The following is a 55,426-nucleotide window of genomic DNA, read 5'->3' on the forward strand; positions in this document are numbered from 1 at the left end:
AGTTTTGTATTATTTCCGTCTCTCACTTCAAAAATGGTTTACTTTATGTTGATTGCGGTTTATGGAAAGATGATTGTTACCAAATTATCTGGATCTTCTGCTAAAAAAACTAAAAATCACTGGATTTTAGGATTGTGCCACATGATGAGTGTTTTTTATAATTATATTTACTATATTCAGTCGAAAAACAGTTCATATCCGAAAGCAGCCCCCGAGCGAAGCGAGGCGCTTATCCGCGATAGCGGCGCTGAACTCAACCACGCACGGAGTGCGCGCATTCCACAGGATTCAAGACCAATACTTAAAAAATGTATTTCAATTTCACAGCATGAAATGTTTGGTAACAGGTGGTGCAGGATTTATCGGCTCTCACATGATCCAGCATTTTTTGGACCGCGGACATGAGGTCGATAATTTCGACCCCTCTTATGATAGTGCCATCAAGAAGACAAATATATTTGAACTCCAAGAGCGGAGCGAAAGTAATCATTAAGGAATCTATATTTTATCCCAGAAAGTAATACATTGCATTTAGAGGTAATCAGGATGAAAGTAGTAGCGTTTAACGGAAGCGCCCGAAAACAGGGCAACACTGCAATTCTCATAAACCATGTGTTCACTGAATTGGAAAAAGAAGGGATAGAGACAGAATTAGTGGAGCTTGCAGGCAAGAAGATACAGGGATGTATAGCATGCTATAAATGTTTTGAAACAAAAGACAGGAAATGCGCTGTCAAGAACGATATCGTGAATGATTGTATTGAAAAGATGGTGGAAGCTGATGGAATTATCCTTGGATCACCAACATATTTCGCCGATGTAACGTCAGAAATGAAGGCTCTGATAGAACGTGCAGGATTTACCGCAATGGCCAATGGCGGAATGTTCAAACGAAAGGTGGGCGCCGCTGTGGTAGCAGTGCGAAGGGGAGGCGCGTTACATGTTTTTGACTCTATAAATCATTTCTTCCAGATCAACCAGATGATCGTCCCCGGTTCAAGTTACTGGAACATGGGTATTGGGAGAGAAATTGGGGACGTTAATAAAGATGAAGAAGGAATCCGGAACATGAAGAATCTCGGAGAGAATATGGCATGGCTGCTCAAAAAAATAAGAAGTGAATGATTTGATTTTGTCTTAAGACCTGACAACCATCCTATCCGCAATCATCTGCTCCACGCTTGTTCTTATAGTACTGGATCGTAACTGCGATCTCGAAAGGTGTCCTCTGCGGCAACTCGTCCTCTTCCACAGGAAAGTGTAAATTTTCAGGCGGCATCAATTGTTTTCATGGTTTCCATAGGGAATGAAAATTCTGAAAATGGAAAATCGATAGCAGAGAAATTAGGTAGTTTTGCAAGAAAAAAATTTATGAACGACTTTAGACACGGAGAAGGCTTTACTCATAAATACTAGCACCAAAACTTTTAACTATGACTATGGTCATGTATGAACATAGTCATACTAGACCGTAGTCATTATCATTAAGAAGATGGCAATATGTCCCTGCGTGAGAAAAAGAAAATAGAAACGAAAAATAAGATCTTTGAAGTGGCGGGAAGATTATTCAAAGAAAAAGGATTTGAAAGCACAAGTATTGATGAGATTACCGAAGAAGCTGGAATAGGTAAGGGCACATTTTTCAATTATTTTCCGACTAAAGATGCGCTTCTCCTATACTTTGGAGAACAGAGGGATGAGCTAATTTATAGTTTGGTAGAAAATGATTTGACAAGAAGTTGCTCTACCAGGGATAAGATAAAGAACCTACTGGCATTTCTGGCAGAGAACTATGAAAAAGATAAAGAACTTACAAAACTGCTGGTCTTTGAATACATAAACCATATAAAATTTACAGGGTTGAAATCTGATGAAGATAAAAAAAGACGCTACCGTCTCATTAAGATACTAAGCGATTTACTTGAAGAGGGTGTAAGAGAGGGAGACGTAAGAAGCACTATAGATGTAAAGAAAGCTACTGAAACTTTGATTGCAATCTACTTGTTCTCACTAATGGCCTGGTTAAAGTCAGAGAGCGCTTACTCGTTTTCTAGGGATATTTCCAAAAAGATCGATATAGTATTCGAAGGTATCAGGAGTTGAATTGTATGAAGGATACTGTAATGGAACTGCAGGACGTCTGGAAAATCTATCGCATGAGTGAGTTTGATGCAGGAAGAATTGTGAAAATGCTTGATGGAAAGATAACAGGCTGAACTAAATGAAAACGTTAGATATTTTTACATTGTCCCTGAGCCACGTCAAGAAAAGCAAGATGCGAAGCTGGCTCACTATTATAGGCATAGTAATAGGTGTAGCTGCGGTCGTAGCCATAATCTCCATAGGTCAGGGTATGCAGGAAAGCGTGCAGGCTAACCTCGGTGGTCTTGGAGCTGATTTGATCACAGTCACTCCGGGTTTTTCGCGTGCTTCTAATGGTTTCGGGGGTATGGGGGCGGCTTCAGGTAATATCAACCTCACGGATAGAGACGCGAACGCGATCAAACAGGTAGCAGGCGTATTGTATGTAAATGGCATGGTTTCAGGCAGTTCGGATATAAAACTGGGTACCGAGAAGACCTCCGTGTCCGTAAGCGGCGTCGATACGTCAGTCTGGCGCTCCATGGTCACAACGAAGCTTGAAGCAGGCAGGTATCTTCAGCCAGGCGATTCGAACACAGTAGTGATAGGCAACTCTTTAGCTCATACTACCTTTTTACAGTCTATTACCCTGAATAGACCGACTACAATAGGAGGCAAGAGTTTCAAGGTCGTTGGAATCCTTGTTTCATCAGGAGGGGGTTTTGGAGGAGGGGATAATGCGGTATATATGCCTGCAGATTACGCACGGCAAGTTATAACTACAAACTTATCCAGAAACCAGTTTACTTCAATCATGGTAAAGGTAGCCGACCCGGCGCTTGCGACTTCAATAGCCGAGGCTATCACACAAAAACTTATGCCTGAGAGACATGTCAATCCAAGAACTCAGGATTTTACAGTCACAGCGTTCGCAGCAATACAGCAGCAGATAACCAGCATAGTCCAGTCCATATCGCTGTTCCTTGCTGCAATTGCGGCAGTCTCGCTTCTTGTGGGCGCCGTAGGAATAGCAAATACCATGTTCATGTCGGTCATGGAACGCACGAGACAGATAGGATTACTCAAGGCACTTGGGGCTACAGATAATGAAGTAATGAAACTTTTCATTATGGAATCCGGATTATTCGGATTTTTTGGTGGAATAATCGGGATAATTTTTGGCATACTGATATCAGTCATGATATCTGCGGTGGGTTTGAGCGCTGTTGTCACGCCCCAGCTTCTTATCTTTGCACTTGCATTCTCTGTATTTGTGGGCGTTCTCTCAGGCGTTGCACCTGCAAGATCGGGAGCAAAGATGAATCCGGTGGATGCCCTGAGGTTTGAACAATAAGAGATTATATGGAAAACAGAAATTTCTTTAGAAAAATTTTAAATTCTCTGAATATTAAAGAACATCCGGCGAAGAAACATATAGACCGAAAGCTCATTTTCAGGATAAGGATTTTTTATGTGATAGGTATAATCCTGACCGGGCTTATGCTGTATGATGTCCTGGAGGGTATTATTGGCATCGAGCTATCCATTGGCGGATTTCTCCTGGGATCATTCCTTGGGTTCATTGCCACTCGTATGTTTATAATTCACTGGCATGAAGAGAGGGCAAAAGTTGTTTCTCGTTTTGATACGATTGGCATTATTATAATGCTATTTTATGTGGCTTTTTCCATATCAAGATCATGGCTTTTCGGGCATTGGATACACGGTTCTGTCCTCACAGCCTTCACATATAGTATTCTTGCAGGAATAATGATAGGAAGGATTGTAGGTATGCGTTTGAAAATAAAAAACATACTTTCTGAACAGTTTATTTCTTCAAATGAATAAATAGGAGTATTCGATGCCAGTTGACTGCTATCGCTACCATAGGAAAGGAACAAGACGATAACGAGTCTTCTGACGATATTCTTTATAACCCGGAAGGTTTTTGGATAAAAATTTCTCTTCGTCGAGGAGTCTCAAGACAATTACAACAAACATTGGGAAGACGAAAACCAATCCCCACAATGAACCAAGCGCAAGAGAAACAAAACATAACATCAGCAGTGCTCCTGTGTACATAGGGTGCCGAACGATTGCGTAGGGGCCAGTTGATATGACTTTCTGCTCTTTGCCAACTTCAATGACACCGGCGGCGTACCTATTTGCTTTGAAGACAATAAAAACTATTAGAAGTCCCAGGAGAACGAAAATATCTCCGACCAAGACGAAGTTGACCGGAACATGGGACCAATGAAAGCGATGATCAATCGCCGGAACCACGATCAGTAAGATAAAAAAAAGACTTGCGAAGGCCTGTATAATTTTTTGTCTTCTCTCCTTTTCTGCGGACGGTCCTGCTTTAAGCCGTCCTTCTATCAGTTTCGGATCGTTTTTTATGAAGTAAAGAATAATCTCTAAGACCGCTATCGAAAAAATGAACAGAAAAACCCATGCTTCCCAGAAATCCAATGACCAGGCGGGGACAAAAAGCAGTACTCCCAAAATAATAACCAGCTGTGCAAGTCCAAAAAACGCTTTCTTCGTTAAATCTGCAGTGCCTTCAGCCATGTGTATAAATTATAGTTATATGAATATATAACTCTCTTATTTCTCTTTCTGATATTCAAAATATGAATACACAACGGTATAAATGGATATTAAAATCACCGGGACAACGATAATAAATATTGCAAAGCTCTCAAAAAATATTGCTAAAAGAGTAACAACTCCAACAATCTTAAACAACTTACCGCCAATTTTATGAGTTTTGTCCCATACTTTATCGCTACTCAGCGTCCAGGGTGTTCTTATTCCAATAAACCAGTTCCTCTTGGCATTTTCGATTAAGATTCCAGAATAATAGAATAATATTGCAAAAGCAGGGGATAAAAAAATAATCATATTGAATGTATATCCAGAGTTCCAGAAAATTGTCAGTAGATATAGATAAAATAGAAAAACCATTATCGAGACTATAAATCCATCATAATATTTTCTGAATTGCTGTATATTGGATTTTAACGGGTCTATCCTGGGTATTAAGATAAAGAGCAATAACATTCCCACTGAAATGATCGGCATAAGAAATAATCCCCAGAACTTTGACATATAACCATTAACTAGCCCTTGAGCATTCCAGTGAGATGCCACTTTTTCTGGCATTTGAGGATAATAATAGATGCCAGTAGCGAAGGATAGAATGATTATTCCAAAGATGATCAATTCACTTTTTCTCATGTTTATGAATATTCACCCATGTTTTATTAATAGCCTGCTGCTATGAAAGTTGGACATCAGGAAACTCCTAACATAATTATTTAAAGAAGCATGATAATATATTATTCTAAATTAACCGGTACGAACAGGCGATCCTTTTGCTCCCCGTAGTAACACAAGCCCTCACCAAGCGATTCGGCGAACTGACAGCAGTAGAAGATCTATCCATAACTATCAAACCAGGCGAACTCTTCGGCTTCATCGGCCCTAACGGCGCGGGCAAAACAACCACCCTGCAAATGCTCAGCGGACAGATACCCCCAACCTCAGGCACGGCGAAAGTGTTAGGTATAGATGTTGCTGCCGACCCTATCTCAGTAAAAGCCGCTATCGGCATAGTTCCCGAACTTGAATACCCGCCCTCATTTTTGACAGTGGAAGAATATCTTCATTTTGTGTCATCGGTCAGGGGATTGCCTCAGAACGGGAATGTGGACCGGTGGATAGAATTTTTCGGTCTTGAAGAAAAGCGAGAGACGATGTGCATGAGCCTCTCCAAAGGGCAGAAGAAAAAAGTTACATTATCGGCGGGGCTGCTTCACGAACCCAGAATGCTGTTCATGGACGAGCCTTTCCTCGACCTTGACCCGCTCATCCAGAGGATATTCAAAGCATGGTTACTTGACTTCGTGAAAGGGGGCGGGACCGTGTTCCTCAGCACCCACATCCTTGAGCTTGCTGAAAAGCTCTGCACCCGGGTGGGCATCATTGATAGGGGCAGACTGGTGGCCGTGGGCAGCATGGAAGAACTCAGCAAAGCAAAAGGCGAGGACCTGGAGCAGATTTTCGTGCGTCTTGTTTCTGCTTAGGAGGAAACTGTGCTCGATGTAAAGATCCTGAAATTGATGTTCAAGGAAGAGTTCAGGCTTCAGGCATCTTTTTTCAACCGCTCCTATTTTCTCTTTTCGTCCCTGACCATCGTCCTTTTCACTTTCATAATGGGAGCGACCCTTCCCATGCTGCGGCGCACCGTGGCGATAGATGACTTGCTGCTCGTGGCGCACTGGGTACTGCTGTTCTATGGACTCAGCGTTGGCGGTTTTGCCATGTTCGGAGATCGCATCCTTGAGCGGCGCTTTGGCAGCGTGAGTCTTCTTCTGGCAAGCAGCTATACCCTGCCCATACGCTTCAGGCGGCTGTTTTTCCTGTTTTACATCAAGGATACACTTTACTATATCTTCTTCACCATCCTGCCGATGATACTTGGACTAGCGCTGGCATCCATTTTCCTGCCTATCTCTTTTTCTTCCCTGTTATTCCTCTTCGTTTCCCTTACCCTATCTTTTTTACTCGGCATCAGTTTCAGCGTGCTTCTGTTCGCATCACTGGCGCGTCTGGGCACAGCTGGATTGGTAATAGCTGCAGCGGGAGGGCTCTATCTGTGGTTTACAGGGATTGATATTAAAGAGGTAGCGGCTCAACTCCCCGCACTTGTATTCTACCATTCCCATTCTTTTCACCTGGTGCTTGAAGTATTGATAACATTACTCGGGCTTGGAGTGATCTCCTATTTTTTCATAAAAGAAGTGCCTGCTCCCTATGAGCGCAAGGCAAAGGAAGCGTTCATGAAAACTGCGCGTTTGACCTCCAGGCTTGCACCGAAATATGGCCCCGTGCTGTCCAAGGATATTATAGACCTTATACGCAGCGGTATCATATTCCCCGTCATACTGACTTTCCTTATGCCTCTTCTCTTCTTATATGCGGTGACATGGTTCGTCGAATCTGTAATGCTCTGGGACTTCAGTTTTTCCCTGCTATTCTATGCAGCCATGGTAGGGTTCTTCTGCACCCTGCTCTATAGCTGGCTGTCCAACATTGACATATCAGAATGTTACAATTCCCTGCCCCTGTCCATGCCCCATGTTATCCGAACAAAATTAATACTTTTCCTGTTCTTTATATGTGTCGTGGCAGTGCCGTACCTTGTTGTAGTGGGATATCTGAAAGGAGAGAGGGACTTGCTGATGATTGGCTTTTTCATAATGTTCACAGTATCTGCATATGTAGGATATGTGCTTGCTTTTCTCACAGGATTGTTCACGAATAGCTATCTTCTCGACGCAAAGATCCTGCTTCAGTTCTCGCTGGCGGTGGTTCCTGTATTGCTGGCTGAAACGCTTTTGTCATTCTATTATCCGGTAAACAGCGAATTTTCAACCCTCTACATCGCGGGTCTGGGACTTATCCTGGTTGCAGCTTCCATGGTATTCCTGAGCAAGCTGGACAGCCGCTGGCAAGGCAGGATGTTCAGGATTGCCTGAGGACATTTCCCTGCTGTTCCCTCACACTTTTGCTTTTAGCAGTTCAACATCGGCATGCAATCTTCAGCACGTTGACGACAACTGTTACTTTCGTTTTATTTTTGTTCTCCAGTTTACCGCAAATTTTTTCAATGAAACGAAAGCTGCAGAAGGGTTTTAGAATCGCAGGAATGGATTGGATCTGCTCATTTTTCCAGGGTTTTCTGGATTCTGTCCAGTGGAACCAGTGCGGGAAGGCATCCCCTGTATTTTAGTTTCCTTTGCAGCCCGAAATATTCACTGTTCTCCACCAGTGTCAACTCCGCTATCCTCCGAGAACACATATGCTCATCTTCAAGCATACCGCATGAAATTATGCTTAATACTGGCATTCCCTTCGCTGATGTTATAAGGGGATATGGATGAGTTCATGCGCCTGCTAAACAGGTTCCATAATTATATTTATTGCACCTTCAACAGGAAACCATAGGCTACACTGCCTTTTTCTTTCCATCTTGGGAATACCTCCATTACGTAAAGCCCTGGTTCGAGTGAAAGGTTTACATCCTGTTCACTCTCAAGAGGAAGGATAAAGTACGTTCCGTCGATGGAACGCCAGAACTGCAAGTCTCCAGCGGCAGTTTCAAGTATATCTTTATTCGTAACTTGAACGACCTTGAGTTGTAACTCCTGAGGAGGTCCCTTTAGAGGTAGGCTGAGATGCGCTGTAACAGGTGACTTTGCAGTCAGTGGCTCACTAACTGTCGGTATGCCTGCATAATCAGCACAAACAAATTCCCAGGCTTCATCCAGCAATATGAGCCGATCCCCGAAATCTGTTGCTTCCCATCTAGCTTAAGAATTGCCGGTGGCGGTTTTATTATTTCCCTTTGTAGCGGCATATGCAATTGAAAATTTATGATTATCAGGATTAAAACCGCTAATATTAGTCCTAAAATTGCATATTTGATTTTCTTGTTCATTATTTTTCACCACAATTTATAAGGACTTCGCTTGTATCGCCTCAAATTCCAGTCCTAAAATTGCACTGGTTTTGTGAAGATATCAGGTTCTTCAAATGACTTGCCGCACAGTTATCCAGTGCCGAAGGCTGTACAGGAACAGGCGTTGCAGTAGCATTAGCATATGCGAGTACTCTTTATAAGAATACCGTTAGCCCAGTAGAATCCGGTATCTTCAGATGGCATTTAAGACTGGGAGAGTTGCTGTTTAGAAACGGATGTTTGGCGGATTCTCAATGATGTCCCCCCTGATAATTACATATGTTTCATTAATCAACCGTGTTGAACCATTAGAAACATTTGTGGTTTGACCGGATTTAATATAAAAAGTACCGTTAAAAACCACATAGCCTTCTTTTCTAAAAGCATACGTATGATTTCCTTCTTTTAGACCAGAAATAGTAGTAGGAGTAACTTCTTCTACATTGGAACCATCTATCCATATCTCTGCTCCTGATGGCCAGGATGTAAAGTTTGCAGAACCAGGTGTACTTTTCTCAACGCATCCTGAAAGAAAAACACTACCAGCTAATGAAGCATAGAACATAATTGCAATCACAATTTTAGTTTTAATCTGCATTTTCATAACATTTTTAAATATAACCATAATTTTAAGGTGTATAAAGTTCTGCTTCAAATAGGTAACGGGGTGATTCATTTACAGCATATACCTATTTTGGTGGAATTTACAGATTTATCACTGGCTTGGCTCGTTTGTCATCGACAGTGGCGTCTTCGTTGTAATCTATAATACTGCATATAAAACTGCACTGTCAGAATCCCCTGCTTGATCAGATTCATTTTAAACCTCCAGCTCCTATATCATTCCTATTCTCGTTGGCTTCAAGAACATCAGAGATTCCCTGAGCATTTTTTGTATGAATTAGGATCTTGTTTATGGAAGGGTACGGAAAAAATTTAATCTGGATATAGAATCTGGCCTTATATTCAATGTAAGTGAAATATCCCAGACCGAAACTAAAAACAATCCACAATAGATTTTGGTTGAGTTTTTCGATAGGCACTCCCCTAATTATATCAACTAAAAATGTGAAAAACCACAATAATCCCATTAGAACTATTAACCAGATAGCCAATTTATGTGTTTTTTTCTCCTTTACCTGTATAGAATGTACTGAATCTATGGAACGGGTTGTTGAACCCAATACCCTGCTTAACAATGTGCTGATCTTTATATGATTATTATTGATTTCAACAGTCGACCGGGTTTGAATGAAAGTCAATAACACTATATAGAGCAGTATTAATTCAAATGGGTATTTCTCAAAAAAGTGTTTATACTCTGACCCAAAATAAAGGATAAACCAGCTCAAAATAAGAGTAATTCCGATCATAGCTTCTTTTGTCATTCCCCTGACAGAGATATTTTCTGTAAGAGTTGTCATTGAATCACTCCTAATTTATTCATCAGCTCCTGTGGATTATTGGTATAAAAGGTAACTTCGCGATTTTTCATCACAAATTTTAAAATAGTTGGATTATGCGATCTGACCAGATAATGGTAGAATATTACTGCAAAAAATACAGTCGTCATGGGTATTGAATAAGCGGTAATGAATTTCACTATCAGAGGATCTGAACTTGCAAAGTTCAGGTTTGCACTGATTACATTTTTTCCAATCAAGATTAAAAGCGCAACAATCGAGACCGGATAAAGAATCCATCGCAGTTTGTAAGAGGAATTTTTGGTGATCTCCATTTTTTCAATGTTCTTTTTTTGTATTTTGACAGGCCTTAGCACGGGTCTGTGAATAATGATACTGTCAGGTGTAATTTCCACTGTTGTGTTATTCTGAAGAAATAAAAGTACTGAGGCAAAATAAAATATTGAAATTGCAATTATATCTATTATCGAATAATTGATATTGATTAATATCAATAGAAAAGCCGCGATAGAAGCGGGAACTAAAATTTTTATTATGCCTGCATCACGGGAACTGTCTACAAGAATCCGTTGGCGCTCGGACGGTGCATATTTTGCATGAAAGGCATTCGTGCCAATATTGGGATTTATGGTGTTAGAGCGTGCAAACTCAAGATCATCTTTCTTGCACCAGCCAATCAACCTCTTTATATGCTCAAATACGCTCACCGGCAACTCAATCACCATGCCTTTTGTTTTTATCAAAAAAAGCAATCAGTATGAAGGTGGCTATTGGGCCAAGCAGCATTGAAAGAAGAAACCAATTAATGCCGCTTCTATTTTTCCCCTGGGCAATCCCGGCATTGATCAATGCAAGTGTACCCATCCTATTGCATAATCAGTTGCCGGGCTCATATAAAAATACCTCTTCTCGCTTTGCTAAAGTACATTATGGGTTCACACATTTGCGACATTTTAATTATGATTTCAGTGACATTTATTGCCATACTACCCTGATTACTCCTCAAAGATAAAAATTTCCTCTATTTTTGATTTTAATACTTCAGCTATATCATGAGCAAGCTTCAATGAGGGATTATATTTTCCTTTTTCTAAGAAAACAATAGTTTCTCTTCTTACACCCACCTTTTTGGCAAGTTCTTCTTGAGTTAAATCATATCTTGCCCGCAGCTCCTTGATTCGGGTTTTCATTACACTTCGCCTTTTTTGTCAATATGATACCCAATAATTAGCCAGGAAAATATGCTGGCGAACATAAGGAAGCCGAAAATTACGCTTCCCGTGTAAAACGGCCTTCCTTCATGGATGTTTTTAAGCACATTATAAAATACAAACGCCAGCAAACCTATGCTTAGCGCCAGGTTAATCTTACTCATCAATATCATTTTTTTATTTTCCTTAATCTTCATTCGATATCACCTTTTTTATTGTACTACCACCTGAACACAATCGTTGCCCACGATGACGGTATTATATCAGGTAATACCAAGCCCAGATACCTTTGTTTCTTATCAGTTCCATTTCATTCACCCTTTTTAACAAAATAATAAACCAATATGATCCACGAATATATTCCGATATGTCCGACAATTATCGGCGTCCAGGGGGAATCCTTGGCGGCCAGCAAGAAACTGTTTGTCCCACCCAAAATGTATGCTCCACTCAATAGAATCAAACATCCCACAAGAATCAAAAATGCATATATGCTCGCTTTTTCAAGAGCTCTTATGGTTCGTTCATCGCCCACAGCTCCTGTTGTTGGCATTGAGTAAAAACACCAGGCAGCTATCATGATGTCCAACCACCGAATAATGTCGATAATTACGTTTTGGCTATATGACGGCCTTATTCCTAAAATTATTTGGATTATTACAATGGCCAATGACACAAACCCGAGAACGAAAAGCAAATACCACCATTTTCTGTTGAAGTTGTTCATTCGATATCACCTTTTTTGTTATAATACCATTGCAGTATAATGTAGGAGTAAATCCCGGCAATCTGGGCCGGCACTACGCCCGCTTGATACTTAATCGGAGACGAAGCTGCAAGATCGATCAGAGTTATGATGACGGACGTTGTCAGCATTATCTCGAATGCATGAAGCCCCGCCTTTTCGTTGATTCTTGCAGTGCGCTCGTCCGCAAGAAGCTGGTCTTTTGGCTTTGTTGCGGCATACAGGCCGGTTATTGTCATGATTGTTCCGCCAAGTATCAGGCCTGCGCCGAATATCGGATTATAAAAAATCCACAAAAGTGCGCCTATGGCTACCAGTCCCAAACTCATCGCCAAAAACTGCAAAACGTCTTTGTCTGCCCGAAATTTCATTTCGCATCACCCTTTCTATCAAAATATTGAAGAAGCGCAAACGGAATAATCAATACAGCCGTGCCTATTACCGAGAGGGTTATGTCCACAGATAGTTTCTCGGGCGCAAGTATGTATATTCCGACTAGAGCGGCAACAATAATCATTATGCAAATATACGAGTAGCGGAAAGCAATTCCCGACAGCCTCAGCGTCCGCTCGTCCTGCTCAAACCAGCCCTTGTCCTTTATCATGGATATGGCTGCTGAATAGATGAGGAGCGTGATGATAATCCCAAGCGGAGACGTTGCAGATTTCGCCGCCTCGTAACTGCCGCCTTTGAGTATGATTGAAATGCCGGCGAATAAATGAATCAGCCACAATATTGCAGCGAATATCAGGATTCCATGCCAAATTTTCATTTTACATCACCCTTTCTTTTATAGTACCAATCGTATATCAAAAAAGGAATGAATCCGGCAAAGAAAACAATCATAGATACATTCCAGTAGTCCGCATTCTCTATCGCCGGAATGACTTTGCCAAACGCCAATATAAGAAGAATTGTTATCAATGTTGCTCCATAGGCATGATATCCTGCCTTTTCAGCTATCCTTCTGGAGCGCTCGTCCTGAAAATAATGCTCCTTGCCAAGAAGCATTGCAAATACAATCATGAATACGCCGGAAAGTACAAGATTAATCCCAATACCAATCTGATTAAGAGATAGCGCAAGAATTCCAATCAATATTATGCCTATGCATGCTTTAACAAATATCCCGAAATCCCTGCTTTTTGCCTTAGATATTTCGTTTGTCAGTTTCATCCAATCACCAAAAGTTATCTAGTTGCAACTTTGTTTTCACCATACATCTCCTCTTCGTTCAAAATATAGAACAAATACAAGGGGGAGAACTAATAATAACAGTATCGATCCAAGAAACATAGCTATAGGTGAAATTGTGCCGATATTTATTACCCCCAACATATCCAAAAATACGGACGCAAACCAAAGCATAATCATAACAAGTTGTTCCTATATTTAGTAACAAGTTGTTCTGGATAAGGACAATATTTTAATTTGAGGTTAGAATGTTCAAAAACACAATAGATTTTGACAATATCTGTATTGTTGGTTCTGGTGCAATTGGAAGTGCTTTTGGAGGTTTTTTATCAAATGCAGGATACAAAGTAACTTTTATAGAAAAGAATGAGGGTATAATTAAACAAGTTAAAGAAAATGGATTATCAATATCTGGTGTTAAAGAAATACATTTGAATAATGTGACCATCGTACCACCAGGAAGTATTACACAAAAACAAGATTTAATTCTGTTTGCAGTAAAAGCATATAGTCTGGAAGAAGCTGTCAAGAGTACTTTACCGATAATTGGAAAAAATACTTATGTTGTTTGTCTGCAAAATGGGCTTGGGATAAGCGAAATTATCAGCAAATATGTCAGTAAAGAACAGATTATAGAAGGTATCGTTTGGTTTCCTGCAACAATGGTTAAACCTGGACATATTGAGTTATTAACATTTTATGAAGAAAGCATATTTGGAGGGAGATTCCAGAGATCACAAGAATATGCAAAAAAATTTGCATCAGTATTAACTTCGGCAGGAATACCTGCAAAAGCAGTTGATAATATTTCCGAGGAAGTTTGGAGAAAAGCTATTCCAATAATTATAGGCAACTCAATCAACGCAATCACTAGGAAAAATTTAGGCGTAATATCTGAAATACCTGAATTAAATGAGAGTTTATTTGCGATTGCACAAGAATCATTGAAAATTGCAAGGGCAGAAGGCATTGAATTAGATGAAGAGCGTCTTGGAAAATCAATGGATAATGCTCTAGAAAAAGGATATGAGCATAAGACTTCTATGTTAGTTGATATTATTAATAAAAGGAAGACTGAAGTTGATTTTTTAAATGGAAAAATCATAGAACTTGGGAAAAAACATAACATACAAACTCCACTAAACCTTCTTATATACGGCTTGATTAAAGTACTTGAAAGCGGATGAAAATGCTTCCTCCGCAATGGACAAGGTGATATTGAAATTCTGACATGAAATGCTTCGCTATGGCGCGATTCGTCCGAATTTCATCCGGACCGTGCCCGGTGCGCTCACTGTTGGCGGCTTCGATTTATAAATCACCCATATGAAAATCAACTCTTGTAGTCTTCAATTGGACTAACAGCTTTGCCGCCATTCCAGCCTGATAGATTATCTTTTTTGTAGAGACAATAATGCCGCGCAGGATCAGGGCAGGCTGCGCCATCAACTTTGTAGAGCCAATTCCAGCCAGAATATGCGGTTTCGGAATCAGTAAACTGATCCAGTTTTGAGGGCGACATTTAATTCTCCTCCTTATTATTTTTTCGGGTGTTCTTTATGGAAAGTTCTATCGGGAACGGCTTGCCATGGCGGGATAAACAGTATATATCAGACGCCAAAGTACTTATATCGCCTTATTACATACATAATATAGGAGGTTAGTAAATGTTGTTTGTCCTATGGTTCAAGTGGGTTCCAGAGAATACATCAAAACTTCTGGAACTTTGGAAAGAATTCAAATATCCCAAAGGAGTTAAATTGATAGGCAGATATCTGCTGATAGGTCGGCATATCTCTTTAGCAATATTTGATGCCTCAAATGAAGAATCGATTCTAAAGATAACCTACCCGTTCAGGGAAATAGGAGTGCCTCATATAGCTCCTGCTTTGCCGCTTGAAGAAGCGCTGGAAATGATGGAGAATATGTAGGACACATGGAGTACCAGCATAACTCATGTAACAAAGACGGATTGCGAAATATTATGTAAAAGAGATTAAAGAACTAGGGGGAGTGCTAATAATGGCGAATACAATCTTAATTACCGGTGCAACAGGGCATATCGGAAGCCAGGTGGCTGAAGAGCTGATTAAGCGAAAAGTTCCTTTTAAGATCATGGTTCGATCAAGGCAGAACAATCCCGTCTGGGAAAAGGCAGGAGTGGAACAGGTTAAGGGTGATTTCAGCGATCCAGGATCGCTTGAGAAAGCCCTTAATGGGGTTGATAAACTCTTTTCACTGACGCCGTTCGTTGAAAACCTGGTGGAACTCGGTATCAATGTTGTTCAAGCAGCGAAAAAGGCAGGAGTTAAGTACATAGTCCGCTCTTCGGCACTGACTGCAGATGAGAATGCCACTACGATCCCAAGATGGCATCGGGAAGTGGAAAAGTCAATTGAAGAGTCCGGCATATCTTATACGTTTCTCCGTCCTGCTCCCTTCATGCAGAACTATTTGGGGTATGCTGACTCCATCAAGACCCGGAACGCCTTTTATGCTCCTCTCGGTGATGGAAAGGTGAGCTATGTGGATGTGCGCGATATTGCGGTAGTGGCGGTGGCAGCATTGACCGAGCGAGGACATGAGGGGCAAGTCTATCCGCTGACTGGCGGCGAAGCTCTTTCTAATTACGATATCGCTCTACTTTTCGGAAAGGCTTTAGGAAGAACCATCAAGTATGTGGACATTCCTGAAAGCGCGGCCAATGATTCCTTGACTAAAATGGGAATGCCCCAGTGGATGGTCAATGGGCTTGCAGAATTAAATAAGATCGCTAAGGCAGGTTATCTTGCGGAAGTTTATCCCACAGTAGAAAAGGTCACGAGAAGAAAGCCAGTTTTATTTACCCAATTTATCAGGGATAATATAAGAGCGTTTCAGCTTTCTTGAGTCAATCGTCTTGAGAGCATTTCCAGGAACATGAAGGGAAATAAGCTTTTTGGACGTGTTTGCCGGAATAATCCTTTTCGATGTGCAAATAAAGGCCGATAAGGAACAATAATCCCCCTGCCTTCTACAGGATTCTCTATCTAGCTTTTTGCAGGGATCAGGTCATATCTGAAAAATAGATAAGTTTTTAATTCAATTGGCTAATTTGATGGTTTCGTTAATAGCGGAATCGATTTGTTTAAGTTCAACGAAATCGGGGTTCCCGTGGCATTGCGCGTCTTAACACGTTTGTCCAACTCAAGAGACTTTTGCGCCTTTGGGTTTTATATACCGATAACGATCAGAGTTCCGGCATTTCAAGAAAAAAAAATAGACCTATCGAATACTATCCCGGCAGTTATGGTAGTGACCTTACCGCGCATGCGAGAATCCTTTCCAACTGTCGCGGCCTGCATACAATTATTTCACAAACCTGCCCAGAAAAGGTGTCCTCAATTCAATGGCATTGCTGGGACATAATTCCTGGCAGCAATAACATCGGATACATTTCTTATGATCAAACGAAGGATACTCCCCTTTTTTTGACAACGCACCGGAAGGACAGTGTTCCATGCATATCCAGCATTTCTTGCAATTTTCTCTCACCAGCTCAGGTTTAGCCACCAACATACTGCGAAGGAAACGCATCAAACCTCTGGCACGGAAAAATGATGCAGTGCCAGAAGGAAGCTGAAAGTCCTTGATTTGCATGTCCATCAGATTCTCTCCAAGTACATTGATACTGGAAATATTTCCCACACCTCTGCCCTGTTCGTGCGCAAGTCGAGTGGAAGGCACCATGAACGGCTCTATGCCAACCATCTTGCATGCTACTGCATCAAGTGCCACGGGGTCTTTACTTGCAAGAATTGCATTGACTTTTTTTGGCGTGCCGTTGCTCGGCCCGTTGCCTTCCATACCGACCACTGCATCCATCAATGTCAATTCAGGCCGCACTATGCCAAGCAGATCCACGAGCATCTGGGAAAATGTTTCCGGATCCTGGGCACGAAGATGCATTTTTGCCTTATTGAGGCCGGTTACACAGCCGAAGTTATTCTTTACTCCTCCGGTAAATAATGTCAGCCCATGGGTTTTGAGTTTTGGCAGGGAGATCAGCACATCAGCTTGCAGAACCTGCTTTGATAAGATGAAGCTTTTAAACATACGACCGCTGGCATTTTTTGCATCAACAGATTCCGCACTCAGGTGCAGGATCTCTGCCCCTTCCTCCTCACATACCTGCATGATGCCAGAACTGCGGCAGGCAGCAAAGTACCTTTTACGATTTGACGCTCCTTCATATCCACTGCAATCGCCAACCTGCGGGATGCCTCCTGCTGCTCTAACCTGATGTATCATGGCCCGTACGATCGCCGGATGCGTGGTAACTGCCTTTTCAGGAACATCACCTGTCAGGAGATTGATCTTTAAAAGGACATGATCACCAGGTTTAACATAACTTTCAATACCGCCAATAAGCCCCAGTGCTTTTTCGATCGCGTCCTCAATATTTGAATTATTATAGGTTTGGCACCTTACAAGGGACACTGTAGAAATGTTACTACCTTCATTCTGCTTGTTGAGAATTTCTGTAGAAGGCTTCAAATGCACCATTTCTCCCTCATAACAATTTTGTGGCTTCCTGATATTCCTGGAATTACCATAATTAAACTCCTTTTCACTTTTTTACGATTTTTAATCGATAATTAAATTAAATATTTAATAATTTCTTTCAGGCATATCATATCTCAATTTTCGAAAACAGATAGCTTCCGATCACAAGGAAGAGCGCCGTAATGCCTGAAAGCACTGCAAAATCTGTTATAAAACCAAAGTGCATCTGACCAATGAGAGCCCCTCTTAAGCCGTCAACTCCGAATGTCAGGGGGTTCAGGCTTGCTATTGTGACAATCGAATCAGGAAGTCCTGCCAGAGGGAAGAGGGCCCCGGAAAGAAAAAAGATCGGCATCACCAGGAAATTCATGATCATCTGGAAACCCTGCATGTCTTCAAGTAGCGATGCTATGGCCGTACCCATAGCTGTAAAGAGTAAAGCTGTCAGCACCATTACTAGAAAGGCTACAGGCAGGAACGCATTATTTGTTGGTCTGAATCCGACCGCTATTGATATAAGAAACACGATAATGCCCTGAAGCGTTGCCACCGTTGCGCCGCCAAGGGTTCTGCCTATCATGATATTGAACCGCGATACAGGAGCAACAAGCGTTTCTTTCAGGAATCCGAACTGCTTATCCCAAATGATCTCTATCCCTGAAAAGATCGCGGTAAAAAGAATGCTCATGGCAATAACTCCGGGAGCAAGGAATTCAAGGTAATTTCCCTGCCCTGCTTTCTGGAATATGGGACCGAACCCGTATCCCAGCGCGACCAGGAAGAGAAGGGGCTGCCCGAGTGAGCCTATGATCCTTGAGCGTGAACGGACATATCGCTTGAGCTGCCTGAGCCAGAGTATGTAAATTGTTCTAATCATTATTTGCTCCACATCTTGCGGTTCATCCGCATCTGGTCGATACTTCCTGCTTCTTCCTCGCGTATTTTTTTGCCTGTCAGGGAGAGAAATGCTTCTTCCAGCGACTTTGTACCTGTTTCTGTCATAAGACCTTCCGGGCTGCCTTCGGAAACGATTTTCCCGTGGTCTATGATTGCCACGCGGTCCGCAACGCGCTCCGCTTCATCCATATAATGTGTGGTGAAAAATACTGTAATACCCGCGGTTCCGTTTAGGTCTTTCAGGTATTTCCAGATGTGATTGCGTGTCTGCGGGTCAAGGCCTATGGTCGGTTCATCAAGGAACAATACCTGCGGCGTATGAAGAAGCCCCCTTGCAATTTCAAGTCTGCGCTTCATCCCTCCTGAAAAGTGTTTTACAAGATCGTTTTTCCTGTCCCAGAGTTCTACGAAATTAAGAAGTTCTTCGATTCTTGCCCCTAATATTTTATCAGGCACCCTGTAAAGCACGCCGTGGAATTCCATGTTTTCGTACGTGGTAAGCTCTTCGTCAAGGCTCTGGTCCTGGAATACAATCCCAAAAGAGCGCCTGACTGCATCCTGGTTCTTAATGGGGTCGTAGCCGTTCACGAGCATTGTCCCGGCAGTGGGGCGAAGAAGAGTTGTGAGCATCTTTATTGTGGTTGTTTTCCCGGCGCCGTTGGGTCCGAGGAATGCAAAGGTCTCCCCCCGTTTTACTGAAAAGGAAATATTGTCTACTGCTGTAAAGTTGCCGAACCTTTTTGTGAGATTCCTGACCTCTATTGAGTAATTATCTGTTTTTTCATTTTGGGGCATATCAATCTATATTGAATCGAATCATACGATAGTTCATTCGCATATTTAATATTTTGTGCGAAAAATCTGGGGCAGCCTCGCATGGCGGGATTTAAACCAGCTACGCCGTGTTCATTGTTTTTTCCAGTGTTTTCTTCAGGTGTCGTGTTATTTTGGCTTTCTCTCTTGTGTTTCGAGGCACGCATCAGAAAAAACGGAATTAAAATTTCCTTCAAACAATTTCTTTATCGTATTGATCTTTATTCTTTCCTAAATGTATTTCCATATGTGGATATTGCCATAGCGTCAGGATAGTCTTGAGCCGCTTTAACGGCTTCGCAAGCCGGAGCCCGGTTTCTTCTATTTGTGGGCAGGGATGCCGTGTAGGCGATAGGCGTTTTTGTGCATCCCAATACTGACTAGAACCAAAATAACATTTTTCATCAGATTTCCAATTAAGATTATATCGACTATCTCGATTTTTTGAAGATAAGCCAATATCGTCAATAATAGGTTCTAAAAACAATTGAATCAAGAAAAACTACTTCGTGTAGATTCCTGCCATCAGTACTCATAGGGTTCATCATATTTCAGTAATGTGTTATCATCATCGGCAGTTTTCAATCTCTCTGACTATTTTTTCGGCTTCAATTACAGGATCCCTGGAATTATATATGCTCCTCCCCACGATAACATAATCCGTCCCCGCCCTTATCGCATCGGCGGCGCTCCCTCCCTGCGCTCCCACGCCTGGTGAGATTATTGTCATATCTCCCACGATGCTGCGTATTACTTTCACTCTTTCAGGTCGCGTGGCCGGCGCCACCACACCGGAAGCATTACAATCAACCGCAAGCTGTGCAAGCGCATCAGATACAGGCGCCATGAAATCAAGAGCTCCGGGATGGCTCATTTCCGTTACGACGTATATCGAGCCATCAAATTCCCTGGCCGTCCTTACGCATTCCAAGAGGCTATCGCTTCCCGTAAACCCGTGTACGATGACGGCGCTGGCTCCGGCATCGAATGCCTGGCTGCATATCAACCTTGCGGTATTCGGTATATCCGCTACCTTGAAATCCACGATTACGGGCACGATGTCCGAAATATCCTTGATTATATCAATCCCGGCGCCAAGAACAAGCGGATAACCTATTTTTACGGCATCTGTATAATTTGCCAGGTCTATGGATAAGGAGATTGCCCTGGCTTTATCCGCAATATCAAGGGCCAGTATGAGTTGTGTCTTTTTAAGCATGTCAGCTCCCGCCTTTCGCAGCCGCCACGATTATCGGCAGCGTGATCGTAGCGTCCGAATACACAGTCACAGCCCGTGCGTTCTCCCCGATTTTACCCCATGATCGCGCCTCATCGAGCGTTGCCCCTGACAATCCTCCGGTCTCAGGCCTGTCCATGGTAAGCTGTATAGCATAATCAAAAGATTTCGGAGTAACAAGCATAGATTGAAGGATGAAGTTCTTTGGCACGCCCCCGCCCACGATCAGGACGCCTGTACGCTTTGCATCGTAACATCGGTCGATCAAACCTCTCATATCGGAAAAAACATCCACATTGAGCGGCTTTGTCTGCTTGTACAGCATGGCCTGCAGTCCTATTATCGAGTCCTGGATTGCGGGGCAGTACACCGGAATGCCCATATCGTATGCGCTTTTCAATATGGAATTATCGTCATCGAGTTTGCTCCCGATGTGAGAGAGCAGCTCGCTTATCGAGAGTCTTTCCGGAAGCTCTCGGAATATGGGCTGGAGTTTATCTTCAAGCTTTGCAAAATGGTCCTCGGGAATGAACACATCGTAAATGCGGTTGATTGAACAATGCTTCAGCTCAACATCATCTGTTAAATCGGTCCCCTTGTAGTGGTGAAGTCCAAGGGACTCGATGATATCGTGGACAAGATTCGCCCCTGTGGTGACGAGGATATCTATGTCCCTGTCCCTTATAAGGTCGGTCACTATCTGCCTCATGCCAGCAGGGACCATAGCTCCCGCCAGGCCGAAGAATTTGGTGCATTCGCTGTCTTTCAGCATCTCCCTGTATATTTCCACGGCCTCGCAGAGCCGCCCTGCCCCGAAAGCACAGCCTGAGAAAGAGCCCATAAGCTGTTCTACGGTCATACCGGGTGTTATCTTCGCATGCCTGACAGGATGATTGAGTTTTTCCATATCTTATTATCTAAAACACTTTACACAGGATAAAATAATATCTTTATCACGCGTTACTCTTTTTGCCAGCTCGATCCCTTCAGATAGACTAGTAGCATATTGAATTTTTGCTGCATTGTCCAGAGCGAGCGGCCGCATTCTTTCACCGACAAGGACCAGGGCATAAAGTTCATCGAGGTGCATGTCGATAAATTTCCTGACACCGGAAGGATCAAGCCCTTCACATACCTCCTTTGCCTCTTCCCCAAGCACCATGACGATTTTGCCACCCGGAGCCTTCGAGTATTGCAGAGCGCTCTCAGCAACCCGGATATTCATGCCTGAGTTCGAGTTATCTATTAGCGTCCTCCCGCAAAAGGCCGTTTTTCTCATTCGGCCTTCCACCCCCCTGAATTCCTGGAGAGTGTGCTCTATTGTTTCGGCATCCACATCCATTGCAAGGGCGGCCGCTGTTGCACACACAAATGCCGTCCTGTAAGAACCTATGTCATAATTCGGGTTTTCATGGATGCTAATCCTGGCCTGTCTTTTGTTCAAATAGCTGGCTATTTTTACACCTTTATTACTTATATCTTCATAGTAAACATTGCATGCGGCATTAACGGAATCAGAGAATGAAATAACATTGACATCCCTCCTGCACGCCCCGAAAGACCTCAGTGCATAATAATTAATTACGAGGGAACTCCCGGGTCTTGCATTAAGTATCATCTGGCGCTTTGCATCGCTTGCGAGCTTTGTATTGTTGGCGATCATGTAATCACCGGAAATTGTGGTTATGACACCTATGTCTGCACATCCTGTTCCACCCAGGGATATCTCGAATATGAGAACATCAGCGTCTATACCCGCCTCATCAATAGCATCCATTGCGGTCAATATACTTGCCGGCGTTATGCTCAACCCTGTCTTTATTGTCTTTTTCGTACTCCAGTCTTCCACACCGCGGCTTGTGTGAGACACAACTTTTCTATCACGGGATAAGACCTCAGCGAGCAGCAGCGAAGTGCTTGTCTTGGCTTTAGTACCCGTGATCTCGATTATGGTCTTGTCCTCCAGGTTGATGTGCGATAATATCTCTCCCACCGCTGCGTGATGCGATATAATGGGAATATTGTTATTTTCCGCATCCGCGAGCATGGGATAACCGGGATCGAGGTGGACAGGGGCTACGATCACATCAAAGTCATCCAAATTGACGGGCATCTGTGAGGTATTGATACCTTCCTTTTCCAGCCCTTCCGAATCCTCAAGGCTCAGGGTTTTATATACATCTATCCCGGTCACGTGCGCCGCGATCTTCTTCAACTTTCGGGCCAATACCATGCCGCCGTGGGTCAGGTCAAGCACGGCAACCCGGGAGTTCGTAAGCATCAGTTTGATGCAAGGGCTTCTTTTGCCCTCTTGAAAGCCAGCTCAGCAACCAGTTCGTCTGCTCCCAGCGGCTCTGAATAAATGAGCGTCACGTCCCTGCCGTCAAGCTTTATCATTGTTTTCCTTGAATCCCTGCTTATACCCAGTATCTGCGGTATGTCCTCCATCGTGTGGACACCGTGCGCCAGGAAAATCGGTACGGCCACTATCGTGGAGACCCCTGTACCCCTGAAGGCATCCAGCCCCTCTTTCATGGTCGGGGTATTCATGTTCATAAAACCTGTTCGAACCACCAGGTTCTTGTATTTCCTGCCGATCAGTTCTGCTACCCCGGTGACAACTTCTTTGTTATGGGGGTGTTTACTTCCATGTCCGAGTGCCAGTATTCCGATCTTCTCGCTCATAAAAATCCTCGCTTAATCGTGATAATTCCGTGATTCTAATAGCTATTGGCTATAATAACACTTTTGTTTCCAAAATACTGCTTCAAGGAATCGACTTTCTTGAAAAAGTATAAATACTAACCAGTAAATATAAAAACATAATAAATTCTTTAGAAGGGAATTTAAATACTGAGGGCGATACAGAGGATGAGTAAATGAGTTTTGGGCTTTTATTGAATGCGATCGTTTGCTTCGCTATTGTGCTTGCAACTTTTGGTTTCACGGTCAACCTCCATCAAAATAAAAAGAACCAGAAAGAGGAGAGCATACCTACTGTCAACGCCCTCATGGTGTTCTGGTCGCTCGTGGGATTGTTTTTCTTGTTCGCAGGTTTAAGAACGCTCGCAGCGTACGGGGATTTCAAAGAAATAGAAACGATCCTCTATTATATCGGTTCGGTCCCGTTTGTGATCGTTACAGTACCCCTGGTGTATTTTATCATATATGTCATCCTGGGGGATAACCGCATCAGCATCGGAGTATCGACTGTGTTCCTTATCTTCGGGGCGATATACCTTATCGCCCTGTTCGGTTTCGGGATAATCGGCCCAAATACCGAGGAATGGGGTTCCACATTCGAAGTCAATAGCGACATAGCGATCAATGTCTATCTCTCAGGATTGTTTATCGTTCCGACAAGCATGATCATGGGTCTCTTGCTCCTTATACTGCTCAGGCAGATCCCAAGGAAGCTCCAGAACAGGATCGCTTTTTTGTTGGTTGCTATTTCCCTGATATTTGATTTCATGCTTCTGGATAATATAGCGCCCAGTGGCCAAACCCAGATGGCTGCGAGGATTTTCGTGTTCATTGGCGTTGTTCTTGGTTTCTTTGTCTACTTTACACCCATGAACCTAGACCAGAAACTTGATTTGATGGAAAACAGATTGGGTCTATCTCAGACTGAGATTGAGGACTTTGAGGATAATGAAGAGTGAGGGACTATGCACATTGATATTGAATTTGAAAAGGAAGTGGCAAACTTCTATCAATCAATGGGAATGAACACAGGTCCGGGGGATATTCAGTACAGGTTGATATTGCTTGTCCTTGCAGAAAATGGCGAGGAGAAAGTTACCAGGTTCTCCGATATGAGAGAATATACTGACAAGGTGGCGGACAGGGGAAGCATAGGCAGCAAGTTGAAGGGCATTTTCCAGCTTGAGGGACTGGCTTTGAAAGTCGGCCACGGGGGGTATGTAATAACCCATAAAGGTTTGCTGGCGGCGGATTTTATCCAATCCACCTCACAGTACTATAAGAAGGTCAAGGTTACTGAGAAGATCATCGACAGGATTCCGTATTGAACTTTGAATTTGTCATTGCCTTTTTCGAGAGCGGAGTAAATTAAAAGATTCATATTTATGTTATTCTGTTGGCTGTTAAAGATTTACAACCATTAACTATATATATAAAAACTCCCATAAGATATTATTATACTCATGATGAGTATAAGAAAATGGAGGAAACCATATGAAGGCGTTATCAAAGAATGAACAGGCACAGGCGGGCGTCGGCACGCTCATCATATTCATAGCAATGGTGCTGGTGGCTGCCGTCGCTGCTGCCGTGCTTATCCAGACATCAGGTACGATGCAGTCCAAGAGTACATCAACCACAAAGGAGGCTGCAGCGGCAATCGGAGAAAATATCAATGTGGAATCTATCGATGGAGTTGCTGCCGCTGCTGGTACATTAAATGGTATTAACATTACAATAAGACCTGCAGCAGGTAGTTCGCAGATTGACTTAAGCAAGGTTTTGTTAAAAATGGGCACAAACCCCTATAGCTATAGCAATACTACAATATCAGGAAGCACGTTCAGAGTGTTTTCATTAAGGGATCCAAGCAACCTTACCGCTACTACAATCAATACTTACAGCGGTTCATCCAGTCCGGCGCTTGGAACTGGCGCGTTAGTGAGACTCGATGCCGATGTCTCAGGTTTGAACCTTGTATCGAAGGCGAGTGTAACACTTACACTGACCCCAGAAAAAGGCAATTCGTTCAACCTGCAATTGACACTTCCAGCGATTGCCGCAGGTAGCAATTCGATATACCCCTAAAGTATATCGAACTTTTTTTTTAATCCCGGTATTTTAAAAATATTGTATAACAGGATAGCACCAATTGAAACGGTCACTTCTTATAATAATCTTTAAGTCAAAGTATGCAGATATAATAATAATATAACTAATTATCAATAAGGCATTGGATTATGGGCTCGGAAACTTCGGTTGTGGTCGCATTGTTCTTTCTTGGTTTTCTGGTCGTATCTGCCGCAGTATACTCATCTGGTGATTATTCTAACAATCTTGTAAAAAAAGCGCAGTATGACCATGATACCATGAAAAACTCCAAGATGCAGACAGATATCAAGATAACAAATGTCTCATTCTCGAATTTCTCTGGAAATGTCTCTCTGAATGTTACACTTAAAAACACAGGCAAGACCACGCTAAATGCAAGCCTGCTGGAGATCTTTGTTAACGGTATATATTATGATTCCTCCTACTGCATGTCAAAAATAAATTGGAATACATGGGTTTCAGAACAAACCACGAACATAATTTTTTCCAGAACGCCAAATATCTGGATAGATAACACATCAAGCACTTTAATCGCAACTGGTTCTTCGATTACATGGTCGCACACCGTCAGGTCGGTGTCGAACTCATTGTTGGTAGTCGGGGTCGATATTGATAAGAGTGGTGCATCAGTCACGAGAATTACTTATGCCGGGGTTCCTTTGACAAGAGCAGCGTATTCTGTGGTGACCACTGGTGATGCGGTGAGAGCAGAATTGTGGTATCTGGCAAATCCTACGGCTGGAAACAACAATATAGTAGTGAATCTTAGCATGACAGCACAAGCAGCAGTAGCAGGAGCCGTATCCTTTTCAGGCGTGGACCAGACAAACCCGATTCCTACAACAGGGACAAATAATGGCTCAAATAACAATGCAATCACCTCAATAACAACGGCTAATGCCAATGCCTGGATTATCGATACGGTAGTACGGGACAATACAGGTGTAAAGGCTGCAACAAGCCCTCAGGTGGAAAGATGGAATATAGCAACAGGCGTCAGCGGAGGCGGAAGCACAAAAAACACCAGCACTCCAGGATCTCAAGCAATGAGCTGGAGCGGCACCTCAGGGTGGGCGCAGGTTGTAGCAGAAATAAAGCCAGCCATATGTAATACGCCCACGAACGGTCGGGTAAAAGTTGTAACAGAGAACGGGATATGGGATTATGCGATTGCATCTTAGTTGATAAATGGGATATTGATTTCATACAGGATGTTATATGGCAGGCTTTGCACCCGAACCCTTAATTTTTGCAGACTTCATGTGCAAGTGCGACTTTAGTGCAAAGCCTTTTTTATCGCAACCTTTAAGTCAAGATATATCATTATAACAATGATGAGCATAATAGAGGACTTAAACTATGGGCGCATCAACTTCAATCGTAGTTGCATTGTTCTTTCTTGGTTTTCTGGTCGTGGGTGCTGCAGTTCACTCATCTGGTGATTATTCTAACAATCTTATAAAAAATGCCCAGTATGACCAGGATACCATGAAAAAAGCAAAAATAAAGACGGATGTCACGATAACGAACGTCTCACTCTCAAGTAAATCAGGAAATGTCTACCTGAATATTACACTTCAAAACACAGGCGAGACCACGCTCAATGCAAGCCTGCTTGAGATTTTTGTCAACGGGAGCTATTATTCCTCTTACAATTTGACGCCTTCGAGAAATTACACATGGGTTCCTCAGAATAAGTTGAATATCTCTCTCTATCCAATGAATTATACCAACACCACAGGCAGGCGGGTAAAAGTTGTAACAGAGAACGGGATATCTGATTATGCGCTCTCGCCGTAGGTGATAAAATGGGATATGCTGTCATAATGTTCGGGGTTCTTCTTATCATGTCGGTGGTAATGGGAATTGCGGTTAATTATGGGATTGCGAAGGACAGCCAGGTTGCGCCTCTCAAGGCTGAGAATGACTATGCTGCCAGGGAGGCGGGAAAAGCGCAGACTGCTCTTACTATTGTTCAGACGTGTATACAGACTCAATCAGGTGATGGTCGATATGTTGATGCCCATGGTAATGACCTATCGGAACAATATTTTTTCAATTTAACCGTTAGAAATAATGGGAGTATTGTATTGAATTCATCGAAACCAACAGTGATTTATCTATCAAGAAAAACATCAAACAATATCTATAATAGTTCAAAGATTGGATTTCCCAGGACTCCAGGTAACGTCTGGGCGCCCAGGACAAATGCAAGTCTGAATATATCTGACATTACGATTAACACTCCTGATGTGGGGTTTGGTGGCTGTACCGATAATTCCTGTTATTCGAAAAATCCATGGGATGAATTAAGGATACTGGTTGCGGCAGAGAACGGAGTTATAGTAATTCCTCCAACTTCGCCGATAAATTTCACGGGCATAGTTGGCACGAATACATCAAAAATTAACTTAAGTTGGAATGCGTCATACGATGTGGATGGAATCGCGTATTATCGCATATATGCTTTCGAGGATGATGGAGGTAATGATTTTCCCAATGATTTTTGCCCTCCCAGAGCTATTTCTATCACACAGATTCCAGCAAATGCAACGTTTTACTCCTATAATCGTCCCATTTATATAAATGATATTACCATTTATTACTTAACTGCTGTTGATAACTTAGGAAATGAAGGCGTACCATCCAGAACCATAGATTGCCATACAACAAGTGGGTTCGTTTGTAAAAATAAATAAATAGCGAGAAAAAAAATGGCAGGCGAAGCAATAACCCAACTGATATTCTTCATAGGCGCGGTGGTGATAGCCGTGAGCGTCATTGGCGTGGTAACAACCAACGTGCATTCCATCACAGCATCCTACGGCATGAGTAGCCAGACACTGGCTGACCAGTTAAAGACCGACATTACCATAATCAATGACCCCGCGGCGATTCCCTACGATAACAATACCGATAATTACAGTTTCTATGTAAAAAATACCGGGAAAAACACGCTTGACCCCACCTCTGTTAACATGTTCATCGATGGGAATTACTATAACTTTTCAAAAAACTGGACGATAATGGACAAACCAGGTAGTTCTTCCTGGTACCCCGCCTATGTGCTGAGGCTGAATTATTCGTCCCCAGGACTTTCATCAGGAGACCATACTGTAAGGGTAGTTGCAGGAAACGGCGTATTCGATACACTGCCTTTCCACATCTGATATTTATGAATAGCGGAATACGGTGCTTCGATTTACCACGGGATGAACTGTGCAGGAAGCTTGGCGGGGGTTTCCCGCCGGGTTCGATCATAGTGCTGGAAGGGGGTACGGGCAGCGGGAAAAGTACGGTCTGCCAGCGCTTGGCATACGGGCTGATGGAAAATGACTTCTCGGTGACATATGTTTCGACCCAGATGACTACCAAGGGTTTCATCAACCAGATGTACTCGCTTGAATACAGGATAGCGCCTTTCCTTCTGAAAAAGAAACTTCTCTACATACCTGTCTTATCCCTCATAGACCAGGCGGCTTCGCGAGAAGATTTCATTGAACGGCTAAGAGAGGCAAAAGCGCTCTTTGAAAAGGACATAATAATAATTGATACCATATCTTCCCTTATCAAACACAGTGCCAACGTAGAAAAAAGCCTTGAACTTGTGTCTTTTTTTAAAAGACTGACAGGGATAAAAAAGACCATTATCCTTTCCATCGACCCGACTGAGCTTGACCCCAATATACTTTCTGAATTCGTCGGGTCTTGCGATATAAACCTCTCCCTGAAAATAAGCACACTCGGGAGCAGTATCAAGAGAACGATTATCGTGAATAAGTTCACCGGGGCATCTGCATCTGTTGACAGCATGGTCGGTTTCAGGATAGAGCCAAACGTTGGACTGGTCGTGGAAATTGCCTCCGTGTCGTGATGAAAATGAGCGAAGAAACTAGCGAGGGGCTTGAAGAGGCCAGAAAACGCAACAAACATCTGTCAGAATATCTTGATGAACTTCAAAAAACCAATAAAACTGTTCCTGTATTTATGCCACAGCTTTCCCGGGAGTTGGCTCTTGAGAAAACGCCAAATTTGATATACCCTGTGGGAGACCCGATATTCATACATATTTGCACAGAGCCGGGGATGGATATTCAGTATATTGTCATAGAACCTCGTTTAAAACCGGATGAAATAAATAAGTTCAATCTCATTGTTGAAAAAGTCCTTGAGAAAGGGCTCAAGAAAAATATTCAGGTATCAAAAGAGAATCTGAAAAAGACACTTTCATCACTTCTCGATGAAGTACTGCTGGTCGAAGGCGGAAAAAAACCAAAATGGTCCTCCCCGATTGCAGTGACAAGAGAAGAATATGATAAATTCGGCTATCTCCTGATAAGGGATATTATCGATTCGGGCCCTGTCGAAGCCACGCAGCGTGACCCTTATCTTGAAGATATCCATTGCGTGGGCTTAAATCCTGTCTCGGTTGTCCATAAGATATTTGGAAACATCGGTACCAATATAAGATTTGATTCCAAGCAATCCATTGATAACTGGCTGCGAACCATGGGTGAACGCATAGGACGGCCAATAGGTGATGCAAACCCCATTGCTGGAGGAACCCTCCCCAGCGGTTCGCGTATTGCCATAGCCTACAGCGATGATGTCAGCAGGCGTGGAAGTTCGTTCACCATACGGAAGTTCACAAAAACCCCTATGTCTATTACCCAGCTTATCAAATTTGGCACGATGAGCTCTCAGGAGGCCGCATATCTCTGGCTATGCCTCGAAAACGGAATGAGCGTATTTCTGTGCGGTGAAACCGCAAGCGGTAAGACAGCGGCAATGAATGCCACACTTGTGTTCATAGATCCCAAGGCCAAGATATACAGCGCAGAGGATGCAACCGAGGTAACTCCTCCGCATGATGTATGGCAGCAACTTGCTACCAAAGAGGATGGGGCTGAAGAATCGCAGGTTCACATGTTCACGCTCCTGAAAGCGGCGCTCCGATCGCGTCCCAATTATATCATTGTGGGTGAAATAAGGGGCGTAGAAGGAGCGGTAGCATTCCAGGCGATGCAGACAGGTCATCCTGTGATGTCCACTTTCCACGCATCATCCGTCAGAAAGATGATACAGAGGTTCATAGGTAACCCCATAAGTGTCCCGGTCACGTTCATCGATAACCTCAATGTATGCGTGGTATTGCATGCTTTGTACAGGAACGGCTTGCTCATCCGGCGCGTAACCGCGATCGAAGAACTTGAAGGGTATTTCGAGGAAGCGGGTGGTGTGGTCACGCGGGCAGTTTTCCAGTGGAATCCTGCTGACGATAAACATGAGTTCAGGGGCCTGAACAACAGCTTTATACTTGAGGATAAGATCGCAGGAAGACAGGGTTACAAGGATAAAAGGAAGATCTACGACGAACTGGAGACAAGGGCGAAGATTCTCGATGCCATGGTAGAAAATGAGGTTTTCGATTTTATGAAAACATTTGAGATCGCAAAGGCATATCGTGAAAAAGGTCTCCAGGGAATTCCCTTCCCGGTATGAGGTTGCATGACGTTTGAAGAAGCGATTAAAAATAACCCTCATCTTGGGAAATATGTCAAGGAATTCCAGGAAAAAAATGGCGTTATACCCACGTTTGTTCCGCAGCTTTCAAGGGATATAGATAAAAAGAACGTCAATGTCATATATCCCGTAGGAGATCCGATTTTCATACACATCTACGGAAATGCGAAGATCGAGCCGCGATATTATTCGATCGAGCCTGAGATGACAGAAATAGAAAAAGGAAAGTATGGAGAAATTTTAAGCCTTATACTGAAAAAGACACCACAGGAACCAGCTGCTGACAATTCAGAAAAGCTCAGGGCCCATTTGAAAAAACTCTTTGAAAAAGTAATAGCAAAAGGTGAAACCACCAAAGACAAAGGGAAGATTGCATTAACAGAAGAACAGTTCAAGAAGATCGAATATTTCATAGACAGGAACATAGTGGGGCACGGTATAATCGAACCTATAATCCGCGACCCTTATCTTGAAGATATTAACAATATCGGCAAATACAGCATTTTTGTTGTGCACAAGATTTTTGGGATGATAGAGACCAACATCCATTTTTCATCGGACGAAGAACTTGATGAATGGATGAGGGTGATGAGCGAACGCATTGCAAGGCCGGTGAGCGATTTCAGGCCGATAGCCGATGGGGCCATGCCTGACGGTTCGCGTATAAATATCATATATAGCAAAGAGGTAAGCAGGCGAGGTGGTTCATTCACAATGAGGAAGTTCAATGCCATTCCTACAAGCGTGATACAACTGATAAAGTGGGGCAGTATCAGTGCCGAAATGGGCGCCTACCTCTGGCTCTGCCTTGAGAACGGCATGAACGTTTTCGTGAGCGGTGAAACTGCGAGCGGGAAAACCACAGCACTTAATTCGATATTGCCTTTCATACAATCAAAGGGCAAAATCTACAGTGTCGAGGATACAGCAGAAGTCCTGGCTCCCCAGGAAACGTGGCAGCAGATGATCACGCGGGAAACAGGCCCGGAATCCTCCCGGGTGGATATGTTTTCATTGCTGAAACTGGCTCTACGATCCCGTCCTACCTATGTGATCGTGGGAGAGATCCGAGGTGTGGAAGGAGCAGTGGCATTCCAGGCCATGCAGGCGGGTAACTCCGTAATGGCCACGTTCCATGCCTCCTCAGTAAAAAAGCTCATCCAGAGGATCACTGGCGACCCTATCAAGGTCCCTGTCACTTTTATCGACAACCTGAATGTTGTTATGATACTCCAGGCGGTCTACAGGCAGGGTGTTTTTTTACGAAGATGCGTCTCTATGGAGGAAATTGAAGGGTATCTCGAAGAAGCCAAAGGCGTCATAACCAGGGCGGTTTTCCAGTGGGATTCCACTAATGACAAGCATCATTTCAGGGGATTGAACAACAGCTATATTCTGGAGAATGTAATTGCCGGGAAGCTTGGATATTCTGATAAAAAAAAGATATACAAAGAACTTGAGATCAGGGCGAACGTCCTTCAAAAAATGACAGAACAAAACATCACTGATTATTATAAAGTAAAAGATATTATATGGGCTTTCGAGCGGAACGGCGTTAACGGGCTTCCATTTGAATTATAGGCGAACAATGTTGAAAAAAGCATTTGATTGTATGGGCACGACCCAGGAGCAGTACATGTTGAAGGTAGCCCTACCTCTTGCATTTATGGGTCTTTTTTTCCCCATAATTATGCTTTTCATTCTAAGGGGCCTCTTAACAGGGATATTCCTTTACGTGCTTTTACTCGTACCCGTGCTCTGCATCGGGCTCATTTTCTTTTACCCTATTTCCGTGATGGGAGCCAAAAGGACCCAGATAGACCAGAATATGCATTATTATGTCACACACATGGGCGTGCTTGCGGCTTCCAACATGGGGAGGAAGGAGGTCATTCACAGCCTTTCAACGCAAGAGGCGTATGGTTATCTCGCCATAGAAACAGGGAGGATATATTCATTGATGAATGACTGGAACCTGAGCCTGGCACAGGCATGCAGGTTCATAGCGAAAAGAACGCCCTCGGCAATCTTTTCAGATTTTCTTGACAGGCTTGCGCACTCGGCCGAGGCAGGGGAACCCTTTGACCAGTTCATCTGGACAGAACAGAAGGTCGTGATGAATGAATTCGATACCATGTATAAGAAATCTCTTGGAGAGATCCAGATGACAAAGGAGATATTCATCGCAATGATGACAGCCCTTATCTTCCTTACATCAATTTCGCTTATAATGCCTGTAATTACAGGCATGGACCCGATCACACTAATGGCTGGTTCTATAGTTACATTCCTTGGAGCTGAAGGTGTTCTCGTCTATTTCATGAAAAGCAAAGCACCCAGAGATAAGATATGGCATACCCTGGACATAGAGACCGAGGCGGACAGATTTATCCGGATGTCTTTTCCAATATCGATAATGGGATGCGCAATAGTATCCATTCTGTTGATACTCGTTGGAGGAGGACTTCCTGTAACCATTATGATCGCCATAGCTCTGTCGCCTCTCGCGATAACGGGGTATTATGCCAGGAGAGAGGAAGAAATGATAAAAAGAAAGGATGATAATTTTCCCGGCTTCGTGCGCGCTCTTGGCTCCACGGCGGGAGCACGCGGTGGTATCATCCGGGATTCGCTGCGCAACCTCACATACCATGATTTTGGGCCCCTGACTGTTGATGTCAATGACCTGTATAAACGGCTTGAAACAAGGATCAATAAATATATGTCCTGGAATTATTTTGCAGCAGGCACAGGCAGTAACCTGATCGAACGGTTTGCCACCATATTTGCGGAGGGGATAGATAAGGGGGGAAAACCTGAGGTCATAGGGGAAATAATCGGGGATAACTTCATGAAGATCATCTCGCTGAGAAAACTCCGCTATTCTCTGGCAACCAGCCTGGTGGGAGAAGTATACGGACTGACCGGCGGCATTGCTTTCACCATGTTCCTTACCCTTGCTATTGTCAAAATGCTAATTGATATTTTTACAAATGCAAATGTGCCTTCAGGCATGTCCTCCATCATCTCGCTCAGCAGTGTCGTTGATATCAATTTCCTTTCATTGCTGCTTATGACGTTGATGGTTGGCCACTCATTTCTCTCTGCCATTTTATTGAGGGCTGTGGATGGAGGGAGTATTTTTAATTCCTACATTCACTTTGTAGGCATGGTATGGCTGTCTGCCATTTCAGCAGAATTATCATTTGCCGCAATGGTTCGTCTGTTAGGGTGAGTGAATATGGTCTCAAAGAAATTTACAACGCTCAGCCTGTTAATGCCCGTTGCAATGACGGCAGGCACTCTCATTTCGATATATATATACAAGAACTATCAACAAAGCCTGGCTATGGTGCCGATAGTTGCCAGTACCCTCTTAACTATCCTTCTTTTCTACACGTACGGAAAGACCAGGAGAGGTCATTAGGTTACAAGTATTTCACTGCTGCGAATGATTTTATCGAGGTCTCTTTCAAGCTTTGAGATCAAGTTCTTATCCATTTTCCTGCCGCGCAATTGTTCTATGAAAAGCAGGGATTTGGTATGGTCTTCTGGCAGGAGTTTCCATGTGGGTCTTTCCACATAATAATCTATCCCGCTCGCATATGACATCATCTTTGAACTGACCTCTTCGCTTATCCAGCCTATTTCGATATAATATTCAAGCACATCGACCAGGTTGTTCCGCCCCACCTTTTCCATAAGGAATTCGATCCAGTTGAGAATTACGATGGAGGTCTCAGGTCTGTTATCAAGGTATGGTAACCTCACACCCTGTGCATTATCCTCGTAAGGGGGCGCTTCCTCTTTTCGTTGCGTATTAGCAGTCTGGGCTTGGGGGGCATTTTGGGATTGAGGCTGGGGGGAGTTTGACGGCATGACTGGTTTTGGTCTTTGTCCGTCTATTGGTTTTATTTGTTCAAGAACAAGTCCTTTAACCTTCTCCGCTAAAGCATCATCCTGGGTCGCATGTGTTTCGACCGACTTTTTCAGTTCTTCCAGACTGAGCTCAAGAGTCTTGAATTTCATATCAAAATTCTCCGCAAGATCGGACGAAAGCTCTGGTTGCTTGAGGTTCAATTCTTCTATCTTCTTGTCAAGCTCGTTGATCTTTTCTGCCACAGGATTCTCTTTATCGCTCACAAACGGATTCACAGTGCTTGATACAACCTCGTATAATGATAATAATTCAAGAACAGTCTCATCGATCTTATCCAGTCTTTCTTTGACTTCGTCCGTACCCTTTTTTCCAGATGAGACCGTCTGCTCTAATTTGGACATCTGGGATTCAAGACCTTTTACTGCTTCCGCATTGGCTTTTATCTGCTCAGCTTTTGAATTGACCAGATCCTCAATTTTCTTGTTCAGCTCTTCCGGCGTCTTTCTAAGCTGCTCCCTGAGCTGCTCTATTACATCAGAAAATAAGGGGGCAGTACCCCGCGGATCACGAGTCCCTGAAGTTTTCTTAATTCTCTCAAGTTTTCTTATAAGGGACCCTTCGGGGATGGTTAACTTTCCAATTTTTCCCGACAAGTCGTTAAACATGAATATCTATTTCACCACATTTTCGTTATAAATACATCAGTATTATCATAATGAGTTATAACATTATTGGTGCATCCTTTAGTACGTATTATTATATATTTCTTTAGGTATATATATTTATTTCGTTTTTTTGTTGGTTCAAAACCCTTTTTCAGGATTAACGAGCAACGATTGGTGTTTGTTGTTCAAATTCTCCCAATTTTTAAAGAAAAGATTTAAACCAAAGGAATTTCAATTTAAATGATAATGAGTATAAGGACAATCCTATGTTTCATAATATTATGCTTTCTTCCGGTCGCGTCTGCAGGCACATATGATATCTGGTCTGCGAAGGCTTCAGGATTTATTAAATCCAACGAATCCTTATCTTTTGAAAATTACCGAATAACAGCAAAGGCTTTGGACAACACCAGAGCAGAGATCACGGTCTACAGGGACCAGAACCAGGTTGAAAAAAGCGAGTTCAATGTGAACCAGTTCAAAAAATACGATATTATAGGTGTAACCGTGCTTGGAATAAATGGAGACAGCACGTGGCTTTCGATCAGTAAACTTGAATCTAAAGATATATGGAGGTCGGTTGCCCAAACGCAATTAAAATGGGGTGAAACATATACGATTGAAAATTACACATTCGGAATAGATACTTTCGGGACTGATTCGGTGAATCTGATAATTTCGAACAAAAGCATGACTGAGACGAATGCATTATCGATCAATGACATCAAAGACTTTGGGAACCTCAGGATCGCCGTCAGGGACATCAATCGAACCGGTCTCGTAGATCTTGAGATATTTACGAACAAACCTCCTGCCATTAAAGCTGAGATATCCACAGACAAGAATGAGTACTTTCCAGGCGAAACAATCAATGTCTCGACAAATATCTCAAGCGATGCAATACAGAACATAGTTGGGATAGAAATGGGAAGCAGCCAGGCAGCGGAAATCCTGCCTGAGACTTTTTCAATGACGGGGTTTGACGGCACTCGATCCTTTCACTCCAGGATAACACAAATGCCGGCAAATTCAACAACTACCATCAGTGCAGCAATAGAGACCCGCGATTACAGCAATGACGCCTACCTGATCACCGTGAGCAAAGACGTCTTTATCAACCCGGAAATATCAATAATGAAACGCGTCCCTCCGGATACAGACGACGAAAACGTGACCATCTATCTTGACATAAACAATTCAGGCTCTGAGAGCAGGTCCATACGCATTCATGACACGGTACCCGAAGAACTTATCAAGAAAGAGCTGGATTGGAATATAGAACTTGGACCTAACAATTCCACGACACTCACCTACGAAGTGATACCAACAAAACCAGGGCTTTATTTCCTCCCGGCTGCCACAGCACAGTGGGAAGGCCAATCATCCTCATCGAAGAGAATGAAAATGAATATGCACATGCCGTATATATCCATGGCAAAAAGTTCTGTGGACGCTGATGGTCAGACCAGTGTCAAACTTGTTATGTCTAACAACGGCGACAGGCCTGCGCAAGTAATAGTGTCGGATAAAATACCTGAAGGCTATCCTTTAGCCAGCGGTTCAACAACATGGACAGGAAAGCTCGAGGCAGGCGGAAGTACTACCCTCAGCTATTCTTTAAAAGGAAATGCTGAAGTACTTCCGGAAGCGTTTGCGACATATCGCGATATTCTCGGAGTGACCCGGAGTGTAAAATCGAATGCCATTGCGGCCATAACAGCAGGCCAAACAGAGACAAGCGGCAAAAAAGAGAGTTCCACAGCTTTGAAATCAGACACTTCCGGGGTAGTCTCTTTTATGATCTCATCCTTTGCGGCAATTGCCGGCATAATTATGAGTGTGACATTGATTGCTTATTTGGTAACAGAAATTAAGAGGAGGATTTAGATGGAAAGTATATCATTTATAATATTTTTTATATATTCTATGATAACCCTGATGTTCCTAATATATATCTCGCCATTAATTTCAGCGCTTGTGATGTTGATAATTCCGGTAATTTCAGTTTATCTCCTGCCGGAACAAACGATACAGTTCCTTTCAATTCAGCAATTCTCATTCCTTCAAGGAACGCTGCTCATACAGAACATCCATATATTGCTTGCAGTCTGGTCCGCACTCATAGGGATAGTGGCATATACGGAGATAATATCATGGTACCTTCTGGTAGATGAAGCTCCAAAACCCAAAAAACCGGATGTTCCCGCAGCTGTAATTCCGATACCATCAAATGCGGAAGCATCCCAAAAATCGGTAAAGAGTAAAGTAGAGGATTTCCTGCTGAACCTTGGAAAAATGATGAGTGGAAAGAAATAGATCTGGATTATTGCGCACCCGTCTCGGTCAGCAGGAAATCGCAATAAGTGCCCTCACTTCTTGACCTGTGCTTTCGCAGTGTTGCTCTTCTCTTTGACGTTCCTGATCTTTCAAGCAGGATAATAGCCTTTGAAAGATGCTCTAATGCGTTACCTCCGATAGGCAGGAGTTCACCCGAGGTAACATCCTTGTAGACCTGGTTCGTGATCACAACAGCTACCCCGTATTTTCTGGCTATCCCATGGAGCAGTCCAATCTGGTTCACAAGCTCGCGTCGAATTGCCACATTTTCTTCATTTGAGTCGTCAGTTGTCAATCCCAACCTGTAGAAAAGAGCAGCAGAGTCCAGAATGATCAACCCTATCTTCTCATTGATTATTTTTTCAAGATCAACAATAGCCGAGTATTGCTGGTCGAGACTTGCGGGTTCGTATATGATTATGTCGCCAGCTATCTTTTTTGCATCATCCCCGGCTATCTGCCTGAACCGTTCCGCAGAAAAACCTTCCGTATCTATGAAAATGACCTTTTTTCCGCTCTTTACAGTTTCGATTGCTAGCTGTATGCAGATATTGGTCTTGCCTGTGCCCGAAGCGCCATACAACTGCGTGACTATCCCGCTCTCAAATCCCCCGCCAAGAAGCTCGTCAACGCATTTGCATCCGCAGGGAATTCTCTCCATTTTTTTTATGTTATTCACTCCTTTTTCAGTAATATCCTTTCACATATATCCTTTATTGCCTCGACTGCTGCCCCGCCTTGCTCTATCGGCGCAATATTTTCCATATCGGATTGGATAAGAGTACTATCGTATGGAATGACACCCAGTACCGGAATACCATATTTATCAAGCTTGTCTTCGATATCTTTTACTTCTTTTCCTGCTTTATTTATGACAATCCCGAATTTTTTGATATCGATCTGCCTTGCAAGTTCCACTATCCTTCCGGCGGTCTCTATCGATCTTGCCCCGGGTTCCACCACTATGATCATCATATCTATCCCTTTCGTGGTACCTCGCCCGAGATGCTCGACACCAGCCTCCATATCCAGGATCACCACGCTGTTCATTTTCAGGATCACATGTCGAAGAAGGGCCTTTAAAAAAGAGCTGGCGGGGCACATACATCCGCTCCCACCTCTTTCGATCGTGCCAAGTACAAGAAGTTTTACATTATCAGGCCCGATTACCCCGAATCTCGACACTATGTCGTCCACCATCGGATTTAATTTGAATACCCCTGCAGGGCCTCCAGCTCGCTCATCTATGAGTTCCTTGAATTCGGTCAGGGGCAAAGGCGGATTTTTTATTCCGAGCGCAGAGGCAAGGTTCATGCTGGGGTCGGCGTCAATGGCAAGCACATCGTACCCTTTTCCTGCAAGTAATCGTGCAAGCGTGCCCGAAAGCGTGGTCTTCCCGACGCCCCCTTTTCCTGAGATTGCTATCTTGATCATAATGCATCAATAAAATCTACGTCTATAATATCATCTATCGTTATTACGGCACCCTGCCCTTTTGAGGCTTGCCCCGGATTCACGACAAGCGTCCCGTTCACATTAACTGACCCTCGGGCTTCATGGATATGTCCGCAAACTACGAGGTCAAATCTTCCCAGGAACCTCGCTAATGTTTCACAGCCAACATTTCCGACAGGCAATTTATCTGTTGTATTTAGCGGAGGGGCATGTGACACCAGAATAACCCTGTTGTTTCCTTTTAATCTGCTCAATAATGTGCCTATGCATTCGCCAATTTTCTTTTCGGAGAGTTCAAAAGGCGTATTAAAAGGCGTAGGATTTGAGCCGCCCAGACCGATAAAAGTCAAATCGCCAAAATTGTGGCTTGAATTATGGAGGTTTATGGCATTCTCTTCCAGGATTTTTAGGATTGAGGGGTTGTCGCAGTTCCCGGGCACTGCTAAAACCGGTTCCTTGAACATTTTCAACAGTTCAAGCGCATCCTCATCCGGTCCGAAATCCGTTAAGTCGCCTGCGATAAGCACGGCATCAATATCCCCGGCCTTGTTGCGAAGAGCTCCGACATGAGAATAATCGCCGTGAAAGTCTGATAGTGCCAGAAGTTTCATAGGATACCATTGTTATTTTTCTGAAAGTATTCCAGGAGTCTATTCAAGGCTCTGGAACCCCGCTATAGATGATATTCTGACCCTTGCCTCTGATAATAGCATAGCACCGTTTCTGCATAATTATGATACAACACTTACCTGAACAGTATTAAATCTTGTCCGTTTTCGGCGAGAAACCCGACGACGGGACGTTGAACTATGATTTCGTCCATGGCTGAATCTATTCAGTCTATTCGTTCATCCAGTGCTCCCCTTCGCTGTCGTGAACGCATATGGTCCCTTTTCCTCCAGGCTTGAACCCCCTGAACCTTTCAATAAGTTTAATAGATTCTTTGATCTCAATGATATATCGCTCTTTCAGCGGGCCCGCTAATTTCCTACTTTCTTTATCACTAATATCGCCACCTATTCCTTCGCATTCAGAGACCATCAGGCGCCCATCCAGCAAATAGAAAGGATAGGTCTGACAGATATACGGCCTGCTTTCATAGATCTCGCATAAACCCTTTATCAAGAAAATACAATCCCCTTTGCTCCTTAGAATCCATTCAAAAGTGTGGATATTTCCATCCGCATCCCTGTCTTCTGAAGGTGTGGGGATTACAATATCTTCAGGCTTCATCCCCGTTTTCCTGCATATTTGCCGTATTTCGAATGGAAAGACGGCCACAGTATTATCACCGTATTCCACTCTGCAACAACGGGCGCATCCCTGGCACTTGAACCCAATGGCTTCTATTTCATCCGCAAGGCGAATCTCATCCATTTTAAGAGCTTCGTCAAGGGCCCTTTTCAGGTGACCTAATCTATCCTTCATTGTTTTCCAGTAATACTATCCAATTTACACGCTGTCAGGGTGGTCGAATGAGAAGAACTATTAGCTCAATAGTTTTTTTATGATCATCCCATTTTCTTGGCAGCAAGTTCTATTGCCGCTATCAGGCTGTCCCTTGGCATGATCGTAGCAACAGGTATGCGGAGCACCTTTTCGACCGTTGTGCTCACTATTGGCGCGCATACAAGCGCTTTCGCCCCGTCCCTTTCTGCTTTGATCGCGGCAACGATGGCATCTTCCATTGAGGTAGCCGAGTATTCCCGGATCGTCAGGAGCTTGCCTCCGACCTTTAGTTTTTTCTCGCTGATGTAATCAAGCACAGGACGGGCTGCGATTACAGCTATGAACTCTGTCTTTTGTGTCCCTTCCAGTTTCCTGAGAACCGAGACGATCTGCCTGAGAGTCTTGATATTGGGCTCCCGGTGTCCGGACAATAATTTATAGATGGTGCTTGGGGGTATGCCTGATTTTTCACTGAATTCAGCGGCTGTGATGCGCAGTTCGTCTTTAATTATCCTTCCAAATTCCCTGATAAAAGCCTCATCCGATTCAATAGCCGCTCTTATGAGGTCATCTGCTGTCATCTTATCACGATCGTATATACTGAATTTATTATTAATACATTTGGGTTATTGCAGGTATATATAAGGAAACGTTTAATATTGCGTTTGTAAAGATAATATTAATTATTAAAGAGGAAAATCATGAAAAGTTCATTAATGATCCTACTTTTCCTTATTCTGGCAGTGTTCACAGCCGGATGCGTTGAAAGTAATAAAGTCCAGGAACAGCCCATCAACCTCGTGAAAATGGGCGGACAGGATGTGGTGCAGCGATTGGGGACCGGTGAAATTGCAGGGTTCATATACTGGGAACCCTACCCCTCGATAGCTATAACCAAAGGATACGGGAAAGCCCTGTTATACTCAGGCAACATATGGGCAGGACATCCCTGCTGTGTAGTCGCATACAATTATAACTGGCATAAGAACACGAAAAATGCAGATGAGATACTCAAAAGGGTCGCACTGATACAACTGAGATCGGTAGATTATATCAATAAAGCTAAGAGCCCGGCTTCGCCGGACCATGAGGAATTGATAAACTTTTCAATGGAATTCGGAGGGCTCACAGACCGCAAGGCTGCGAACATGAGCATCAACGATGTGGAATTCGTGTACAGGAACGATATACCGGGAGATACCGACTTTATCAAGAGGATACAGGATTTTGGTATTTTTGATCCGGCAAAATGGAACCAGTCAGGATATAAGAACGCATCCGATTACGCAAATTCACTGGTTGCCAGCCAGTATGTTGAATGGGCAGAACAGAATAAAAATACGAATCTCACCGATATAGCACTGAAAGAGCCGGTCACTATCCGTTACGGCTATCTCATCAATGATATTCATGAATTGCCTTTCTACGTGGCCTGGAAGAAAGGCTGGTATAAGGATGCAGGAATAAATATAACTCTTGCAGAAGGAGCCCCTTTCCAGAATGGAGCATTCGAGATGCAGAAAGGCTTTAAAGCCGGCACAGTGGATGTTGGCAGCCTGGGCATACCACCGGTCATCATTCACAGGATAAACAGCAATGATTTCACCATAGACGATGCCCGCGTGGGCGTGATAGCCGGTATGAACGACGAAGGTTCGGTGATCGTGGTAGCCAATAATATTACATCAATGAAAGATCTGAGGGGAAAGACCGTTGGATACCCGGGGCCGGGTACGATCCAGCATGTTCTTTTCCTGATGGCGGCTGATAAAGAAGGAATTAAGGTAGCTACCTGATGAAAGCAGGTTCTGGCGGAAAAGGATTAATCATTAATATCCTTTCCCTTATCGGTTTCTTGCTGCTGTGGTATGTCCTGGTCATACTGGCAAGGAATGATATTTTCAACATCCCGTTCATGCGCCTGCGGGATGTGCCGACCCCGCTTGAAACATGGTATGCGCTCATAGGTTCGTTATTCACAAGGATTTACGGTCCATCCTTTACGTATGGTATCCTTGAACATACGGGCGCCAGTCTTCAGCGGGTTATAGAGGGAGGGATCATTGCTTTTATAGTAGGGGTCCCGTTAGGTATCGGCGTAGGATATTCAAAGCTGGTAGGCAATATCCTTAATCCCATAATCGAAATCGTACGCAACATGCCGCCCATGGCATGGATACCTCTTGCAATATTCATACTTGTGACAGGTGGTTCGATCTTCATCGTTTTTATTGGAATGGTTTTCCCCATAATCCTCAATACGGTATATGGGGTAAAATCTACCGACCCAAGATTGATCGACGCAGCGAAGACGCTCGGTGCATCGGAATCAAAAATTGTGACAATGGTGGTCATACCTTCAGCCCTCCCATCCATAATAGCCGGTCTGCGTATCGGATTGGGTGTGGGATGGATGGCCATCGTGGCAGCTGAAATGGTTATCAGAAGCCCGATCGGTCTTGGTTATTTCATCTGGAACATGGGGGACCTCGGGCGGTATGCCGAAATGGTAGCTGGAATGATCGTGATCGGGGTGATCGGATACCTGATGAATGGCAGCATAATCCTTTTTCAGAAGAGGTTCATTAAATGGGTAGATTGATATTGGAAAAGGTATCCAAGAGGTTCAATAATTTCCTTGCGGTTGATGATCTGAATTTTGAGGTCAGGGATGGAGAGTTCGTATGCCTCCTGGGTCCAAGCGGATGCGGCAAAACCACGATCCTGCGAATGGCTGCAGGACTTGATTCCCCGACTGAAGGAGAGATGCATCTCGATGGGAAAAAAATCGTGGGCGCCAATAAGGACTGCGGTTTCGTGTTCCAGGAATATGCGCTTTTCCCATGGAGGACGGCAAGAGGTAATATCGAGTTCGGGCCGCAGGTGAAAGGATTATCAAAAGATGAATGTGAGCAGATTTCACGGCATTATATAGACCTTGTAGGGTTGAATGGGTTTGAGAATCATTATCCTCATGAACTTTCAGGAGGAATGAAACAGAGGGTAGGAATAGCGCGGGCGTATGCAAATAAACCCAAGCTCTTATTGATGGATGAACCTTTTGGGGCTCTCGATGCCCAGACAAGGAATATCATGCAGGGGGAGCTTCTCAGGATATGGGAGAACGAGCACATAAGCGTACTGTTCGTAACGCACAGCGTTGACGAAGCGGTTTACCTTGCCGACAGGGTGATAGTGCTGTCGGCCCGCCCCGGCATGGTAAAGGAGATTTTTGATATCTCTCTTCCTCGTCCAAGAATACGGACAGGCATGGAAGCCAATATCATGCGTGATCTTATACTCAAATCGCTTGGCGCGGAAATAAGCAGGGCTATTGCGATAAATCCGCCGTAAAACAAAACCGAAATGATTAATAGTTGTTAATTAATCTTAGTCGGGCGTGAGAGAATTAAGCGGGTGTGAAACGGCAGTATCGCCGGTTATCGGCGTGTCTCTGCTCGTGGGTTTGACGGTCATAATGGCTTCAATTATCGCTTTATCCGTATTAAGTGTTTCAGGGTTATATCCTTCCAAGATCCCGCCGGAAGCCAGGATCTTAGCGACGGAAGCAAAAGGTGACCTGGATACACTATATAAGAATTGCATAGTGTTAAGACACAGGGGTGGAGATTTTCTTTATGAGAACAATACTAGAATTATCATTGCAGGGAAGGGTTATACATATTCAGGAAGCGACCCTTACCTCTCGGCAAAGGACATGGTTGTTACTTACAGGGACATTTCAGGGGATAATTACGGTGGCGTAGATGGGAATAATACTGGGGAAATAGTGGATGGGGTTTCCTGGGATGCCGGCGAAAGTATATCATTATGCGGATCGGATGGACGGAACATAGGCAGCCCTTTAGAGAATGTGGACCAGGGCAATACAGTTGACAGTAAATGGAAATTGGAAGCAGGCTCAACGGTTTCAATTACGGTCGTAGATACTCAAACAAACCAGATAATAGCCTTTTCGCAACTTGTAGTTAAACCCGGCTAAGTCCTATCAGTATCCTCGCTTCCGCACTGCGGGCATGGGATCGGGACAAAGTTCGGGTCTGCCTCAAAGACAAAGCCGCACACCATACACCTGAAGAACACAGCAGACTGGTTGACCTCTTCTTCCATATATTATATATATAATATCTTAACTTAAAATAAATTTTTCGCCATCCACGAAAACAAGGGGTTTCAGGATTATGCCATCAAGATGTATTCCGGCGATCACATCTCCGCCAAATGTACTGTTATCCTCCATGGCAATATGCACGGTACCACCCACCTTTTCATCCTCAAGCACATTGCCGATAAGACGCGCTTGCGGGTTGATACCTATGCCGAATTCAGCTATATTGCGTCCTTTTTTCCCTACTGGATCAAGGATAGCGTTCAATTTTTCTGCATACTTACCTCTGATATCCGTCACATACCTGTTGTTGACCGAAATTTCAAGAGGTGAATCAAGGATGCCAAGGCCGCTCATGGAACCATCGACCACAAAAACGCCATTCGCATCCTTTGGGGCGATATAGAGCTCCCCGGCAGGAAGATTGCTATGGCATCCTTTTTCCTTGCACAAGCCCGTGTCCATCATCCAGGTGCATCCCTCTACGTTAAATACAATATCCGTGCCCGATTCGGTAACAACCCTTACCTTTCGGGCATTTTCAAGCTGCTTATTCAATCCAATTGCTATATCGTTTATCTGGTTATAATCTGCTGTGATTCCTCCTTCTATCATCATTTTCTCCGTTATTCCAGGCATTGAAGCGATCCTCGCACCCGCCTTACAGGCATTGATCTTAGCCTGGGTGTGGGTGAGAGAAAAGGTGGTTGGGGCGATCACCACATCAGCATTCTTCATGGCTTCTCCGATAACAACAGGCGGCTCTTCCCCGTGGCGGGTCCTTGGAAGCATTTTCATGAGCATAACCTCGCAGCCGAGAGTTTTAGCAGCTTCGAAAAGGCTTGTGGCTATAGATTCCGGGGTTAATGTATCCACTATGATCAGGACGCTCTCCTCTCTTTTTACGCCATAGCATTCCATTACCTTAAGTGCGCCTTGTTGTATCATTTTTGACCTCCGCGGAGCCTATGAAAATACCCTTGATTATTAATCTGCGTTTATCTATGTTTATCCGCGGTTTTTATCAAACTGTCCTAGGGTCTTTGATCTCTCCGTAAAGCGCGCTCGCCGCCGCAGTTGCCGGGGATGAGAGATACACAAAGGCATCTGGGCTTCCCTGCCTTCCTTTGAAATTCCTGTTCGATGTTGACAGCCCGACCTCGCCTTTGCCAAGTAGGCCGAAAGAACCACCCATGCAAGGTCCGCAGCATGGCGATTCAACTATGGCCCCGGCTTCCATGAACTGCTCGACATATCCGGCCCTTAGAGTTTTCACATACTCGGTATGAGAGGCGGGTATTATCAATAGGCGAACACCCTTTGCGACTTTTTCACCTTTCATTAGCTTGGCGACTATTTCCATATCTTCGAACCTCCCATTGGTGCATGAACCCACGAAGACCTGATCCACCTTTGTTCCCTCCACCTCTTCCACTGATTTCACATTATCCACATTATGCGGGCATGCTACCTGTGGCGGCAGGTCGGAAATATCGTATTCCCCGGTCTCTGCGAAATTTGCCTCAGTATCGCTCTTCCACCGCGGATCGAGTTTAAAATCCTTCACCCTTTCACGGAGATATTTCTCAGTTATCCTGTCAGCCTCCACGATACCGGCTTTCCCGCCCATCTCAATGGCCATATTGCACATGGTCATCCTCCCCGGGATATCCATATTTCTCACTGCTGAACCGCAGAACTCCGCTGTCTTATATCTTGCCCCTTCAGCCCCCACATCGCCTATGAGATGCAGAATGATATCCTTGGGATATACACACCTGGGAAGCTTCCCATTAACTTCAAACCTGAAAGTCTCAGGCACGCGGAACCAGAGCTTGCCTGTGGCAAAAACGAACGCCATGTCAGTGCTGCCAATACCTGTGGAGAAGGCCCCGAGGGCGCCATAAGCGCATGTATGCGAATCTGAACCAACAATGAGGTCGCCCGGTCTGACATGTCCTTTCTCCGGCATAACCTGGTGACAAACGCCTTCAAACACATCATAATTCAGGATCCCCTGCTCTTTTGCGAACTCGCGCAGAAAAATGTGGTTTGCGGCTGCATTCAGTGAATCCGCCGGCACCTGGTGATCAAAAAGGATCACGATCTTTTCAGGGTCCCATACTTTCTGCTTTTTTTTCCCTTTTACGATCTCCCGGAAACCTTCGACAGCGAGAGGGCCGGTAATGTCGTGTGTCATGGCACAGTCAATATTGGCAAGTACAAAATCTCCCGCATTTACTTTCTTACCGGAAGCTTTCGTGAAGATCTTTTCTGAAACCGTTTGAGGCATAAGCCTCATGATAGCATGAAATTATTTAATCCTTTGGCATTAAAGCAGGGGTGTGCCGGCCATCAGGGTTCCTGCCAGGTATCCCAGGATCACGCCGCCGTTGAGGAACGGCAGACCTGCCTGGGGTTTGCCTTTCATAACGAACGTCATAAGCACCGCAAAACCCACGAAAGTCCCGATAACAGCCCCGATCGCGGGCAAATTAACTTGTCCGATAAGCGGGAGTGTTGTTGCCGCGACAAAGTGGTAGGCGGATACAACGAGCAATGTAGGCATCACTGCATCCCCCAGCCCCATAAAGAAAGCCTCTCGTTCCTCTTTATCAAACTTTTCGGTGAGAAAGGAATATTTCCAGTGCTTAGGTATAACTAGCAAAATGGGAAGTCTCAGGTCCATAACGCCTTCTGCAAGCGCAATCATATGCTTTGTCCTGTACACCGCTATATAGTCATAAATAGCAAGCAGAACAAGCAAAAGCAATGTTGGACCGATAGCAAGGGAAATTCCGAACATCGAAGCTGCGCCTGCACCGATTATCACCCCGACGATATCAATCACGTACCATTCAGGGAATTTATAGAGAACAATAGTAAGACTTATGGAAAGTACAATGGTTAGAAGGAAATTGATGCCCGGAGTCAGCAAAGAGGAGAAAAGAGCATAGAAAACATAAAACAGGGTTGAAACAACTGTTAGGAAGATGAAAGCCTGGATTACCCATTTTTTTTTCATCCTGATGATAAGAAAAATGAATGCAGTAAAAATGAGGATTATAGCGATCCACAAAATAACGTTGCTTGTAGCTTCAGGGTTGGAAAATGCCCTGAAGTCATTCCTGTCCAGAGGTTCGCTCAATGCGACCGCAATCAACTGAACAAGGAGAAGCACGAATCCCATGCCAATGAACGGAATATAGTTTGTTAATTTCAAATTTATCTCCACGCATAATACGGGAGGAAGTTTTTAAAAGTTTGCACAGAAAATCCCGGTCAGAATCTTAGTTTTTCTCCACCTGCGTTTGCTTGGAGATATTTTCAATTGTACATATCATGCCGTTGAACTTCCCATCCTTGATCCGGGGAATGAACCAGCCGGAATAATATTTCGTCCCTGCCTTGGCAGAAACAAAAGGAACGGCTTCGTAAGAGAAAGGCTGTAACGTTTCCCTTGCTTTCAGATAATATGGCTTGACAAATTTCAGAAAGTCCACATCCGTCGAGCCCACAATTTGCAATGGCGTAATCCCTATCGCCTCCATGCCTTTATTTGCATATACAATGACATCACTGCTGTCTGTCACCCATACACCTGTGATGATGCCCTCCAGAACACTTTCGTAGAATTCTCTGCTTTTCCTTAATTGCATCTCCATATTATGTTTGTATAGAGCTATCTCAATATTGATCTTCAGTTCCCTTTCTTTGAATGGTTTGATAATATACCCAAAAGGATCTGTTATCTTTGCCCGTTCAAGGATTTTTTCATCGGAATAAGCGGTGAGATACACCACAGGGATATCGAAACGGGAATGTATCTGAGTTGCCGCTTGAATCCCGTCCATTTCGCCGCGAAGCATGATATCCATCAGCACCAGATCCGGCCTATATTTTTCGGCTTTTTCAATAGCCTCTGGCCCATAAGACTCTATTGCAGGAACATCGTATCCTAGACTCTGTAAGCTCCTTCGTATATCTTCAGCAACAATGACTTCATCCTCAACAACAAGTATCCGAGTTTTTACCATTTATTTCACATCCATGAATTTAATTTGGAATTCAGTTCCCTTGCTTCGTTCCAGATTGATTTCACCACGAAGTTGGTTTTCTGCAAGAATCGTAACCATTCGCATGCCCCAGGAGTTGGTTTTTCTAAAGTCCATTTCTGCAGGAATCCCAATACCATTATCACGCACGACCAATTCCATATTATTTTCCGCGGTTGGGTGGAGCGATATTTTAATTTCACCCTTCTTGCCGTCAGGAAACGCGTATTTCAATGAATTACTGACCAGTTCGTTGATAATCAATCCGCATGGGACAGCGGAATTGATCCCAAGCAAGACATTTTTAGCATCAATATTCATTTCAACTTGGCCTGTATTGACATCATAGGACTTAAGCAAGCCGTTCACCAGATCCGTGATATATTCATTTGCATCAATTTTAGTCAAATCGTTTGATTGGTAGAGTTTCTCATGTATCAAAGACATGGTTGCTATCCGGTTCTGGCTCTCATTATACATATCTTTATATTTCTTCTCAGGAATATAACTGGATTGTAGCCTCAACAGGCTTGATATTATCTGCATATTGTTCTTGACCCTGTGGTGAATCTCCCTCATAAGCACTTCTTTTTCCCTGAGAGAGGCTTTCATTTGTTCTTCTGCCCGCCGCCGCTCGGTGTTATCCCTGAAGATGCCTGAGAGTCCATTCACATTCTGATTCGTGTCCCTCAGAGGCGAAATGGTCATGCTTACGTCTATTTTGGCTCCATCTTTGCACTCAAGCAACATCTCAATACCCGTGACAGGCCCTCCGGATATTGCATTACCGACGATCTGATGGTTCTCTGCCTGCAATTTCTGATCAAACGCCAAAGGCGAGAATTTATTTCCAAGCATTTCCTCCGCCTTCCATCCAAAGAACCTCTCTGCGCTTCGATTCCATGAAGTAACTCTGTCTTGGAGATCGGTCGTTATGATTGCATCATTGGCATTATCGAACAGGTTTCTGTACCTTTCTTCAGCTTCAAGTACGCGCTTTTCACCGCTCCTGGCCAGATTTTCATAGGGTATCTCAATAGACGACCTGAATAGACCGAGATATGAAAAATAGAAACCTGCAGCTTCAAGCAAAGCGCCTGGATAAACATAAAAGAGATATACTAAATAACCGGAAGCAAGAAGAACAAAACCGTATATCAGGCATATCAGGTTCTTATGCCCCGTTTCCTGAAACCTCGCATAGTATAAATAGCCGGCGTATAAAATAATTAATGAAATTATACTGAGGAAAAGAGTCTTTTCCATGGTAGGACTGCCATCAAGATGAGTCATTACAGGTATATACTCCGGATGTAAACCGGTAATAAGTGACATGAAAGATAATACTATTACAGATGCAAAAAGAACAGATTTATTCGTTAACCATTTGAGAGTATCTTTATAGATATACGCGCTCACAAGAAACAGGATTGCAGAGATCAGGCGAGCTTCGATCCAGAAAATTTCTGCCTTATGCGGCGAGTTGGAGGTGATGAAATCGGGCATGAATGGAAGCGAAAGAAAATAGTAAAGGTCAATGAGCCCAATAACGAAAAAAGCCCACCCCATGAAAAGGGAGTGGTTATCCTTGCTCCTGTGATACACAAACCATATCATCACAAAGATGGAAAAAGAAAGGACAAGGGGTAATAGCTCTGTTGATATCAGGAAATAATCACGGAGTAGTCCTGGACCAACTTTGAATTCTTCAAGGAAATACCCAATCAAGAAAACGGACAAAATGATTGTCAATAACTTCAGACCATAGTTGGTTTTGACCATTCGTACCCGTTACTTAAATTGTTTTAGAAGATATTTATATTTTTCTGTTGATTTTGGCTAATGTTCTCGTTTAATTTGTTTTAATGACGCAAGCTTTACAACATCTGGCGTTATTTTTCCCAATGATGGCTGTTTATTTATGCATCTTGATTGTCGATTTTGGTTGGCGTCTTCAAATCCTCTATCAGTAGCATAAATACCGGTGGTCATACTTCTGTAATAGCATCACAGTCACAAACTATTTCTTTTACCCTTCGGTATATAGTGCGGATGATAATCGGAACCTTAGGACCTGAGGGCTCGTTCTCGGGGAAAGCAGCGAAACAATGGAATGATGAAGCGGATTTGCGCTACTATGATGATATCCAGGACACCGTAGATGCTATCCGCCGCGGCGAAGTGGACTGCAGCGTGGTACCAGTGGAGAATTCACTGGAAGGCTCTATTGCGCTAACTCTCGATCTCCTTATGGAATGTCAGTTAAAAATAATGGGCGAGGTAATAATCCAGATAAAACATTGCCTTCTTTCGAAGGGCAGGATCAAGGATATAAAAGTCATCATGTCCATACCTCAGGCATTATCACAGTGCAGGAAGTACATCAAAAAAAATTTCAAGAATGTCGAGCTTCGCTCCGCATTGAGTACCTCGCATGCTGCAAAAATTGCTTCAGAATCAAAGGAAATAGCAGCCATTGCTTCTATGGAATCAGCCGAGATATACGGGTTAAAAATACTGGATGAGAATATACAGGATGCAAGCGAGAACTTCACAAGGTTCATCGTTGTGGGGAAAAAGATGTCACAGGCAACAGGCAATGATAAGACATCGATAATCGTGTATCTTGAAAAAAATAGACCGGGGGCGCTTTATGAGATACTGGGAGAATTCGCTAAAAAGGGGATAGACCTGACCAAGATCGAATCTCGCCCTACCAAAAAGAATCTTGGAGATTATCTTTTCTATATCGATATGAAAGGACATATCGATGATCGGATTATAAAGGATACCCTTGATAGGATAAAGAGTAAAACGGGGATGCTGAAGATCCTTGGCTCTTATCCTTCCGCCCAATGAAAAGTTTTATCTCCAATTAACTCTCATAATTGAGTAGCATCTCAAAAATGAGTGGCATATGGACATACTAACTTTAAAAAAACTTGCTCTTCTCGGGGCTCATAAAAGCCCTGTGCAAATATCATCGATGGAATTTGCTTTGCATATAGATTCAAGCCCGCAAACAGCGGCAAGGAAGCTCAAAAGTCTTGAAGATGAAATGCTCATATCAAGGCAGATCCTGCATGATGGGCAGTTGATCTCAATCACAAGAACAGGCATTGAAGCGCTGCATGGGGAATTGAATGATTACAGAACGATTTTTTCCGTGAATGAAAATAATTTATTTTTAAGCGGAAAGGTGATAACCGGGCTTGGGGAAGGGCAGTATTACATATCTCTGGAAGGATACAGGAAGCAGTTCCGCGAAAAACTGGGTTTTGATCCCTATCCGGGCACCTTGAACGTAAGACTTGACCCGGCAAGTATCGAAACTCGAAAAAGCATTAACTGCAATATCAGGATATCGGGATTCACGGACAATAACAGGACTTTCGGGCCTGGTTCCTGTTTTAATGTGAAGATCTCAGATCTCCGGGGGGCAGTAATTGTGCCTGAACGCACACATTATCCTGAAGACATAATAGAGATAATTGCGTCTGTGAAGCTCAGGGATTACTTGAATGTCAATGATGGAAATACAGTTCGAGTGGAGGTATTTAAATGACTCTTGAAAATGCAATTGAAGCGATCCGTCAGGGTAAGATGATACTCCTGTTCGATGATGAGGATAGGGAAGGTGAGACGGATTTAGTGATACCGGCACTTTGCGTCACACCCGCTGAGGTTGCACGCATGCGCCGTGACGGTGGCGGTCTCATATGCGTGGCAATATACGGAAAGGCAGCTGAAAAGTTAGGCCTTCCTTTCATGTCCGAACTCCTGAAAAGCGTATCTCTGAACGGCCATAAATCACTGGGCAGCATCGTAGAAAAAAAAGGGGACATCCCCTATGATGCGCGTTCTTCTTTTTCACTGTGGGTTAATCACAGGAATACGTTCACAGGCATCACTGATAACGATAGGGCCCTGACCATCTGTAAAATAGGCGAGACTGTACAGAGGGTCATGAACGGAGAAAATATCGATTTTGGAAAAGAGTTCAGGTCTCCGGGGCATGTTGCTTTACTGCGTGCGGCCTCAGGGCTTCTGGACGAGCGGCGAGGCCAGACCGAACTTTCAATAGGATTGGCTTTGATGGCAGGGATAAATCCTTCAATGGTGGTATGCGAGATGCTGGATGGGAACTCTGGAAAGGCGCTGTCAAAGAAGGACGCAATAAAATACTCCATACGGCACAGGCTGCCTTTCGTTGAAGGGAAGGATGTTCTTGAGGCGTCTAATTGTATCTTATTATAGAAGAATAAGACTTCCAGTAATGGCATGGAACACACTTATCCCCACTCTGCTTTTAAAGGTTACTTGCTCAGTTCTTTCAAACGCTTGATGTTTGCCATCATAGCAGCTGACTCTTTTTTCTTCTGGGTCTCAAGATATTCGATTATCGAATCGATATTGATCTTGAGCTGATAAATCTTGTAAGGCCTGCCTTTCCCGGGTTTTTTCTCTTCCCTTTCTGCTATCCAATCAAGTTCTTCCAGCTCGCGCATAGCAATGCTGACTTCCGGCTGTCTTAAATCCGAGCCCATTTCAAGGTCCCGGGATGTAACTTCTTTAACGTTTTTTAAATAAGTGAGTACTTTTGCGACATTTCTCTTTAAACCGAGGTCAATCAGAGTATCAGCAAATTCTTCATCAGATTTGTCAAGAACATTAACCGAGAGACTCTTCATAATATTTCACCCTTCGCTTAAAATGTATTCCTTAAATATAAATCTTGCGTTTTAATATTATATTTAAAAGAAAAGTTGTAGAATCAAAACCGGATTATTAGACGTAATGTTCAGGCAGCTTATAAATTGTGTAGGTCCCCAATGACTAGGAATGGTCACTAATTGAAATGCACATGGATAGCTATCCTCCAAATGTCCGCCGTGACAAAATGTGCATTTATAGGAAAGATCAGTTTCTCCAATAACTCAATTCTGGCTTAGAATCGTTACCATCAAAATGCATATATCTTAGTTTTTCCTTATGTGACTGGGATTCAAATGGATTTATTGATTTATTTTAATGGAAAATTTGTGCCAAAACAGGAGGCAAGAACCTCGATATACGACCACGGTTTTTTATACGGGGATGGTGTTTTTGAAGGTATCAGGGCGTACAACGGGAAGGTATTCAGGCTTGATGGCCATCTTGACAGGATGTACGACTCCGCCAAAGCGATAGATCTGAAGATAACGCTTTCAAAAGATGAGATGAAAAAAGCGATCATAGAAACCCTGAAAAAAAATAAGCTGAAAGATGCATACATCCGCCCAATCGTAACACGCGGAGATGGCGACCTGGGACTTGATCCCAGAAAATGTGCCACACCCAATATTTTCATAATCACACAGGAGTGGGGCGCCATGTACGGTGACCTCTATGAAAAAGGTCTAACTGCCGTCACAGTAGGTATAAGGAGAAACGCACCTGAGGCCCTCCCTCCGAACATCAAATCATTGAATTATCTGAACAATATTCTAGCCAAGATCGAAGCCAATGTAAAAGGCGGCGATGAAGCGATAATGGTCGATGTCCATGGAAATATCTCCGAAGGTTCAGGGGACAATATTTTTGTTGTGAAAAACGGCAGGATAATAACCCCTCCAGCCCTTAACAACCTTAGGGGAATAACAAGAGCGGCCGCAATAGAGCTAGCTCAAAAAGAGGGAATAGAAGTATCTGAAACCAACATGGGCCTGTTCGATATCTATACGGCAGACGAAGTTTTCGTAACGGGCACGGCAGCTGAGATCGCCCCCGTGACTAAAATAGATGGGCGTTCAATAGGGGAAGGCAGTCCGGGCAAGATTACCAAAAAATTGATGGCCGCATTCAAGGAACTTACAAAGAGAGAAGGTACACCGATCGCTTAGATTGCTTGAATCATTTCTCGGATGGAATACGTAACACATTTTACTGAGCATAATAATTAGAATGATGCGATAGGTTTTTGGTTATTGAGTTATATTATAAGTTTCAGAGGATATAAGAATGGCAGAATCTCCAAGAGAAACTGAAAAAGGGCTTAAGCTCAAAGCCAAAATGGTGAACACAGATGACTTGAACTACACATTTCAGGTTTATCCAGTCAATGTAGACTGGACATACTCAGAGCTTGAATCCGCGTATAGAATACTTGATTTCAAGTTTAAAAACGATTCTATGCGGCAAATCGTTCGTAATGTATTATTGAAATACAAAGAGCCATACTGCGACTCAATAAGAGTAGGGTCAAAAGAATATATCTTTGAAGTCCAAATCTCAAAAGGGATCGATACTGATAAACTCAAAGATATATTCACCCAGATAGCAAATGAATTAAAATCCGATATCTCAAGTAGCAAATCTGAATTAGAATCGGTCCAGAAATTCCTGGAAGATACCGAATTTTAACTGCTTCATATATCTATTCCATCTGGCAGAGAGAACTTAATT

The 55,426-nt window shown here is 43.5% G+C and carries 71 protein-coding genes (1 of these 71 cut by a window edge); 33 read left to right on the plus strand and 38 right to left on the minus strand.

Features of this window, described 5'->3' with window-relative positions; translation table 11 throughout:
• The 3 genes from O8C65_08740 to O8C65_08750 form a co-directional block, all read left to right on the plus strand.
• On the plus strand, window positions 1–405 hold a 405-nt coding region (locus tag O8C65_08740; GenBank protein MCZ7357007.1), incomplete at its 5' end, for a hypothetical protein.
• The gene (locus tag O8C65_08745; protein MCZ7357008.1) at window positions 374–493 is read left to right on the plus strand and encodes a hypothetical protein; all 120 of its coding nucleotides are present in this window, start codon (window positions 374–376) and stop codon (window positions 491–493) included. The genes O8C65_08740 and O8C65_08745, both read left to right, overlap by 32 nt.
• 53 nt (window positions 494–546) lie before the next feature.
• Window positions 547–1,125 carry a flavodoxin family protein gene (locus tag O8C65_08750; GenBank protein ID MCZ7357009.1) on the plus strand — a complete coding sequence of 193 codons (579 nt, stop codon included), beginning with the start codon at window positions 547–549 and terminating at the stop codon, window positions 1,123–1,125.
• A 31-nt stretch (window positions 1,126–1,156) separates the two neighbouring features.
• Here the strand turns inward: O8C65_08750 and O8C65_08755 are convergent, their stop codons facing one another.
• Window positions 1,157–1,279, minus strand: a complete 123-nt coding sequence (locus tag O8C65_08755) for a hypothetical protein (protein ID MCZ7357010.1) — start codon at window positions 1,277–1,279, stop codon at window positions 1,157–1,159.
• 221 nt (window positions 1,280–1,500) lie between these two features.
• On the opposite strand from O8C65_08755, the gene O8C65_08760 reads away from it, so the two are divergent.
• From O8C65_08760 to O8C65_08770, 3 genes are all read left to right on the plus strand, one after another.
• Window positions 1,501–2,103, plus strand: a complete 603-nt coding sequence (locus tag O8C65_08760) for a TetR/AcrR family transcriptional regulator (protein MCZ7357011.1) — start codon at window positions 1,501–1,503, stop codon at window positions 2,101–2,103.
• A gap of 118 nt (window positions 2,104–2,221) precedes the next feature.
• Window positions 2,222–3,436 carry an ABC transporter permease gene (locus O8C65_08765; GenBank protein MCZ7357012.1) on the plus strand — a complete coding sequence of 405 codons (1,215 nt, stop codon included), beginning with the start codon at window positions 2,222–2,224 and terminating at the stop codon, window positions 3,434–3,436.
• Between the two features lie 8 nt (window positions 3,437–3,444).
• Complete coding sequence (locus O8C65_08770; GenBank protein ID MCZ7357013.1) at window positions 3,445–3,930, plus strand: hypothetical protein; 486 nt, start codon at window positions 3,445–3,447, stop codon at window positions 3,928–3,930.
• Window positions 3,931–3,963: 33 nt separating this feature from the next.
• On the opposite strand, the gene O8C65_08775 is transcribed toward O8C65_08770, so the two are convergent.
• Window positions 3,964–4,653, minus strand: coding sequence for an isoprenylcysteine carboxylmethyltransferase family protein (locus O8C65_08775; protein ID MCZ7357014.1), 690 nt, complete (start codon window positions 4,651–4,653; stop codon window positions 3,964–3,966).
• A 36-nt stretch (window positions 4,654–4,689) separates the two neighbouring features.
• A complete protein-coding gene (locus O8C65_08780; protein ID MCZ7357015.1) occupies window positions 4,690–5,322 on the minus strand; it encodes an SdpI family protein in 633 nt (210 codons plus the stop codon).
• A gap of 137 nt (window positions 5,323–5,459) precedes the next feature.
• Between O8C65_08780 and O8C65_08785 the strand changes: the two genes are divergently transcribed.
• Together O8C65_08785 and O8C65_08790 are read left to right on the plus strand one after the other, a co-directional pair.
• Window positions 5,460–6,170, plus strand: a complete 711-nt coding sequence (locus tag O8C65_08785) for an ABC transporter ATP-binding protein (protein MCZ7357016.1) — start codon at window positions 5,460–5,462, stop codon at window positions 6,168–6,170.
• A gap of 9 nt (window positions 6,171–6,179) precedes the next feature.
• Window positions 6,180–7,625, plus strand: a complete 1,446-nt coding sequence (locus O8C65_08790) for a hypothetical protein (protein ID MCZ7357017.1) — start codon at window positions 6,180–6,182, stop codon at window positions 7,623–7,625.
• Window positions 7,626–7,810: 185 nt separating this feature from the next.
• On the opposite strand, the gene O8C65_08795 is transcribed toward O8C65_08790, so the two are convergent.
• From O8C65_08795 to O8C65_08850, 12 genes are all read right to left on the minus strand, one after another.
• Entirely contained in the window at window positions 7,811–7,996 is a 186-nt protein-coding gene (locus tag O8C65_08795) for a hypothetical protein (GenBank protein MCZ7357018.1), read from the minus strand.
• A gap of 70 nt (window positions 7,997–8,066) precedes the next feature.
• A complete protein-coding gene (locus O8C65_08800; GenBank protein ID MCZ7357019.1) occupies window positions 8,067–8,420 on the minus strand; it encodes a hypothetical protein in 354 nt (117 codons plus the stop codon).
• 414 nt (window positions 8,421–8,834) lie between these two features.
• Entirely contained in the window at window positions 8,835–9,233 is a 399-nt protein-coding gene (locus O8C65_08805; GenBank protein ID MCZ7357020.1) for a PEGA domain-containing protein, read from the minus strand.
• Between the two features lie 190 nt (window positions 9,234–9,423).
• Complete coding sequence (locus O8C65_08810) at window positions 9,424–10,032, minus strand: hypothetical protein (protein ID MCZ7357021.1); 609 nt, start codon at window positions 10,030–10,032, stop codon at window positions 9,424–9,426.
• The gene (locus O8C65_08815) at window positions 10,029–10,757 is read right to left on the minus strand and encodes a hypothetical protein (GenBank protein ID MCZ7357022.1); all 729 of its coding nucleotides are present in this window, start codon (window positions 10,755–10,757) and stop codon (window positions 10,029–10,031) included. Before O8C65_08815 ends, O8C65_08810 begins: the two co-directional genes overlap by 4 nt.
• Window positions 10,747–10,896, minus strand: a complete 150-nt coding sequence (locus O8C65_08820) for a hypothetical protein (GenBank protein MCZ7357023.1) — start codon at window positions 10,894–10,896, stop codon at window positions 10,747–10,749. The genes O8C65_08815 and O8C65_08820 overlap by 11 nt, the downstream gene beginning before the upstream one ends.
• A gap of 131 nt (window positions 10,897–11,027) precedes the next feature.
• On the minus strand, window positions 11,028–11,222 hold the full coding sequence (locus O8C65_08825) for a helix-turn-helix transcriptional regulator (GenBank protein MCZ7357024.1): 195 nt from the start codon (window positions 11,220–11,222) through the stop codon (window positions 11,028–11,030).
• A complete protein-coding gene (locus O8C65_08830) occupies window positions 11,222–11,440 on the minus strand; it encodes a hypothetical protein (GenBank protein MCZ7357025.1) in 219 nt (72 codons plus the stop codon). Before O8C65_08830 ends, O8C65_08825 begins: the two co-directional genes overlap by 1 nt.
• Window positions 11,441–11,553: 113 nt before the next feature.
• Complete coding sequence (locus tag O8C65_08835; GenBank protein ID MCZ7357026.1) at window positions 11,554–11,970, minus strand: hypothetical protein; 417 nt, start codon at window positions 11,968–11,970, stop codon at window positions 11,554–11,556.
• Window positions 11,967–12,359 (minus strand): DUF2178 domain-containing protein, encoded by a 393-nt coding sequence (locus O8C65_08840; protein ID MCZ7357027.1) that lies wholly within the window; start codon window positions 12,357–12,359, stop codon window positions 11,967–11,969. Before O8C65_08840 ends, O8C65_08835 begins: the two co-directional genes overlap by 4 nt.
• Window positions 12,356–12,760: a hypothetical protein gene (locus tag O8C65_08845; protein ID MCZ7357028.1), complete on the minus strand. Its 405-nt coding sequence runs from the start codon at window positions 12,758–12,760 to the stop codon at window positions 12,356–12,358. Before O8C65_08845 ends, O8C65_08840 begins: the two co-directional genes overlap by 4 nt.
• Window positions 12,757–13,164 carry a DUF2178 domain-containing protein gene (locus tag O8C65_08850; protein MCZ7357029.1) on the minus strand — a complete coding sequence of 136 codons (408 nt, stop codon included), beginning with the start codon at window positions 13,162–13,164 and terminating at the stop codon, window positions 12,757–12,759. Before O8C65_08850 ends, O8C65_08845 begins: the two co-directional genes overlap by 4 nt.
• A gap of 266 nt (window positions 13,165–13,430) precedes the next feature.
• On the opposite strand from O8C65_08850, the gene O8C65_08855 reads away from it, so the two are divergent.
• Entirely contained in the window at window positions 13,431–14,369 is a 939-nt protein-coding gene (locus tag O8C65_08855) for a 2-dehydropantoate 2-reductase (protein ID MCZ7357030.1), read from the plus strand.
• A 146-nt stretch (window positions 14,370–14,515) separates the two neighbouring features.
• On the opposite strand, the gene O8C65_08860 is transcribed toward O8C65_08855, so the two are convergent.
• Window positions 14,516–14,704 carry a hypothetical protein gene (locus tag O8C65_08860; protein MCZ7357031.1) on the minus strand — a complete coding sequence of 63 codons (189 nt, stop codon included), beginning with the start codon at window positions 14,702–14,704 and terminating at the stop codon, window positions 14,516–14,518.
• 145 nt (window positions 14,705–14,849) lie between these two features.
• Between O8C65_08860 and O8C65_08865 the strand changes: the two genes are divergently transcribed.
• Window positions 14,850–15,113 (plus strand): hypothetical protein, encoded by a 264-nt coding sequence (locus O8C65_08865; protein ID MCZ7357032.1) that lies wholly within the window; start codon window positions 14,850–14,852, stop codon window positions 15,111–15,113.
• A gap of 91 nt (window positions 15,114–15,204) precedes the next feature.
• Window positions 15,205–16,071 (plus strand): SDR family oxidoreductase, encoded by an 867-nt coding sequence (locus O8C65_08870; GenBank protein MCZ7357033.1) that lies wholly within the window; start codon window positions 15,205–15,207, stop codon window positions 16,069–16,071.
• A gap of 459 nt (window positions 16,072–16,530) precedes the next feature.
• On the opposite strand, the gene O8C65_08875 is transcribed toward O8C65_08870, so the two are convergent.
• The 8 genes from O8C65_08875 to cfbA form a co-directional block, all read right to left on the minus strand.
• Window positions 16,531–17,727, minus strand: a complete 1,197-nt coding sequence (locus tag O8C65_08875; protein ID MCZ7357034.1) for a DUF362 domain-containing protein — start codon at window positions 17,725–17,727, stop codon at window positions 16,531–16,533.
• Between the two features lie 127 nt (window positions 17,728–17,854).
• Window positions 17,855–18,604: an ABC transporter permease gene (locus O8C65_08880; protein MCZ7357035.1), complete on the minus strand. Its 750-nt coding sequence runs from the start codon at window positions 18,602–18,604 to the stop codon at window positions 17,855–17,857.
• Window positions 18,604–19,419, minus strand: a complete 816-nt coding sequence (locus O8C65_08885) for an ATP-binding cassette domain-containing protein (protein ID MCZ7357036.1) — start codon at window positions 19,417–19,419, stop codon at window positions 18,604–18,606. The genes O8C65_08880 and O8C65_08885 overlap by 1 nt, the downstream gene beginning before the upstream one ends.
• Window positions 19,420–19,630: 211 nt before the next feature.
• Window positions 19,631–19,924 carry a hypothetical protein gene (locus O8C65_08890; GenBank protein ID MCZ7357037.1) on the minus strand — a complete coding sequence of 98 codons (294 nt, stop codon included), beginning with the start codon at window positions 19,922–19,924 and terminating at the stop codon, window positions 19,631–19,633.
• A gap of 81 nt (window positions 19,925–20,005) precedes the next feature.
• Window positions 20,006–20,656, minus strand: coding sequence for an orotidine-5'-phosphate decarboxylase (gene pyrF / locus O8C65_08895; protein MCZ7357038.1), 651 nt, complete (start codon window positions 20,654–20,656; stop codon window positions 20,006–20,008).
• A 1-nt stretch (window position 20,657) separates the two neighbouring features.
• Window positions 20,658–21,581 carry a deoxyhypusine synthase gene (locus O8C65_08900; GenBank protein ID MCZ7357039.1) on the minus strand — a complete coding sequence of 308 codons (924 nt, stop codon included), beginning with the start codon at window positions 21,579–21,581 and terminating at the stop codon, window positions 20,658–20,660.
• 6 nt (window positions 21,582–21,587) lie between these two features.
• Entirely contained in the window at window positions 21,588–22,955 is a 1,368-nt protein-coding gene (gene cfbE, locus O8C65_08905; protein MCZ7357040.1) for a coenzyme F430 synthase, read from the minus strand.
• The gene (gene cfbA, locus O8C65_08910) at window positions 22,955–23,359 is read right to left on the minus strand and encodes a sirohydrochlorin nickelochelatase (GenBank protein ID MCZ7357041.1); all 405 of its coding nucleotides are present in this window, start codon (window positions 23,357–23,359) and stop codon (window positions 22,955–22,957) included. Before cfbA ends, cfbE begins: the two co-directional genes overlap by 1 nt.
• Before the next feature lie 194 nt (window positions 23,360–23,553).
• On the opposite strand from cfbA, the gene O8C65_08915 reads away from it, so the two are divergent.
• From O8C65_08915 to flaJ, 11 genes are all read left to right on the plus strand, one after another.
• Entirely contained in the window at window positions 23,554–24,336 is a 783-nt protein-coding gene (locus O8C65_08915; GenBank protein ID MCZ7357042.1) for a hypothetical protein, read from the plus strand.
• Between the two features lie 6 nt (window positions 24,337–24,342).
• On the plus strand, window positions 24,343–24,705 hold the full coding sequence (locus O8C65_08920) for a hypothetical protein (GenBank protein MCZ7357043.1): 363 nt from the start codon (window positions 24,343–24,345) through the stop codon (window positions 24,703–24,705).
• Between the two features lie 166 nt (window positions 24,706–24,871).
• Window positions 24,872–25,465 (plus strand): hypothetical protein, encoded by a 594-nt coding sequence (locus O8C65_08925; GenBank protein ID MCZ7357044.1) that lies wholly within the window; start codon window positions 24,872–24,874, stop codon window positions 25,463–25,465.
• Between the two features lie 152 nt (window positions 25,466–25,617).
• Window positions 25,618–26,670, plus strand: coding sequence for a hypothetical protein (locus O8C65_08930; GenBank protein ID MCZ7357045.1), 1,053 nt, complete (start codon window positions 25,618–25,620; stop codon window positions 26,668–26,670).
• Window positions 26,671–26,848: 178 nt separating this feature from the next.
• On the plus strand, window positions 26,849–27,289 hold the full coding sequence (locus tag O8C65_08935; protein ID MCZ7357046.1) for a hypothetical protein: 441 nt from the start codon (window positions 26,849–26,851) through the stop codon (window positions 27,287–27,289).
• 8 nt (window positions 27,290–27,297) lie between these two features.
• On the plus strand, window positions 27,298–28,188 hold the full coding sequence (locus O8C65_08940) for a hypothetical protein (GenBank protein ID MCZ7357047.1): 891 nt from the start codon (window positions 27,298–27,300) through the stop codon (window positions 28,186–28,188).
• 15 nt (window positions 28,189–28,203) lie between these two features.
• Window positions 28,204–28,659: a flagellar protein G gene (locus tag O8C65_08945; protein MCZ7357048.1), complete on the plus strand. Its 456-nt coding sequence runs from the start codon at window positions 28,204–28,206 to the stop codon at window positions 28,657–28,659.
• A gap of 5 nt (window positions 28,660–28,664) precedes the next feature.
• Entirely contained in the window at window positions 28,665–29,363 is a 699-nt protein-coding gene (locus tag O8C65_08950) for an AAA family ATPase (protein ID MCZ7357049.1), read from the plus strand.
• A gap of 5 nt (window positions 29,364–29,368) precedes the next feature.
• Complete coding sequence (locus tag O8C65_08955) at window positions 29,369–30,991, plus strand: type II/IV secretion system ATPase subunit (protein MCZ7357050.1); 1,623 nt, start codon at window positions 29,369–29,371, stop codon at window positions 30,989–30,991.
• Window positions 30,992–30,997: 6 nt separating this feature from the next.
• Entirely contained in the window at window positions 30,998–32,593 is a 1,596-nt protein-coding gene (locus O8C65_08960; protein ID MCZ7357051.1) for a type II/IV secretion system ATPase subunit, read from the plus strand.
• Between the two features lie 7 nt (window positions 32,594–32,600).
• A complete protein-coding gene (flaJ, locus tag O8C65_08965) occupies window positions 32,601–34,247 on the plus strand; it encodes an archaellar assembly protein FlaJ (GenBank protein ID MCZ7357052.1) in 1,647 nt (548 codons plus the stop codon).
• Window positions 34,248–34,435: 188 nt separating this feature from the next.
• On the opposite strand, the gene O8C65_08970 is transcribed toward flaJ, so the two are convergent.
• Window positions 34,436–35,557, minus strand: coding sequence for a hypothetical protein (locus O8C65_08970; protein MCZ7357053.1), 1,122 nt, complete (start codon window positions 35,555–35,557; stop codon window positions 34,436–34,438).
• Window positions 35,558–35,803: 246 nt separating this feature from the next.
• Between O8C65_08970 and O8C65_08975 the strand changes: the two genes are divergently transcribed.
• Window positions 35,804–37,444, plus strand: a complete 1,641-nt coding sequence (locus tag O8C65_08975; GenBank protein ID MCZ7357054.1) for a hypothetical protein — start codon at window positions 35,804–35,806, stop codon at window positions 37,442–37,444.
• 39 nt (window positions 37,445–37,483) lie between these two features.
• Window positions 37,484–37,873 (plus strand): hypothetical protein, encoded by a 390-nt coding sequence (locus tag O8C65_08980; GenBank protein MCZ7357055.1) that lies wholly within the window; start codon window positions 37,484–37,486, stop codon window positions 37,871–37,873.
• A gap of 7 nt (window positions 37,874–37,880) precedes the next feature.
• On the opposite strand, the gene radB is transcribed toward O8C65_08980, so the two are convergent.
• The 5 genes from radB to O8C65_09005 all read right to left on the minus strand — a co-directional run bounded on the left by radB (window position 37,881) and on the right by O8C65_09005 (window position 41,379).
• Complete coding sequence (gene radB, locus O8C65_08985; GenBank protein ID MCZ7357056.1) at window positions 37,881–38,573, minus strand: DNA repair and recombination protein RadB; 693 nt, start codon at window positions 38,571–38,573, stop codon at window positions 37,881–37,883.
• Window positions 38,570–39,328, minus strand: a complete 759-nt coding sequence (locus tag O8C65_08990; protein ID MCZ7357057.1) for an AAA family ATPase — start codon at window positions 39,326–39,328, stop codon at window positions 38,570–38,572. Before O8C65_08990 ends, radB begins: the two co-directional genes overlap by 4 nt.
• Window positions 39,325–39,960 carry a metallophosphoesterase gene (locus O8C65_08995; protein ID MCZ7357058.1) on the minus strand — a complete coding sequence of 212 codons (636 nt, stop codon included), beginning with the start codon at window positions 39,958–39,960 and terminating at the stop codon, window positions 39,325–39,327. Before O8C65_08995 ends, O8C65_08990 begins: the two co-directional genes overlap by 4 nt.
• 229 nt (window positions 39,961–40,189) lie before the next feature.
• The gene (locus tag O8C65_09000) at window positions 40,190–40,777 is read right to left on the minus strand and encodes a YkgJ family cysteine cluster protein (protein ID MCZ7357059.1); all 588 of its coding nucleotides are present in this window, start codon (window positions 40,775–40,777) and stop codon (window positions 40,190–40,192) included.
• An 83-nt stretch (window positions 40,778–40,860) separates the two neighbouring features.
• Complete coding sequence (locus O8C65_09005) at window positions 40,861–41,379, minus strand: helix-turn-helix domain-containing protein (protein ID MCZ7357060.1); 519 nt, start codon at window positions 41,377–41,379, stop codon at window positions 40,861–40,863.
• Window positions 41,380–41,499: 120 nt separating this feature from the next.
• Between O8C65_09005 and O8C65_09010 the strand changes: the two genes are divergently transcribed.
• The 4 genes from O8C65_09010 to O8C65_09025 are packed head-to-tail and all read left to right on the plus strand — an operon-like array spanning window position 41,500 to window position 44,801.
• On the plus strand, window positions 41,500–42,594 hold the full coding sequence (locus O8C65_09010) for an ABC transporter substrate-binding protein (protein ID MCZ7357061.1): 1,095 nt from the start codon (window positions 41,500–41,502) through the stop codon (window positions 42,592–42,594).
• On the plus strand, window positions 42,594–43,400 hold the full coding sequence (locus O8C65_09015) for an ABC transporter permease (protein ID MCZ7357062.1): 807 nt from the start codon (window positions 42,594–42,596) through the stop codon (window positions 43,398–43,400). Before O8C65_09010 ends, O8C65_09015 begins: the two co-directional genes overlap by 1 nt.
• Window positions 43,388–44,152 carry an ABC transporter ATP-binding protein gene (locus tag O8C65_09020; GenBank protein ID MCZ7357063.1) on the plus strand — a complete coding sequence of 255 codons (765 nt, stop codon included), beginning with the start codon at window positions 43,388–43,390 and terminating at the stop codon, window positions 44,150–44,152. The genes O8C65_09015 and O8C65_09020 overlap by 13 nt, the downstream gene beginning before the upstream one ends.
• Window positions 44,153–44,198: 46 nt before the next feature.
• Complete coding sequence (locus tag O8C65_09025; protein MCZ7357064.1) at window positions 44,199–44,801, plus strand: type IV pilin N-terminal domain-containing protein; 603 nt, start codon at window positions 44,199–44,201, stop codon at window positions 44,799–44,801.
• Here the strand turns inward: O8C65_09025 and O8C65_09030 are convergent.
• The 6 genes from O8C65_09030 to O8C65_09055 form a co-directional block, all read right to left on the minus strand.
• Window positions 44,798–44,929: a hypothetical protein gene (locus O8C65_09030; protein ID MCZ7357065.1), complete on the minus strand. Its 132-nt coding sequence runs from the start codon at window positions 44,927–44,929 to the stop codon at window positions 44,798–44,800. The two genes, O8C65_09025 and O8C65_09030, sit on opposite strands and share 4 nt — an antisense overlap.
• Before the next feature lie 19 nt (window positions 44,930–44,948).
• Window positions 44,949–45,875, minus strand: a complete 927-nt coding sequence (locus O8C65_09035; GenBank protein MCZ7357066.1) for an aminopeptidase — start codon at window positions 45,873–45,875, stop codon at window positions 44,949–44,951.
• A gap of 76 nt (window positions 45,876–45,951) precedes the next feature.
• Window positions 45,952–47,220 carry a 3-isopropylmalate dehydratase large subunit gene (locus tag O8C65_09040; protein ID MCZ7357067.1) on the minus strand — a complete coding sequence of 423 codons (1,269 nt, stop codon included), beginning with the start codon at window positions 47,218–47,220 and terminating at the stop codon, window positions 45,952–45,954.
• A 39-nt stretch (window positions 47,221–47,259) separates the two neighbouring features.
• Complete coding sequence (locus tag O8C65_09045; protein ID MCZ7357068.1) at window positions 47,260–48,150, minus strand: presenilin family intramembrane aspartyl protease; 891 nt, start codon at window positions 48,148–48,150, stop codon at window positions 47,260–47,262.
• Between the two features lie 67 nt (window positions 48,151–48,217).
• Complete coding sequence (locus O8C65_09050; GenBank protein MCZ7357069.1) at window positions 48,218–48,964, minus strand: response regulator; 747 nt, start codon at window positions 48,962–48,964, stop codon at window positions 48,218–48,220.
• Entirely contained in the window at window positions 48,965–50,764 is a 1,800-nt protein-coding gene (locus tag O8C65_09055) for a PAS domain S-box protein (protein MCZ7357070.1), read from the minus strand.
• Window positions 50,765–51,034: 270 nt separating this feature from the next.
• Here O8C65_09055 and pheA point away from each other — a divergent pair, with 270 nt between their 5' ends.
• From pheA to ribB, 3 genes are read left to right on the plus strand one after another with little or no spacing between them, the layout of a single operon-like run.
• On the plus strand, window positions 51,035–51,841 hold the full coding sequence (gene pheA, locus O8C65_09060; GenBank protein ID MCZ7357071.1) for a prephenate dehydratase: 807 nt from the start codon (window positions 51,035–51,037) through the stop codon (window positions 51,839–51,841).
• A gap of 58 nt (window positions 51,842–51,899) precedes the next feature.
• Window positions 51,900–52,547 (plus strand): winged helix-turn-helix domain-containing protein/riboflavin kinase, encoded by a 648-nt coding sequence (locus O8C65_09065; GenBank protein MCZ7357072.1) that lies wholly within the window; start codon window positions 51,900–51,902, stop codon window positions 52,545–52,547.
• Window positions 52,544–53,239 carry a 3,4-dihydroxy-2-butanone-4-phosphate synthase gene (ribB, locus tag O8C65_09070; GenBank protein MCZ7357073.1) on the plus strand — a complete coding sequence of 232 codons (696 nt, stop codon included), beginning with the start codon at window positions 52,544–52,546 and terminating at the stop codon, window positions 53,237–53,239. Before O8C65_09065 ends, ribB begins: the two co-directional genes overlap by 4 nt.
• Window positions 53,240–53,298: 59 nt before the next feature.
• Here the strand turns inward: ribB and O8C65_09075 are convergent, their stop codons facing one another.
• Window positions 53,299–53,673 carry a transcriptional regulator protein gene (locus O8C65_09075; protein ID MCZ7357074.1) on the minus strand — a complete coding sequence of 125 codons (375 nt, stop codon included), beginning with the start codon at window positions 53,671–53,673 and terminating at the stop codon, window positions 53,299–53,301.
• Between the two features lie 318 nt (window positions 53,674–53,991).
• On the opposite strand from O8C65_09075, the gene ilvE reads away from it, so the two are divergent.
• Window positions 53,992–54,864, plus strand: a complete 873-nt coding sequence (gene ilvE, locus O8C65_09080) for a branched-chain-amino-acid transaminase (GenBank protein MCZ7357075.1) — start codon at window positions 53,992–53,994, stop codon at window positions 54,862–54,864.
• 118 nt (window positions 54,865–54,982) lie between these two features.
• The gene (locus tag O8C65_09085) at window positions 54,983–55,384 is read left to right on the plus strand and encodes a hypothetical protein (GenBank protein ID MCZ7357076.1); all 402 of its coding nucleotides are present in this window, start codon (window positions 54,983–54,985) and stop codon (window positions 55,382–55,384) included.
• 40 nt (window positions 55,385–55,424) lie between these two features.
• On the opposite strand, the gene O8C65_09090 is transcribed toward O8C65_09085, so the two are convergent.
• Window positions 55,425–55,426: a 2-nt sliver of a hypothetical protein gene (locus O8C65_09090; protein MCZ7357077.1), read on the minus strand. The gene runs 205 nt beyond the window's last position; only 2 of the gene's 207 nt are visible here; its start codon lies off the right edge, out of view; only part of the stop codon is in view: it crosses the right edge, with 2 bases visible at window positions 55,425–55,426.

This window comes from Candidatus Methanoperedens sp., from assembly GCA_027460535.1.
Taxonomy (GTDB): Archaea; Halobacteriota; Methanosarcinia; order Methanosarcinales; family Methanoperedenaceae; genus Methanoperedens.

Coding starts and splice junctions, on each gene's coding strand:
- O8C65_08745 (MCZ7357008.1), top strand. CDS start 374: ATGATCCAGCATTTTTTGGACCGCGGACATGAGGTCGATAATTTCGAC.
- O8C65_08750 (MCZ7357009.1), top strand. CDS start 547: ATGAAAGTAGTAGCGTTTAACGGAAGCGCCCGAAAACAGGGCAACACT.
- O8C65_08755 (MCZ7357010.1), bottom strand. CDS start 1,279: ATGCCGCCTGAAAATTTACACTTTCCTGTGGAAGAGGACGAGTTGCCG.
- O8C65_08760 (MCZ7357011.1), top strand. CDS start 1,501: ATGTCCCTGCGTGAGAAAAAGAAAATAGAAACGAAAAATAAGATCTTT.
- O8C65_08765 (MCZ7357012.1), top strand. CDS start 2,222: ATGAAAACGTTAGATATTTTTACATTGTCCCTGAGCCACGTCAAGAAA.
- O8C65_08770 (MCZ7357013.1), top strand. CDS start 3,445: ATGGAAAACAGAAATTTCTTTAGAAAAATTTTAAATTCTCTGAATATT.
- O8C65_08775 (MCZ7357014.1), bottom strand. CDS start 4,653: ATGGCTGAAGGCACTGCAGATTTAACGAAGAAAGCGTTTTTTGGACTT.
- O8C65_08780 (MCZ7357015.1), bottom strand. CDS start 5,322: ATGAGAAAAAGTGAATTGATCATCTTTGGAATAATCATTCTATCCTTC.
- O8C65_08795 (MCZ7357018.1), bottom strand. CDS start 7,996: ATGCCAGTATTAAGCATAATTTCATGCGGTATGCTTGAAGATGAGCAT.
- O8C65_08805 (MCZ7357020.1), bottom strand. CDS start 9,233: ATGGTTATATTTAAAAATGTTATGAAAATGCAGATTAAAACTAAAATT.
- O8C65_08810 (MCZ7357021.1), bottom strand. CDS start 10,032: ATGACAACTCTTACAGAAAATATCTCTGTCAGGGGAATGACAAAAGAA.
- O8C65_08815 (MCZ7357022.1), bottom strand. CDS start 10,757: ATGGTGATTGAGTTGCCGGTGAGCGTATTTGAGCATATAAAGAGGTTG.
- O8C65_08820 (MCZ7357023.1), bottom strand. CDS start 10,896: ATGGGTACACTTGCATTGATCAATGCCGGGATTGCCCAGGGGAAAAAT.
- O8C65_08825 (MCZ7357024.1), bottom strand. CDS start 11,222: ATGAAAACCCGAATCAAGGAGCTGCGGGCAAGATATGATTTAACTCAA.
- O8C65_08830 (MCZ7357025.1), bottom strand. CDS start 11,440: ATGAAGATTAAGGAAAATAAAAAAATGATATTGATGAGTAAGATTAAC.
- O8C65_08835 (MCZ7357026.1), bottom strand. CDS start 11,970: ATGAACAACTTCAACAGAAAATGGTGGTATTTGCTTTTCGTTCTCGGG.
- O8C65_08840 (MCZ7357027.1), bottom strand. CDS start 12,359: ATGAAATTTCGGGCAGACAAAGACGTTTTGCAGTTTTTGGCGATGAGT.
- O8C65_08845 (MCZ7357028.1), bottom strand. CDS start 12,760: ATGAAAATTTGGCATGGAATCCTGATATTCGCTGCAATATTGTGGCTG.
- O8C65_08850 (MCZ7357029.1), bottom strand. CDS start 13,164: ATGAAACTGACAAACGAAATATCTAAGGCAAAAAGCAGGGATTTCGGG.
- O8C65_08855 (MCZ7357030.1), top strand. CDS start 13,431: ATGTTCAAAAACACAATAGATTTTGACAATATCTGTATTGTTGGTTCT.
- O8C65_08860 (MCZ7357031.1), bottom strand. CDS start 14,704: ATGTCGCCCTCAAAACTGGATCAGTTTACTGATTCCGAAACCGCATAT.
- O8C65_08865 (MCZ7357032.1), top strand. CDS start 14,850: ATGTTGTTTGTCCTATGGTTCAAGTGGGTTCCAGAGAATACATCAAAA.
- O8C65_08870 (MCZ7357033.1), top strand. CDS start 15,205: ATGGCGAATACAATCTTAATTACCGGTGCAACAGGGCATATCGGAAGC.
- O8C65_08875 (MCZ7357034.1), bottom strand. CDS start 17,727: ATGGTGCATTTGAAGCCTTCTACAGAAATTCTCAACAAGCAGAATGAA.
- O8C65_08880 (MCZ7357035.1), bottom strand. CDS start 18,604: ATGATTAGAACAATTTACATACTCTGGCTCAGGCAGCTCAAGCGATAT.
- O8C65_08885 (MCZ7357036.1), bottom strand. CDS start 19,419: ATGCCCCAAAATGAAAAAACAGATAATTACTCAATAGAGGTCAGGAAT.
- pyrF (MCZ7357038.1), bottom strand. CDS start 20,656: ATGCTTAAAAAGACACAACTCATACTGGCCCTTGATATTGCGGATAAA.
- O8C65_08900 (MCZ7357039.1), bottom strand. CDS start 21,581: ATGGAAAAACTCAATCATCCTGTCAGGCATGCGAAGATAACACCCGGT.
- cfbE (MCZ7357040.1), bottom strand. CDS start 22,955: ATGCTTACGAACTCCCGGGTTGCCGTGCTTGACCTGACCCACGGCGGC.
- cfbA (MCZ7357041.1), bottom strand. CDS start 23,359: ATGAGCGAGAAGATCGGAATACTGGCACTCGGACATGGAAGTAAACAC.
- O8C65_08915 (MCZ7357042.1), top strand. CDS start 23,554: ATGAGTTTTGGGCTTTTATTGAATGCGATCGTTTGCTTCGCTATTGTG.
- O8C65_08920 (MCZ7357043.1), top strand. CDS start 24,343: ATGCACATTGATATTGAATTTGAAAAGGAAGTGGCAAACTTCTATCAA.
- O8C65_08925 (MCZ7357044.1), top strand. CDS start 24,872: ATGAAGGCGTTATCAAAGAATGAACAGGCACAGGCGGGCGTCGGCACG.
- O8C65_08930 (MCZ7357045.1), top strand. CDS start 25,618: ATGGGCTCGGAAACTTCGGTTGTGGTCGCATTGTTCTTTCTTGGTTTT.
- O8C65_08935 (MCZ7357046.1), top strand. CDS start 26,849: ATGGGCGCATCAACTTCAATCGTAGTTGCATTGTTCTTTCTTGGTTTT.
- O8C65_08940 (MCZ7357047.1), top strand. CDS start 27,298: ATGGGATATGCTGTCATAATGTTCGGGGTTCTTCTTATCATGTCGGTG.
- O8C65_08945 (MCZ7357048.1), top strand. CDS start 28,204: ATGGCAGGCGAAGCAATAACCCAACTGATATTCTTCATAGGCGCGGTG.
- O8C65_08950 (MCZ7357049.1), top strand. CDS start 28,665: ATGAATAGCGGAATACGGTGCTTCGATTTACCACGGGATGAACTGTGC.
- O8C65_08955 (MCZ7357050.1), top strand. CDS start 29,369: ATGAGCGAAGAAACTAGCGAGGGGCTTGAAGAGGCCAGAAAACGCAAC.
- O8C65_08960 (MCZ7357051.1), top strand. CDS start 30,998: ATGACGTTTGAAGAAGCGATTAAAAATAACCCTCATCTTGGGAAATAT.
- flaJ (MCZ7357052.1), top strand. CDS start 32,601: ATGTTGAAAAAAGCATTTGATTGTATGGGCACGACCCAGGAGCAGTAC.
- O8C65_08970 (MCZ7357053.1), bottom strand. CDS start 35,557: ATGTTTAACGACTTGTCGGGAAAAATTGGAAAGTTAACCATCCCCGAA.
- O8C65_08975 (MCZ7357054.1), top strand. CDS start 35,804: ATGAGTATAAGGACAATCCTATGTTTCATAATATTATGCTTTCTTCCG.
- O8C65_08980 (MCZ7357055.1), top strand. CDS start 37,484: ATGATAACCCTGATGTTCCTAATATATATCTCGCCATTAATTTCAGCG.
- O8C65_08990 (MCZ7357057.1), bottom strand. CDS start 39,328: ATGATCAAGATAGCAATCTCAGGAAAAGGGGGCGTCGGGAAGACCACG.
- O8C65_08995 (MCZ7357058.1), bottom strand. CDS start 39,960: ATGAAACTTCTGGCACTATCAGACTTTCACGGCGATTATTCTCATGTC.
- O8C65_09000 (MCZ7357059.1), bottom strand. CDS start 40,777: ATGAAGGATAGATTAGGTCACCTGAAAAGGGCCCTTGACGAAGCTCTT.
- O8C65_09005 (MCZ7357060.1), bottom strand. CDS start 41,379: ATGACAGCAGATGACCTCATAAGAGCGGCTATTGAATCGGATGAGGCT.
- O8C65_09010 (MCZ7357061.1), top strand. CDS start 41,500: ATGAAAAGTTCATTAATGATCCTACTTTTCCTTATTCTGGCAGTGTTC.
- O8C65_09015 (MCZ7357062.1), top strand. CDS start 42,594: ATGAAAGCAGGTTCTGGCGGAAAAGGATTAATCATTAATATCCTTTCC.
- O8C65_09020 (MCZ7357063.1), top strand. CDS start 43,388: ATGGGTAGATTGATATTGGAAAAGGTATCCAAGAGGTTCAATAATTTC.
- O8C65_09030 (MCZ7357065.1), bottom strand. CDS start 44,929: ATGGAAGAAGAGGTCAACCAGTCTGCTGTGTTCTTCAGGTGTATGGTG.
- O8C65_09035 (MCZ7357066.1), bottom strand. CDS start 45,875: ATGATACAACAAGGCGCACTTAAGGTAATGGAATGCTATGGCGTAAAA.
- O8C65_09040 (MCZ7357067.1), bottom strand. CDS start 47,220: ATGCCTCAAACGGTTTCAGAAAAGATCTTCACGAAAGCTTCCGGTAAG.
- O8C65_09050 (MCZ7357069.1), bottom strand. CDS start 48,964: ATGGTAAAAACTCGGATACTTGTTGTTGAGGATGAAGTCATTGTTGCT.
- O8C65_09055 (MCZ7357070.1), bottom strand. CDS start 50,764: ATGGTCAAAACCAACTATGGTCTGAAGTTATTGACAATCATTTTGTCC.
- pheA (MCZ7357071.1), top strand. CDS start 51,035: ATGATAATCGGAACCTTAGGACCTGAGGGCTCGTTCTCGGGGAAAGCA.
- O8C65_09065 (MCZ7357072.1), top strand. CDS start 51,900: ATGGACATACTAACTTTAAAAAAACTTGCTCTTCTCGGGGCTCATAAA.
- ribB (MCZ7357073.1), top strand. CDS start 52,544: ATGACTCTTGAAAATGCAATTGAAGCGATCCGTCAGGGTAAGATGATA.
- O8C65_09075 (MCZ7357074.1), bottom strand. CDS start 53,673: ATGAAGAGTCTCTCGGTTAATGTTCTTGACAAATCTGATGAAGAATTT.
- ilvE (MCZ7357075.1), top strand. CDS start 53,992: ATGGATTTATTGATTTATTTTAATGGAAAATTTGTGCCAAAACAGGAG.
- O8C65_09085 (MCZ7357076.1), top strand. CDS start 54,983: ATGGCAGAATCTCCAAGAGAAACTGAAAAAGGGCTTAAGCTCAAAGCC.